This window comes from Fulverythrobacter ferritrahens, assembly GCF_020539485.1.
Classification (GTDB): domain Bacteria; phylum Pseudomonadota; class Alphaproteobacteria; order Sphingomonadales; family Sphingomonadaceae; genus Andeanibacterium; species Andeanibacterium ferritrahens.
Genome location: NZ_JACDXU010000003.1, coordinates 225,974 through 282,581, shown reverse-complemented (window position 1 = coordinate 282,581; position 56,608 = coordinate 225,974). Strand labels below are relative to the sequence as shown.

At 62.6% G+C, this 56,608-nt stretch carries 54 protein-coding genes (2 of these 54 cut by a window edge); 24 read left to right on the top strand and 30 right to left on the bottom strand.

The genetic code is table 11. From position 1 onward, the window contains the following. On the top strand, positions 1-384 hold the 3' portion of the coding sequence (locus tag H0274_RS13465; protein ID WP_226796005.1) for a heme exporter protein CcmB. 276 nt of this gene lie to the left of the window's left edge; only the last 384 of its 660 coding nucleotides appear in the window; its start codon lies beyond the left edge, outside the window; the stop codon is at positions 382-384. A 341-nt stretch (positions 385-725) separates the two neighbouring features. Here the strand turns inward: H0274_RS13465 and map are convergent, their stop codons facing one another. Both map and H0274_RS13455 read right to left on the bottom strand, forming a co-directional pair. Next, positions 726-1,553 carry a type I methionyl aminopeptidase gene (map, locus tag H0274_RS13460; RefSeq protein WP_226796168.1) on the bottom strand — a complete coding sequence of 276 codons (828 nt, stop codon included), beginning with the start codon at positions 1,551-1,553 and terminating at the stop codon, positions 726-728. Positions 1,554-1,629: 76 nt separating this feature from the next. Then, positions 1,630-2,457: a PdaC/SigV domain-containing protein gene (locus H0274_RS13455; RefSeq protein WP_226796004.1), complete on the bottom strand. Its 828-nt coding sequence runs from the start codon at positions 2,455-2,457 to the stop codon at positions 1,630-1,632. A 47-nt stretch (positions 2,458-2,504) separates the two neighbouring features. Here H0274_RS13455 and H0274_RS13450 point away from each other — a divergent pair, with 47 nt between their 5' ends. The 5 genes from H0274_RS13450 (at position 2,505) to glnA (ending at position 7,360) form a co-directional block, all read left to right on the top strand. Beyond that, positions 2,505-3,890 carry a leucyl aminopeptidase family protein gene (locus H0274_RS13450; RefSeq protein ID WP_226796167.1) on the top strand — a complete coding sequence of 462 codons (1,386 nt, stop codon included), beginning with the start codon at positions 2,505-2,507 and terminating at the stop codon, positions 3,888-3,890. Between the two features lie 77 nt (positions 3,891-3,967). Next, entirely contained in the window at positions 3,968-4,321 is a 354-nt protein-coding gene (locus tag H0274_RS13445) for an SH3 domain-containing protein (protein WP_226796003.1), read from the top strand. Continuing rightward, entirely contained in the window at positions 4,318-5,244 is a 927-nt protein-coding gene (gene argC, locus H0274_RS13440; RefSeq protein WP_226796002.1) for an N-acetyl-gamma-glutamyl-phosphate reductase, read from the top strand. Before H0274_RS13445 ends, argC begins: the two co-directional genes overlap by 4 nt. 288 nt (positions 5,245-5,532) lie before the next feature. After that, positions 5,533-5,871, top strand: a complete 339-nt coding sequence (locus tag H0274_RS13435) for a P-II family nitrogen regulator (RefSeq protein ID WP_226796001.1) — start codon at positions 5,533-5,535, stop codon at positions 5,869-5,871. A gap of 79 nt (positions 5,872-5,950) precedes the next feature. Further along, positions 5,951-7,360 (top strand): type I glutamate--ammonia ligase, encoded by a 1,410-nt coding sequence (glnA, locus tag H0274_RS13430; RefSeq protein ID WP_226796000.1) that lies wholly within the window; start codon positions 5,951-5,953, stop codon positions 7,358-7,360. A 174-nt stretch (positions 7,361-7,534) separates the two neighbouring features. Here glnA and H0274_RS13425 read toward each other — a convergent pair whose 3' ends face one another. Next, positions 7,535-8,794, bottom strand: a complete 1,260-nt coding sequence (locus H0274_RS13425; RefSeq protein WP_226795999.1) for a glycosyltransferase — start codon at positions 8,792-8,794, stop codon at positions 7,535-7,537. A 451-nt stretch (positions 8,795-9,245) separates the two neighbouring features. On the opposite strand from H0274_RS13425, the gene H0274_RS13420 reads away from it, so the two are divergent. Then, the gene (locus H0274_RS13420; RefSeq protein ID WP_226795998.1) at positions 9,246-9,725 is read left to right on the top strand and encodes a lysozyme; all 480 of its coding nucleotides are present in this window, start codon (positions 9,246-9,248) and stop codon (positions 9,723-9,725) included. On the opposite strand, the gene H0274_RS13415 is transcribed toward H0274_RS13420, so the two are convergent. Then, entirely contained in the window at positions 9,710-10,600 is an 891-nt protein-coding gene (locus H0274_RS13415) for an arginyltransferase (protein WP_226795997.1), read from the bottom strand. The two genes, H0274_RS13420 and H0274_RS13415, sit on opposite strands and share 16 nt — an antisense overlap. Positions 10,601-10,761: 161 nt before the next feature. After that, the gene (locus tag H0274_RS13410) at positions 10,762-12,015 is read right to left on the bottom strand and encodes a threonine ammonia-lyase (RefSeq protein ID WP_226795996.1); all 1,254 of its coding nucleotides are present in this window, start codon (positions 12,013-12,015) and stop codon (positions 10,762-10,764) included. Between the two features lie 82 nt (positions 12,016-12,097). On the opposite strand from H0274_RS13410, the gene H0274_RS13405 reads away from it, so the two are divergent. Both H0274_RS13405 and H0274_RS13400 read left to right on the top strand, forming a co-directional pair. After that, positions 12,098-13,033, top strand: a complete 936-nt coding sequence (locus H0274_RS13405; RefSeq protein WP_319018285.1) for an NAD(P)-dependent oxidoreductase — start codon at positions 12,098-12,100, stop codon at positions 13,031-13,033. Next, positions 13,030-14,778, top strand: coding sequence for an amidohydrolase (locus H0274_RS13400; RefSeq protein WP_226795994.1), 1,749 nt, complete (start codon positions 13,030-13,032; stop codon positions 14,776-14,778). The genes H0274_RS13405 and H0274_RS13400 overlap by 4 nt, the downstream gene beginning before the upstream one ends. A gap of 195 nt (positions 14,779-14,973) precedes the next feature. Here H0274_RS13400 and tatC read toward each other — a convergent pair whose 3' ends face one another. From tatC to H0274_RS13355, 9 genes are all read right to left on the bottom strand, one after another. Then, complete coding sequence (gene tatC, locus H0274_RS13395; protein ID WP_226795993.1) at positions 14,974-15,810, bottom strand: twin-arginine translocase subunit TatC; 837 nt, start codon at positions 15,808-15,810, stop codon at positions 14,974-14,976. Positions 15,811-15,813: 3 nt separating this feature from the next. Then, positions 15,814-16,248 (bottom strand): Sec-independent protein translocase protein TatB, encoded by a 435-nt coding sequence (gene tatB / locus H0274_RS13390; protein ID WP_226795992.1) that lies wholly within the window; start codon positions 16,246-16,248, stop codon positions 15,814-15,816. A gap of 31 nt (positions 16,249-16,279) precedes the next feature. Next, positions 16,280-16,519 (bottom strand): twin-arginine translocase TatA/TatE family subunit, encoded by a 240-nt coding sequence (gene tatA, locus H0274_RS13385; RefSeq protein WP_226795991.1) that lies wholly within the window; start codon positions 16,517-16,519, stop codon positions 16,280-16,282. A gap of 33 nt (positions 16,520-16,552) precedes the next feature. Continuing rightward, positions 16,553-17,227, bottom strand: coding sequence for an SMC-Scp complex subunit ScpB (gene scpB, locus H0274_RS13380; RefSeq protein ID WP_226796166.1), 675 nt, complete (start codon positions 17,225-17,227; stop codon positions 16,553-16,555). Between the two features lie 26 nt (positions 17,228-17,253). Continuing rightward, the gene (locus H0274_RS13375; RefSeq protein WP_226795990.1) at positions 17,254-18,084 is read right to left on the bottom strand and encodes a segregation and condensation protein A; all 831 of its coding nucleotides are present in this window, start codon (positions 18,082-18,084) and stop codon (positions 17,254-17,256) included. Continuing rightward, a complete protein-coding gene (gene nagZ / locus H0274_RS13370; protein WP_226795989.1) occupies positions 18,081-19,100 on the bottom strand; it encodes a beta-N-acetylhexosaminidase in 1,020 nt (339 codons plus the stop codon). The genes H0274_RS13375 and nagZ overlap by 4 nt, the downstream gene beginning before the upstream one ends. Positions 19,101-19,197: 97 nt before the next feature. Beyond that, positions 19,198-19,887, bottom strand: coding sequence for an SPOR domain-containing protein (locus H0274_RS13365; RefSeq protein ID WP_226795988.1), 690 nt, complete (start codon positions 19,885-19,887; stop codon positions 19,198-19,200). 3 nt (positions 19,888-19,890) lie between these two features. Next, on the bottom strand, positions 19,891-21,636 hold the full coding sequence (gene argS, locus H0274_RS13360) for an arginine--tRNA ligase (RefSeq protein WP_226795987.1): 1,746 nt from the start codon (positions 21,634-21,636) through the stop codon (positions 19,891-19,893). Between the two features lie 77 nt (positions 21,637-21,713). Then, complete coding sequence (locus tag H0274_RS13355; RefSeq protein WP_226795986.1) at positions 21,714-22,373, bottom strand: hypothetical protein; 660 nt, start codon at positions 22,371-22,373, stop codon at positions 21,714-21,716. A 77-nt stretch (positions 22,374-22,450) separates the two neighbouring features. Here H0274_RS13355 and ispH point away from each other — a divergent pair, with 77 nt between their 5' ends. The 3 genes from ispH to rnhA are packed head-to-tail and all read left to right on the top strand — an operon-like array spanning position 22,451 to position 24,884. Further along, positions 22,451-23,425 (top strand): 4-hydroxy-3-methylbut-2-enyl diphosphate reductase, encoded by a 975-nt coding sequence (gene ispH / locus H0274_RS13350; protein WP_226795985.1) that lies wholly within the window; start codon positions 22,451-22,453, stop codon positions 23,423-23,425. A gap of 6 nt (positions 23,426-23,431) precedes the next feature. Further along, positions 23,432-24,433 carry a homoserine kinase gene (thrB, locus tag H0274_RS13345; RefSeq protein ID WP_226795984.1) on the top strand — a complete coding sequence of 334 codons (1,002 nt, stop codon included), beginning with the start codon at positions 23,432-23,434 and terminating at the stop codon, positions 24,431-24,433. A 10-nt stretch (positions 24,434-24,443) separates the two neighbouring features. Further along, positions 24,444-24,884 (top strand): ribonuclease HI, encoded by a 441-nt coding sequence (rnhA, locus tag H0274_RS13340; RefSeq protein ID WP_226796165.1) that lies wholly within the window; start codon positions 24,444-24,446, stop codon positions 24,882-24,884. A 9-nt stretch (positions 24,885-24,893) separates the two neighbouring features. On the opposite strand, the gene H0274_RS13335 is transcribed toward rnhA, so the two are convergent. Then, the gene (locus H0274_RS13335) at positions 24,894-25,988 is read right to left on the bottom strand and encodes an NAD(P)/FAD-dependent oxidoreductase (RefSeq protein ID WP_226795983.1); all 1,095 of its coding nucleotides are present in this window, start codon (positions 25,986-25,988) and stop codon (positions 24,894-24,896) included. 7 nt (positions 25,989-25,995) lie between these two features. Continuing rightward, complete coding sequence (locus H0274_RS13330; RefSeq protein WP_319018284.1) at positions 25,996-26,922, bottom strand: alpha/beta hydrolase; 927 nt, start codon at positions 26,920-26,922, stop codon at positions 25,996-25,998. Between the two features lie 126 nt (positions 26,923-27,048). Between H0274_RS13330 and H0274_RS13325 the strand changes: the two genes are divergently transcribed. The 7 genes from H0274_RS13325 to H0274_RS13295 all read left to right on the top strand — a co-directional run bounded on the left by H0274_RS13325 (position 27,049) and on the right by H0274_RS13295 (position 34,310). Beyond that, complete coding sequence (locus H0274_RS13325; RefSeq protein WP_226796163.1) at positions 27,049-27,543, top strand: A24 family peptidase; 495 nt, start codon at positions 27,049-27,051, stop codon at positions 27,541-27,543. 75 nt (positions 27,544-27,618) lie between these two features. Next, on the top strand, positions 27,619-28,647 hold the full coding sequence (gene cpaB, locus H0274_RS13320; protein WP_226795982.1) for a Flp pilus assembly protein CpaB: 1,029 nt from the start codon (positions 27,619-27,621) through the stop codon (positions 28,645-28,647). A 61-nt stretch (positions 28,648-28,708) separates the two neighbouring features. Then, positions 28,709-30,310 carry a type II and III secretion system protein family protein gene (locus H0274_RS13315; protein ID WP_226795981.1) on the top strand — a complete coding sequence of 534 codons (1,602 nt, stop codon included), beginning with the start codon at positions 28,709-28,711 and terminating at the stop codon, positions 30,308-30,310. Positions 30,311-30,324: 14 nt separating this feature from the next. Beyond that, a complete protein-coding gene (locus tag H0274_RS13310; RefSeq protein WP_226795980.1) occupies positions 30,325-30,984 on the top strand; it encodes a CpaD family pilus assembly protein in 660 nt (219 codons plus the stop codon). A 2-nt stretch (positions 30,985-30,986) separates the two neighbouring features. Continuing rightward, complete coding sequence (locus tag H0274_RS13305; RefSeq protein WP_226795979.1) at positions 30,987-32,273, top strand: P-loop NTPase family protein; 1,287 nt, start codon at positions 30,987-30,989, stop codon at positions 32,271-32,273. A gap of 29 nt (positions 32,274-32,302) precedes the next feature. Then, on the top strand, positions 32,303-33,274 hold the full coding sequence (locus H0274_RS13300; RefSeq protein WP_226795978.1) for a type II secretion system F family protein: 972 nt from the start codon (positions 32,303-32,305) through the stop codon (positions 33,272-33,274). Between the two features lie 19 nt (positions 33,275-33,293). Beyond that, on the top strand, positions 33,294-34,310 hold the full coding sequence (locus H0274_RS13295; protein WP_226795977.1) for a type II secretion system F family protein: 1,017 nt from the start codon (positions 33,294-33,296) through the stop codon (positions 34,308-34,310). A 102-nt stretch (positions 34,311-34,412) separates the two neighbouring features. Here the strand turns inward: H0274_RS13295 and H0274_RS13290 are convergent, their stop codons facing one another. The 4 genes from H0274_RS13290 to H0274_RS13275 all read right to left on the bottom strand — a co-directional run bounded on the left by H0274_RS13290 (position 34,413) and on the right by H0274_RS13275 (position 37,321). Beyond that, positions 34,413-34,913, bottom strand: coding sequence for a MarR family winged helix-turn-helix transcriptional regulator (locus tag H0274_RS13290; protein WP_226795976.1), 501 nt, complete (start codon positions 34,911-34,913; stop codon positions 34,413-34,415). A 94-nt stretch (positions 34,914-35,007) separates the two neighbouring features. After that, positions 35,008-35,877, bottom strand: a complete 870-nt coding sequence (gene mtnP / locus H0274_RS13285) for an S-methyl-5'-thioadenosine phosphorylase (protein WP_226795975.1) — start codon at positions 35,875-35,877, stop codon at positions 35,008-35,010. Further along, a complete protein-coding gene (locus tag H0274_RS13280) occupies positions 35,874-36,497 on the bottom strand; it encodes a TetR family transcriptional regulator (protein ID WP_226795974.1) in 624 nt (207 codons plus the stop codon). Before H0274_RS13280 ends, mtnP begins: the two co-directional genes overlap by 4 nt. 26 nt (positions 36,498-36,523) lie before the next feature. Next, the gene (locus H0274_RS13275) at positions 36,524-37,321 is read right to left on the bottom strand and encodes an SDR family NAD(P)-dependent oxidoreductase (protein WP_413463482.1); all 798 of its coding nucleotides are present in this window, start codon (positions 37,319-37,321) and stop codon (positions 36,524-36,526) included. A gap of 298 nt (positions 37,322-37,619) precedes the next feature. Here H0274_RS13275 and H0274_RS13270 point away from each other — a divergent pair, with 298 nt between their 5' ends. Further along, positions 37,620-40,577 carry a TonB-dependent receptor domain-containing protein gene (locus H0274_RS13270; RefSeq protein WP_226795972.1) on the top strand — a complete coding sequence of 986 codons (2,958 nt, stop codon included), beginning with the start codon at positions 37,620-37,622 and terminating at the stop codon, positions 40,575-40,577. Positions 40,578-40,681: 104 nt separating this feature from the next. Here the strand turns inward: H0274_RS13270 and clpB are convergent, their stop codons facing one another. Then, positions 40,682-43,261, bottom strand: coding sequence for an ATP-dependent chaperone ClpB (gene clpB / locus H0274_RS13265; RefSeq protein ID WP_226795971.1), 2,580 nt, complete (start codon positions 43,259-43,261; stop codon positions 40,682-40,684). 401 nt (positions 43,262-43,662) lie between these two features. Here clpB and H0274_RS13260 point away from each other — a divergent pair, with 401 nt between their 5' ends. After that, positions 43,663-46,545, top strand: a complete 2,883-nt coding sequence (locus H0274_RS13260) for a M16 family metallopeptidase (protein ID WP_226795970.1) — start codon at positions 43,663-43,665, stop codon at positions 46,543-46,545. A gap of 33 nt (positions 46,546-46,578) precedes the next feature. Beyond that, positions 46,579-46,884, top strand: coding sequence for a hypothetical protein (locus H0274_RS13255; protein WP_226795969.1), 306 nt, complete (start codon positions 46,579-46,581; stop codon positions 46,882-46,884). Positions 46,885-46,953: 69 nt separating this feature from the next. Here H0274_RS13255 and H0274_RS13250 read toward each other — a convergent pair whose 3' ends face one another. From H0274_RS13250 to rpsU, 9 genes are all read right to left on the bottom strand, one after another. Continuing rightward, entirely contained in the window at positions 46,954-47,805 is an 852-nt protein-coding gene (locus H0274_RS13250) for a hypothetical protein (RefSeq protein WP_226795968.1), read from the bottom strand. Between the two features lie 144 nt (positions 47,806-47,949). Further along, complete coding sequence (locus H0274_RS13245; protein WP_226795967.1) at positions 47,950-48,408, bottom strand: tRNA (cytidine(34)-2'-O)-methyltransferase; 459 nt, start codon at positions 48,406-48,408, stop codon at positions 47,950-47,952. Positions 48,409-48,430: 22 nt separating this feature from the next. Beyond that, positions 48,431-49,927 (bottom strand): Asp-tRNA(Asn)/Glu-tRNA(Gln) amidotransferase subunit GatB, encoded by a 1,497-nt coding sequence (gatB, locus tag H0274_RS13240; protein WP_226795966.1) that lies wholly within the window; start codon positions 49,925-49,927, stop codon positions 48,431-48,433. After that, on the bottom strand, positions 49,924-50,334 hold the full coding sequence (locus H0274_RS13235) for a hypothetical protein (RefSeq protein WP_226795965.1): 411 nt from the start codon (positions 50,332-50,334) through the stop codon (positions 49,924-49,926). Before H0274_RS13235 ends, gatB begins: the two co-directional genes overlap by 4 nt. Then, complete coding sequence (gene gatA, locus H0274_RS13230; protein WP_226795964.1) at positions 50,331-51,815, bottom strand: Asp-tRNA(Asn)/Glu-tRNA(Gln) amidotransferase subunit GatA; 1,485 nt, start codon at positions 51,813-51,815, stop codon at positions 50,331-50,333. Before gatA ends, H0274_RS13235 begins: the two co-directional genes overlap by 4 nt. Continuing rightward, positions 51,815-52,117 carry an Asp-tRNA(Asn)/Glu-tRNA(Gln) amidotransferase subunit GatC gene (gene gatC, locus H0274_RS13225; protein WP_054531874.1) on the bottom strand — a complete coding sequence of 101 codons (303 nt, stop codon included), beginning with the start codon at positions 52,115-52,117 and terminating at the stop codon, positions 51,815-51,817. Before gatC ends, gatA begins: the two co-directional genes overlap by 1 nt. 58 nt (positions 52,118-52,175) lie before the next feature. Further along, a complete protein-coding gene (locus H0274_RS13220) occupies positions 52,176-53,885 on the bottom strand; it encodes a DUF4153 domain-containing protein (protein WP_226795963.1) in 1,710 nt (569 codons plus the stop codon). A gap of 63 nt (positions 53,886-53,948) precedes the next feature. After that, a complete protein-coding gene (locus H0274_RS13215; RefSeq protein WP_226795962.1) occupies positions 53,949-54,512 on the bottom strand; it encodes an FKBP-type peptidyl-prolyl cis-trans isomerase in 564 nt (187 codons plus the stop codon). Between the two features lie 88 nt (positions 54,513-54,600). After that, entirely contained in the window at positions 54,601-54,807 is a 207-nt protein-coding gene (rpsU, locus tag H0274_RS13210; protein ID WP_054531871.1) for a 30S ribosomal protein S21, read from the bottom strand. A gap of 212 nt (positions 54,808-55,019) precedes the next feature. Here rpsU and crcB point away from each other — a divergent pair, with 212 nt between their 5' ends. Both crcB and H0274_RS13200 read left to right on the top strand, forming a co-directional pair. Beyond that, the gene (gene crcB, locus H0274_RS13205) at positions 55,020-55,427 is read left to right on the top strand and encodes a fluoride efflux transporter CrcB (RefSeq protein WP_226795961.1); all 408 of its coding nucleotides are present in this window, start codon (positions 55,020-55,022) and stop codon (positions 55,425-55,427) included. After that, a protein-coding gene (locus H0274_RS13200) for an RluA family pseudouridine synthase (RefSeq protein ID WP_226795960.1) crosses the window boundary here: on the top strand, positions 55,424-56,608 show its 5' portion. Its footprint extends 45 nt past the window's final position; only the first 1,185 of its 1,230 coding nucleotides appear in the window; its start codon is at positions 55,424-55,426; the stop codon falls past the right edge of the window. Before crcB ends, H0274_RS13200 begins: the two co-directional genes overlap by 4 nt.

Sequence of the window (56,608 nt, the reverse complement as noted above, 5' to 3'; positions counted from 1 at the left end):
GAAGTGGTGATCGCCGTGCGCGTTCTTGCCCACTGGCTCAGCTTCGGGCCGCCGCTGATGCTGGCCGCCCTGCCCGCCTCAGCCCTGCTGGGGATCGACGGGAAGACGCTCTACACGGTGGAACTCGGCCTGCTGGCAGGCACGCCCGGCTTGGCAGCTATCGGCGTGACCATCGCCGCCCTGACTGCGGGGCTGCGCGCGGGCGCGGCTCTATCGGGCCTGCTACTGATCCCGCTGGCCGTGCCCCTGTTGATCTTCGGAGCAGGCGCGCTCTCCACCGGCGGAGAAAGCGGCATCGCGCTTACCGCCGCGATCAGTCTGGTGCTGCTGGCGATTGCGCCCTTTGCGGGCGGCGCGGCAGTAAGGGCCGCGCGCGAGGGATAGACCGCGCCAAAGGCATTTTCCTACACCGGCAAAATCTGGCTTACAGCCGGAGATGAGCCTGCGCCCCTCCCCTCTGCCCTCACACCACGTAGCAAAACAGCCGCGCGCGGAAGGTCACAACCCCCTGACACGCCCGGCGCCAAAGGTCACATTCGCAGTGGCAGGCCGCGAGCCATGGCAAGCAGACAGGAATTGCCTGAAGCCGCGGAATTTCGCCATTTCACGCGATCTGCACGGCAAGCGCAAAGACACCTTCCTACCCATACAAGGGGCGAAAGGTCACAAGGTTTCACAGGTCGTTTTGCGTAAACTTTCGGGCACTATCCAGCGCCCGAAACGCATCAGGCGTAAGGCGGGCGGTCCAGCCCCTTGGGGCTTGCCGTGAAGATCTCGCAGCCGGTTTCGGTGATGCCGATCGAATGTTCGAACTGCGCGGAAAGCGAACGGTCGCGCGTCACCGCCGTCCAGCCGTCGGAGAGCATCTTGGCGCCCGGCTTGCCCAGATTGATCATCGGTTCGATGGTGAAGAACATGCCCGGCTTCAGCACCGGCCCGGTCCCGCCGCGCGCGGCATGGATAACTTCCGGCGCATCGTGGAACAGGCGGCCAAGGCCATGGCCGCAGAATTCACGCACCACGCCGTAACGATGGCCTTCCGCATGGGCCTGGATCGCCGCACCGATATCGCCCAGCCGCGCACCGGGCTTGGCCTTTTCAATGCCGATCATCAGGCACTCATAGGTCACGTCGATCAGGCGGCGGGCCTTCAGCGGCGCCTCTCCTGCAATATACATGCGGCTGGAATCGCCGTGCCAGCCATCCAGCAGCGGGGTGACGTCGATATTGAGGATATCCCCCTCGCGGATCACCTTGTCGCCCGGAATGCCGTGGCAGATCACGTTGTTGAGCGAGATGCAGCAGCTATGCGCATAGCCGCGATAACCCATGGTAGCGGGCACAGCGCCGGCATCCAGCGTCATCTGGCGAACCACATCGTCAAGCTCGCCCGTGGTAACGCCGGGCTTCACGAGATCGACCATCGCATCGAGGATTTCGGCGGCCAGACGGCCTGCCTTGCGCATCCCTTCAAAGCCTTCCGGCCCGTGCAGCTTGATGGTTCCATCCCGCAGGACGGTCTCGTTTCCGGTGATGGTCTGGTATTCGGTCATGCCGGCCATGTAGCCACGATGGCGGCAAAATGCGAGTGTTTAGCCCCTCCCCCGAGAGAGGAGGGGCCCCGCTCGGCTATTTTCCCACCGCGAAGGAAGCCCGATATTGCGGCTTCACCACCTTAATCACGGCAGGCGTTACCGGCAGCGTCACTTCATAATCGCCTTCCGCATAGGGCCCGGCGGCGTAAGGTGGCACAAGAAAGCCGATCCGGTCGAAGCGCTTTCCGTTGGACGATCCGAGGATCACCGTGACCGAGTCAAAGCCTATGCAGGCAGTTTCCCAATCATCCGCATTGCGCACCACCTTCTCGCCCCGCTTTTCCGATCGCTGCTTGTCCAGCACATCGCAGAAAGCCGTCTTTGCCGCGCCTTCCAGCGCCTTCACCGATGTAAAGAGCGAGATCGGATCGCGTGCGGTTTTGGCCTTCCTGTCCCACAGCAGACTATCGAAATTGGTATTGCCATGGGCCCCGCCGGTGAATTCCCAATGGACCGCTGAAAGGCTCAGCCAGTCGGGCAGATCGGTCACCATTTGCCAGTTGGTGGTATAGCCCCAGGCGTGGAACGGATAATCGCTCTCTTCCGCATCCTTGCGCCCGGCCGTGGCGGAGCTTTCGAACTCCATCGATGCCTTGCGGGCGCGATCTTCCAGCAAGGCGCGCAGCTCTGGAATGGCATTGGCCTGCGCGGGGAAGGTATATTCGAATTCATAGGTCTCGTTCGACTGCGCGATCTTGCCCGCCTCTGCCCCCGGAACAGCTGCGGGACTGGCCGTGGCCGCTGCCGGTGTAGGCGCGGCAGTGGCTCCCTCCGTCCTGTCGGCAGGCGCCGGGGAGGAACAGCCCGCCAACGCGGCAAGAGTGGCAGTGATGCCAACACAGGTAACGGAACGCAGAAGCATCGAAATTTCCCCTCGCGGTTCGGCAGCAGGTGATGCAGATGGAAGCCATGATCGACAAGGATACATTGATCCAGCCTGACCGGGGCCAGAAGGCCACCGAGATCCATCTGATCGACAAGCAGGGCTTCGAAGCCTGGCTCAAGACGCTCAACCCGCAACAGCGCGCGGCGGTGGACGCGCAGAAATTCACGGCTGGCGGATACCAGACCGTGATCGTGCCGGATGGAGACGGCTGGTTTGCCGCAGGCGGCGTGGCAAACACCGCATCGCTTTCAAGCTGGTGCCTGGCAAAACTGGCGGAAGTGCTGCCCGCCGGAACCTATCGCCTGATGACCGGCGATCCCGGCCCGGCCCTGCATGGCTGGCAGACCGCGCAATATCGCTTCACCCGCTACCGCAAGGATAAGGACGAGGAAGGGGATCGCATCCTGTTGACCAAGGGCGTGAAGGCGATCGAGCCTGCCCTGGCGGAAGCGCGCGCGATTATGACAGTGCGCGATCTGGTGAACACCCCTGCCGAGGATATGGGCCCTGCCCAGCTTGAGGCGGAAGTGGAATCGCTTGCCAAGGCGCATTCGGCAAGGATTTCGGTCACCAAGGGGGATCGGCTGGAAAGCGAATTTCCCATGGTCAATGCCGTGGGCCGCGCCGCCAGCCGCCATCATGCCCCGCGCATGATCGAGCTGACCTGGGGCAACGAAAAGGCGCCCCGGCTGGCGCTGATCGGCAAGGGCGTCTGCTTCGATTCCGGCGGTCTGGACATCAAGCACGCGCGCGGCATGGCGCTGATGAAGAAGGATATGGGCGGCGCCGCTCATGCGCTGGCGCTGGCGGGGCTGGTGATGGAGGCCGGGCTCAATGTCCGTCTCCAGTTGCTGATCCCGGCGGTTGAAAATGCCGTGGCGGGCAATGCCTTCCGCCCCGGCGACATTCTGAAATCGCGCAAGGGCCTGTCGGTGGAAATCGGCAATACCGATGCCGAAGGTCGTCTAGTCCTGGCCGATGCGCTGGCGCTCGCTTCAGAAGGCCAGCCGGACCTGATCATCGATTTCGCCACTCTTACCGGCGCTGCCCGCGTGGCGCTGGGGCCGGACCTTCCGGCGCTGATGACCCGGCGGGAAGAAACCGCCCGTGCCCTGATCGAAGCGGGCAAGGCCCATGATGACGAAGTGTGGCAGTTGCCCCTGCCCGCCGCCTATGCCGAATGGCTGAAATCCGACGTTGCCGACCTCAACAACTCCCCTGACAATGGCTATGCCGGGGCCAGTGTGGCCGGGCTGTTCCTCGAAAAGTTCGTGGGCGAAGGCATCGACTGGGCCCATTTCGATACGTTTGCCTGGCGTCCCTCGGCCAAGCCGGGGCGGCCCAAGGGCGGTGAAGCGCTGGGTCTGCGCGCAGCATGGCACATGCTAAAGGGCCGCTATGGCGGGTAGAATGACGGCAATTCTTGCCCCGACGGCCCTCGCGGTCTAAGCGCGCGCGAAATTCACTTGAGCAGACGGACCCTTCGTTGAACGCCATCACGCCTTCCGACAATTCGAACCTGGGCCCCTTTGCCCTGTCCGGCCCGGTTGCAAAACCCGATCCGCGCAAGGTGCCCCTGCGCGGCGACATCGCGCATATCGCATTGGCGGGCCGATATTTCGTGCCGCATTATGTGGTGCCGATGCCGCTGATGGTGTGCGACATGGGCGCGAATATGCGTGCCGAGGCGAGCGATGAATCGGAAATCGTCTATGACCTGTTTCCGGGCCAGCGGTTTGACGTGCTGGACAGCAACGCCACCTGGGCCTGGGGCTGCCTCGGCCCCGACGGTCCGGTCGGCTATGTGAAGACCAGCGAATTGCTGGATCCCTTCGCATGACCGCCTCGATCTTCATTGACGGCGCTGCCGGAACCACGGGCCTCGAAATTGCCGAGCGGCTTGCCGGGCGCAGCGAGTTCAGCCTGATCGCGCTGGACGATGCCCGGCGCAAGGACCCGGCCGCGCGGGCGGAAGCCCTCAATGCCGCCGATTTCGTGATCCTCTGCCTGCCTGACGATGCCGCGCGCGAATCCGCCGCGCTGATCGCCAATGACACCACGCGGGTGATCGATGCTTCCACCGCCCATCGCGTCGCGCCGGGCTGGACCTATGGTTTCCCCGAAGTCGAAGGCCGCCGCAATGTGGCCGAAGCAATGCGGGTTTCCAATCCGGGCTGCTATTCCACCGGCTTCATCGGCCTGCTTGCTCCGCTGGTGCGCGCGGGCCTGCTGCCTGCCGACTGGCCCTACACCTGCAATGCCGTCAGCGGCTATTCGGGTGGTGGCAAGGGCCTGATCGCCCGGTTCGAGGAAGATCGGGACATCGCATGGCGCGGCTATGCGCTGGCGCTGGGCCACAAACATGTGCCGGAAATGCAGGCGCGCTGCGGCCTTACCCTGCCGCCTCTGTTCACCCCGGCGGTAGTTCCGGCACATCGAGGAATGGTGGTGGAAATTCCGCTGCCGCTCGGCGCGATGAAGGGCGCCGCCCCGGCGGACGAACTGCGCCAGTGCCTGGCCGCCTTCTATGCCGATAGTCCCGTGGTCCATATGGGGAAAAGCCCGGCAGAAGGCGAATTGCTGCTGCGTGCTTCCAACGAAGGCAATGACCGGATGGATCTGTTCGTCTTCGCCAGCGGGGACGGTTCGCAGGTGCGGCTGATCGCCGTGCTGGACAATCTCGGCAAGGGCGCCAGCGGGGCGGCCGTACAGAGCCTGAACCTGATGGCCGGGCTGCCGGAAACCGCCGGATTGCGCCTCTGATCGAGGTTAACTGCCTAAAAAACAGGCAGGCTTCTGCCCGAATTTTACCCATCTGACGTCGGCCGCGCAGCGGAGGATAATTGCCACACTTGGCCCGCCGCTTTTGCGATCTTGCGAATCCGCACTTTCCCAAGGGCCGCCGGTCTTCTAAGCCTCAGTTCCAGCCCTTGGCATGATTCTTGGTCGTGTTGGCACGATTCTTGAAGATGACAACGCCGGGGAAATTCGAACTCCCCCGGCTTCGGCTTCTTGAAGCCGGCGCGGAATGTAACAGGGGTCTGAGACCAAGTGAAAAAGATCGAAGCGATCATCAAGCCCTTCAAGCTCGACGAGGTGAAGGAAGCGCTGCATGAAATCGGCGTATCCGGCATCACCGTTACCGAGGCCAAGGGCTTCGGACGCCAGAAGGGTCATACCGAACTCTATCGCGGCGCCGAATATGTCGTCGACTTCCTCCCCAAGGTGAAGCTCGATGTCGTCGTAAGCGACGACATGGCCGAACGCGTGCTGGAAGCGATCGCCGCTGCTGCCCAGACCGGGCGGATCGGCGATGGCAAGATCTTTGTCACTCCGGTCGATACGGCCCTTCGTATCCGCACCGGCGAACGCGACGACGCGGCCATCTGACATCTCTTGAGAATGAACCCCGGTCGGCTTGCCGCCGGGGGAAGAACAATACGAACAAGTCCATTGGAGGAATTGAGTTATGCCCAGTGCAAAGGAAATCGTGAAGCGGATCAAGGAAGAGGAGATCGAATGGGTTGATCTGCGCTTCACCGATCCCAAGGGCAAATGGCAGCACCTGACCATGGTCGCATCCGTGCTCGGCGAAGACGAGCTGGAAGACGGCCTGATGTTCGACGGTTCGTCGATCGAAGGCTGGAAGGCGATCAACGAATCCGACATGATCCTCAAGCCGGATCTGGATGCGGTCTATATCGATCCGTTCTCGGCCACGCCGATGATGATCCTGGTTTGCGACATCGTGGAACCCTCGAGCGGCGAACTCTACGCTCGCGATCCGCGCTCCACCGCGAAGCGCGCCGAAGCCTACGTCAAGGCAACCGGCATCGGCGACACCGTCTATGTCGGCCCGGAAGCCGAGTTCTTCCTGTTCGACGACGTGAAGTTCTATGACGGCTATGACGGCAACGGCTTCAAGATCGACGACATCGAACTGCCGACCAATTCCAACCGCGACTATGAAGCCGGCAACCTGGCTCACCGTCCGCGCGCCAAGGGCGGCTACTTCCCCGTCGCTCCGGTCGACAGCTGCGTCGACATTCGTGGCGAAATGGTTTCGACCATGCTCGAAATGGGTCTGCCCTGCGATAAGCACCACCACGAAGTGGCTTCGGCCCAGCACGAACTCGGCCTGACCTTCGGCACCCTGGTCCAGACCGCCGACCGCATGCAGGTCTACAAGTATGTCGTGCAGCAGGTTGCCCATGCCTATGGCAAGACCGCCACGTTCATGCCGAAGCCGATCATGAAGGACAACGGCTCGGGCATGCACACCCACATCTCGATCTGGGATGGCAGCAAGCCCCTGTTTGCCGGTAATGGCTATGCCGGCCTGTCGGACATGTGCCTGTACTTCATCGGCGGCGTCATCAAGCATGCCAAGGCCCTGAACGCCTTCACCAACCCCACCACCAACAGCTACAAGCGTCTGGTGCCGGGTTACGAAGCCCCCGTGCTACTGGCATATTCGGCCCGCAACCGTTCCGCTTCGTGCCGCATCCCCTACGGTGCCGGCGAGAAGGCGAAGCGCGTGGAATTCCGTTTCCCCGACGCGATGGCCAACCCCTATCTGTGCTACGCTGCGCTGCTCATGGCCGGTCTCGACGGGATCAAGAACAAGATCCACCCGGGCGAAGCCATGGACAAGAACCTGTACGATCTGCCCCCGGCCGAACTGGCTCAGGTGCCGACCGTTTGCGGTTCGCTGCGTGAAGCCCTGGAGTCGCTGGAAGCCGATTACGAATTCCTGCTGGAAGGCGGCGTGTTCACCAAGGACCAGCTGGAAGCCTATATCGAACTCAAGTGGCCGGAAGTGCTGCGCTGGGAAACCACGCCGTCAGCCGTCGAGTTCGACATGTATTACTCGCTCTAAGAGCGAGATTCAGGGAGGCCGGCCGAAAGGCAGGGCCTCCCCTTCCGCTTGATCCGGGGGGAAATCGCGGAAGCAAAAAGGGCGGGGCCTCGCGGCTCCGCCCTTTCCTTTTATGCGATCAGCATTTGATCGAGCCTGCTTCAGGGCTGGTCCGATAAGCTCAAGTCGATCGGATCAGACCGTCTCGCGAAGCAATTCCGATGCCGGGCGGGTCTGCCAGCCATTGGATGGGCCGCGCAGCCGCTGGCGGGTATGGGCCAGCGCCACCGGATAGATCTCGTTGAACAGGCGATAGAAGGTGCGATCCCAGCTATAGCGGTTCACCACATGCTTGCGCGCCGCGGCGCCCATGGCATCGTGATCACCAAGCCAGATATCCTGCACGTGGCGCGCCATCGTGTCGACATCGTCCACCGGCCCCAGCAGGCCCAGCCCGGCCGGCACGCGAGCCGGCATTGCACCGGAAGCGACGCCCACCACCGGCAGCGCACTGGCTTGGGCTTCGACAACGGAAACGCCGAAGGTCTCGTCCGCCATGGCAGAAACATAGATGTCGGAAGATGCCAACGCGACAGCCAGCTCCTCGCGGCTGCTCATGAAGCCGGGGAACGCCACTGGCATGCCTGCCGTCTCGGCCACCAGCCGGTCACGCAGCTTGCCGTCACCCACCATGACCAGCCCAGCACCCAGTTCGGGCGGCAGGCGCTTCATCATTTCAACCAGGCGATCGGCGCGCTTTTCATTATCGATGCGGCCGGCATAGATCAGCAGCGGCCCGTGCGTTCCGCCCAGACCCATACGGCGGCGAAATTCGGGATCGGACTTGGCCGGATCGAACTGGCTGAGATCCACGCCGAGTTCCAGCACATCGACGCGGTCGATCCTGCGGGTGCCCAGCATCGCTTTCGCATCTTCGCCCAGCGTATAGACGCGGTCGAACTCGCGATAGGTGATCTCGGCATAGCCCATGATCAGCCAGCGTGCGAACGAGGCGATCTTCTCGCCAGCGAGTTCCTTGCCCACGCGATAGACATGAGCATTGGGGAAATCGGTGCGATAGCCGGCCACCAGCGTCGTTTCCGGAAATTTCCGGCGATGGTTGATCGCGGTCCAGGGCAGCACCCAGGGACACAGCGATTCGATGATGTCCGGACGGTAATGCTCCAGCACTTCGCGAACCTTGCGCGTGCGCATGATGAAGCGATAGTTCGGACTTCCGCGAACCGGCTCGGCCCCGATCTCCACCCAGATACTGCGACCGTTCTCCACGATCCGGTCTTCCGGGCCGGGCACGATCTGCAGCAGGCGGTGATCCGTCCGCGACAGCACGTGATTGCGTTTTTCCCTGAGGTAGGTGCTGATCCCACCACCGCCATTGGGCGAATAACTTTGAGTGAGGTCGCAGATCAGCAAAGGTTTGTCGTCACGTGCCATATTTTGCTTTCTACCTTGCCTCCGTCACCGTCCCTCTTGGCGGCGCAGCAATGCTGAACAGGGTTGGATGAGCCGCTATTTGCAGCCAATTCGGGCACGACGATGGCAAAAGCCGATTCTGTTCGCATGTGCAACAGGGAGCGTGCCATCCATCTGTGCAAAGCAGCCGGACCGTGTCCTCAAGGCGTCACCTTGACGGGCGACAGGCAAAAGGTGGGGGCGGCTTTGCATTGCGGGCATGTAGGAGCGAATTTCGCAGCTGCAACACCTGCATCCTCCTGAAATGGTGAGAACATGACAACCGATGCAGCAAGGCAACGCTTCATCGGCCAATCGGCAACCATCCTGCCCTCTGACAACAGCGGGTGTTTCACACCGACTGCGGGAAAACCCTTTCCTACATCCACAAATGTTCATTATTTGTTCTGCTTTATTGCAAATGGAGTAACAAATGGAGCCGATTTTCCGCCCCCGCACCATTGGGCGCCGCGGCATTGCGCTGATCCAGCGCTTTGAAGGTTGTGCCCGATTGCGCCCCGATGGTTTGTATGAAGCCTATCCCGATCCGGGGACAGGCGGCGATCCCTGGACCATTGGATGGGGTACAACCGGCCCCGGAATTGGCCCCGGCACGCACTGGACCCGGGCCCAATGCGACGCCCGGCTGGAAGCGGACCTGGCGCGCTATGCATTGGCGGTGGATCGCGTGTTGGGGGATGCCGCCACTTCGCAGGCGCAATTCGATGCGCTGGTCAGCTTCCACTACAATACCGGTGCGATCGCGCGTGCTACGCTAGCGCGAAAACACCTTGCGGGAGACTATGCAGGGGCCGCGCAGGAATTCACCCGATGGACGCGCGCCGGAGGGCGGATATTGAAAGGACTCGTCCGTCGGCGGCAGGCGGAAGCCGCGCTTTACGCCTCTTCGTGAGACGCGCCGCGCGGTTCGATAAGGACTTCTTCGGCGAGACGATAATGCTCCAGCCCGCCGTCCTTGGCGGTGCCATCCAGCGGTATGGCCCGGCGACGGTGGCTTGAAACGGCGGTGGCAGCGATCAGGTCTTCCTGCCGCTGCTCGCCCATGCGCACCCAGCCATCGGGCGTAAGCAGTTCGAGCGGGCGATAGCGCACCTTATATTGCATGCGCGGCGATCCCTCGACCCAATAGCCGAGATAGACATAAGGATGCCCGTTTTCGGCCGCGCGGCGGATGTGGTCGAGGATGATGTAATTCCCCAGCCCCGATCGTTCCGACTCACAGGGATCGTAGAAGCTGTAGATCATCGAATAGCCGTCGCTCTGGCGGTCCGTCAGGCAAGCGCCGACCAGACGGCCCGGCGTCCCATCCTCGCGCCTCTCGCGATATTCAACGATCACGCTGGAAACGGGCGTGTGTTCCACCATGTCGGCGAAATCGACTTCGTCCATTGCGGCCATGCCACCGCCCGGATGGCGCGCCTCCAGATAGGCATGGAGCAGCTCGAACTGTTCGTTGGTGGCCCAGGGACGGCACTCGATCGCCACCAGATCTGCATTGCGCTTCAGATTGCGCTTCTGCGCCGTGGAGGGCCGAAAGTCGTTCACTGGCACCCGCACCGAAACGCAGGCCTGGCAATTGCTGCAGCTGGGCCGATAGGCGACCGTCTGGCTGCGGCGGAAACCGATGCGGCCCAGCGCTTCGTTCAGCGCGTCGGCATTGGGGCTCTTCAGCTCCGTAAACACCTTCCGCTCCGTCCTGCCCGGGAGATAAGGACATGGTGCCGGGCTGGTCACGAAGAAGCGAGGGAAGCGAACCGGTGCGGTCACGGGGCTATGGAGCCTTCCTTGGAATTGGGCCAACAATCGAGTTGCCAGCGGTTATGCCGAGGAGACTCGATAGTTGAAACACCTTTAACCAAGATTCAGGGTTAACGCAGGCTCATTTTGCCAGAGCGCCAGTCATAGCCTGCGGATTGCCCCGAAATCGGTCAGTTCAATTCCACTTCGCTAACCTGATAGCCTTTGGCCCGCAGTGCCCCGATCAGCGCCATCAACTGCTCGCGGTCGCGCGCCTCGCATTCGATGTCGGTCACCAGCCCCTTGGCTGGCAGGTTGGTGAAGATGCGCTGGTGGTAGATCTCCAGTATGTTCACATGGTGCGCATCGAATTCGTGCATCACCTTGTAAAGCGCACCCGGGCGGTCCTGCAGGAAGATGCGCAGACGAGCGAGACGGCCAGAGCGGGCAAGATCGCGCAGCAACACGTTAGCCAGCAGACGCGTATCGATATTGCCGCCCGACAGCACGAGCCCGACATTGCGGCCCTTGAACTTCTCGGGATAGGCCAGCACCGCGGCAAGGCCGGCTGCGCCTGCACCTTCCACCACAGTCTTCTCGATCTGCAGCAGCAGTGCCAGCGCGCGTTCCAGCGCTTCCTCGTCCACCAGCACGATCTCGTCGATCAGGCGTTCCAGCACCTGCGCGGTGAAGGTGCCGGGAATCTTCACGGCAATGCCCTCGGCCAGCGTATCGCCGCCGCTGGGCAGGTCCTCCCCGTTCAGCCGGGAATACATGGAGGGATAGAGCTGCGGCTGCACGCCATACAGCTTGATATCCGGGTTGAGCGCCTTGGCCACGGTGCCCATGCCCGAAAGCAGGCCGCCGCCGCCGATAGGCACCACCAGCGTATCGATCTCCGGCGCGTCGGCGAGCATTTCCAGCGCGACAGTGCCCTGCCCCGCCGCGACATCGGGATCGTCAAACGGATGGACGAAAGTGAGGCCCAGCTGCTTTTCCATGCTGCGGGCACATTCATAGGCTTCGTCGTAATTCTCGCCTTCGAGCACCACTTTGCCACCGACCTGTTCGGTCTGGATCACCTTCACCATCGGCGTAGTGCGCGGCATGACAATGGTGACGGGCACGCCCAGCCGGGTTCCGTGATAGGAAAGGCCCTGCGAGTGATTGCCAGCGGAAGCCGCGATCACCCCGCGATCGCGCTGTTCCTGCGTCAACAGCAGCAGCTTGTTAAGCGCGCCGCGTTCCTTGTAGGCGGCAGTGAATTGCAGGTTCTCGAACTTCAGCCAGATATTGGCGCCGGTAATCTGCGATAGGGTCTTGCTGTGCGTCGTGGGGGTACGCACGACCGAGCCTTCGATCCGCCCTGCGGCAGCGCGAACATCGTCGATCGTCAGCAGCTCGTGGCTACCGGTGGGCTTATCCAATGCATCTGTCTGGGTCATGATGTGCGGCCCGTAACGGAAAACCGTGCATTTGGGAAACAGACAATCGCATCTGTCCCACCTAGGCAGAGCAGGCATTTGCATTGGAACCGAACTCGCTGCACAGGACAGACCGATGACCCAGAAGACAAAGATCGCATTTCTTGGCCTTGGCGTGATGGGCGGCCCTATGGCGGGCCACCTCGCCCGCGCGGGCTTTGACGTCACCATCTACAACCGCACCCCCGCCCGCGCCGAAGCGCGTCAGGCGCTGCTTGCGGAAGAAGGGCTGATCGTGCGCATCGCCGCCACTCCGGCGGAAGCTGCGGCGGGGCAGGACGTGGTGATTACCTGCGTGGGCAACGATGTCGATCTGGCGCAAGTCGTCCTTGGCCCGGAAGGCGCGCTGGCGGCAATGGCGCCGGGATCGCTCTATATTGACCATACCACCGTCTCGGCCGACATTGCCCGTCGCATCGCGGCAGAGGCTGCCGAGCGTGGCATCCTGGCGGTGGACGCCCCCGTTTCCGGTGGGCAGGCTGGCGCCGAAAGCGGCAGGCTTTCCATCATGTGCGGCGGCACGGATGAGGCGCTGGCGGCGGCCATCCCGGTGATGGAAGCCTATGCTGCGCGCATCGTGCATGTCGGCGGCCCGGGCGCGGGTCAGGTGACCAAGATGGTCAATCAGATCTGCATCGCCAGCGTGTTGCAGGGCGTATCCGAAGCGGTGCGCTTCGCCCAGGCGGCGGAGCTGGACATGGACAAGGTGCTGGAAGCCGTATCGGGCGGCGCAGCGCAAAGCTGGCAGATGGTCAATCGCTGGAAGACCATGGCGGAAGGCGAATTCGATTTCGGCTTCGCGGTGGACTGGATGCGCAAGGATCTGGCCATTGCCATGGCCGAAGGTGAAAATCTGGGCGTAGATTTGCCCGTCACCAGCCTGATCGACGGCTATTATGCCGAAGTGCAGGCGATGGGCGGCGGCCGGCAGGATACCAGCGCGCTGATCCGGCGCCTTCCGGAAGGCGGCGGCAAATGATAGCACGCGTGGCGGCCGCGCTGGCGGCATGTGTCCTTACGGCATCCCCCGCCGCGGCCGACACGCTGGTCGATAATATCAACGGCATTTCCGTTGCCCGGGACGGCACAATTACCCAGTTCGGCGGAATGCTTATCCGCGATGACGGGGTAATCCGCCAGATTCTGAAGCGCGGCGAACAGCCGATGACGCCCTATCAATATCGTCTGGATGGAGAGGGGCGCACGGTCGTTCCGGGCATGATCGATGCCCATCTCCACCTGATGGATGTCGGCTTCAAGGCGCTGACGCTGGACCTTTCGGAAACCGCATCGCTGGCGGAAGCGCAGGCGAAGATCGCCGAATATGCCGCGAAATTCCCCAACCGCGCATGGATCATCGGCACGGGCTGGAACCAGGAGAAATGGGGCCTTGGCCGCTTTCCTACCGCTGCCGAGCTGGATGCAGTGGTGGCGGACCGGCCCGTCTGGCTCAGCCGGGTGGATGGCCATGCAGGCTGGGCCAACAGCAAGGCCCTGCAGATGGCAGGCGTCACGGCGAAAACCGCCGATCCCGCAGGCGGACGTATCCTGCGTATCGGCGCCACGCGCACGCCAGCCGGTGTGCTGGTGGACAATGCGCAGGAACTTGTGGCCGCGAAGGTGCCCAGGCCCCGCCCCGAAGACCGCGATCTGGCCTTCACTACCGCACAGGACATTCTGGTCCGTCAGGGCGTGACCGCCGTGGCCGATATGGGCATCTCCATCGATGACTGGCAGGCCTATCGCCGCGCGGGTGACAATGGCCAGCTGCGCATCCGCATCATGGCCTATGCCGGCAGCGTGGATGACATGGTGCTGATCGGCGGCCCCGGCCCTACGCCCTGGCTCTATGACGACCGGCTGCGCCTCAATGGCCTCAAGCTGTTTCTCGACGGGGCGCTGGGTTCGCGCGGGGCCTGGCTGAAGGCTCCCTATGCAGACGATCCCGGCAATAGCGGGCTGCAATTGCTCAACCCCACTCAGCTGCGCAATTTGATGAGCCGCGCCGCGCTCGACAAGTTCCAGGTGGCGATCCACGCCATCGGCGATGCCGCCAATGCCGAGGCGCTGAGTGCCATCGACGAGCTGGACGATACCTATAAGGGGGACCGGCGCTGGCGGATCGAACATGCGCAGATCGTCGATCCGGCGGATTTCGCGCGCTTTGCCGAATATGGCGTGATTGCATCGATGCAGCCCGTCCACCAGACGAGCGACCGGCTGATGGCCGAAGCGCGGCTGGGGCCGGACCGGCTGAGGGGCGCCTATGCCTGGCGCTCCATGCTGGACGCCAAGGTAACGCTTGCCTTCGGGTCCGATGCGCCGGTGGAACTGCCCCGCCCCTTCGAGGGGATCGCCGTGGCCGTCACGCGTGAGGACAAGGACGGCCAGCCCTTTGGCGGATGGCAGCCGCAGCAGGCCATCACGCGCGAACAGGCGCTGGCGGCCTATACCTCCGGCGCGGCCTATGCGGGCTTTGCCGAAACGCGCTTCGGCCAGCTTGCGGAAGGCCAGCGGGCCGATTTCGTGATGATCGACCGCGACCCCCTGCTCGCCACTCCACAGGATCTGCGCGGCACCAAGGTGCTGCAAGTCTGGATCAACGGCGCGCAAGTCTATGACGCGGCTACCGCCGCCCCGCTGGAAATCAAGCAGGACGAGGCGATGAAGGCCTTCGACCTGGGGGATGCTGACGGTTCGGTTCCCGCGGAACAGGGGCGGTAGGCCACCTTGCCAATCCCCACCCCGTTCGTCCTGAGCTAGTCGAAGGACGCGCGAGGGGGTTCCGGAAAGAAGTGACCGCCTTATCCTACCCGTCACCCTGAACTTGTTTCAGGATCCATTTCGCCGGATCGGACGGCAGTTCGCGGGGAGCGATAGATCCTGAAACAAGTTCAGGGTGACGGGAAAGAGATACCCTCAGCCTTCCTTGGCAGCCTGAGCCGCAGCTTCCGCAGCAGCCTCTGCCGCCTCCGCTGCTTCTTCCGCGGCCTTTTCCTTCGCCTGTTTGCGTTCGGAGAACATCATCAACAGCAGCGAGGCTTCGAACAGGATCAGCAGCGGAGCGGCCAGCATCAATTGCGAGGCGACATCCGGCGGAGTGATGACGGCAGCAACGATGAAGATCACCACGATCACATAGCGCCGCGCCCCGATCAGTTGCGCACGTGAGACCAGCCCCGCGCGGTTGAGCAGCAGCAGCAGCACCGGCAGCAGGAAGCTGATCCCGAAGGCCAGGATGAAGCGCATCACCAGATCGAGATAATCGCCCATCGCGGGCAGCGCTTCCTGCGTCAGCCCGCCAGCGGTCCCCTCAAAGCCCAGGAACCATTTGAAGGCCGTGGGCATCACCACATAATAGGCCAGCGAGGCGCCCGAGAGGAACAGGATCGGCGTGGCGAGGAGGAACGGCAGGAACGCCTTCTTCTCTTTCGCATAGAGCCCCGGCGCAACGAAGGCCCAGAGCTGGTTGGCGATGATCGGAAAGCTGAGGAAAAAGGCCGCGAACAGCGCTACCTTGATCTCCACGAAGAAGGCTTCGTAAAGCTTGGTGTAGACGAGCCGGCCCTGCCCATGCGGGAAAGCCGCCGTCAGCGGGCGAACCAGAAAGCCGAAGATATCCCGCGCGAAATAAAGGCATACGCCAAAGGACACGACCAGCGCAGCAACGCAGCGCACCAGCCGCGCGCGCAGTTCCACCAGATGTTCGAGCAGTGGCGCCTGTGAATCGTCAATATCGCGGATCTTGAAGACCATGTATCAGCTCTTGTCCGGATCGGCGGGAGTGGCAGGTGCCGGGGCAGAGGGCGCAGGTTCCGCAGCGCCTTGGGCCGCACGGGCCTCTGCCGAAGCCGCCGGGGCAGCATCGGTGGATGCAGGTTCGCTGGCGACAGGGTTGGCAGCGGACGGCAGGGGCACCATTTCAACGCCGCCGCCATTGGCTGCATCGATGGTCGCATCGGGATGCTGTTCCATCACTCTGCGGTTCTGTTCCTGCCATTTCTTTTCCATCTCCTCCATTTCGGCTTCGCGGATCATGGTTTCGACCCCCGCGCGAAAATGGTTGGAAACGCGCCGGACCTTACCGATCCAGCGGCCCGCCGTCCTCAGCGCGGCAGGCATATCCTTGGGGCCGATGACGAGTATCGCCACGACCACGATGACCAGCAGCTCTTGCGCGCCGATATCGAACATTGTTTCAGCAGGGGCGAACCCCCTCCCTCATTCAGTTGGAGGCGGAGTTATCCGGCGTTTTTGCCTGAGCGGAATCGGCCTGTCCGTTCCCGTTCTTGGCCGCATCGATCCTGGCGGGCGGCGCTGCGGGCGTGTCATCTTCGTTGATGCCCTTGCGGAAGCTTTTCACTCCCTTGCCGAAATCGCCCATCATCTCCGAAATGCGGCCACGACCGAACAGCACGAGGATGATGACCGCGATAATCAGCAGCTGGACCGGCCCGATATTCATTATTGGAAACTCCGATGCTTTCCGCGCGAACCCTTAAACCACTTCGTCCGGCTTATCCAGCGTGGCGGAGCCTTCGGCATCAGACTTGTCCGTTTCAACGCCCGATTCGTCACCGCCCGCAGAGGTGAGGGCATCATAGGCGTCATCCACCGGATCAAGCAGGCCAGCGGCACGCAATTCGTCGATTCCGGGCAGGTCCCGGCGCGAGGCGAGCGAGAAGTGGCTGAGGAATTCAGGCGTGGTGGCATAGATCACCGGCCGCCCCGGAACTTCGCGCCGGCCGGCCACCCGCACCCAGCCTGCTTCCATCAGAACATCCAGCGTACCGCTGCTCGTCTGCACGCCGCGGATCGATTCGATTTCCGCGCGGCTGACCGGCTCGTGATAGGCGACAATCGCCAGAACCTCCGTGGCCGCGCGCGACAGGCGGCGGGCATGTTCGCGTTCGCGGCGCAGCAGATGCGCCAGATCGGGCGCGGTCTGGAACTGCCAGCGCTTGCCGCGTTCCACCAGCCTGATGCCGCGCCGGGCGTAATGCGCTTCCAGTTCCTTCAGCGCTTCCCGAACTTCCGCCCCTCCGAGATGGGCGGAGATGGCATCCACCGAAAGCGCTTCTTCGGCGGCGAACAAGGTCGCCTCCACGGCGCGCACCAGATCGTCTGCCTCGGGCTGACTACCGGGCGCGCCCGCAACCACCGCGTCAGTCATCTGGCCGCTCATCGCCTGTTCGTCGCTCATGCCTTGATCCGCCTGAGATGCATGGGGCCAAAGATTTCCTCCTGCCGGATTTCAGCCCTGCCCAACCGCGCCAGTTCCAACGCGGCCACGAAGCTGGAGGCCAACGCGGACCGCTGCAGCCTTTTATCCGGCCCGCCGGGCAGGAATTCGCGCAGTTCCATCCAGTCCAGCGTGACGCCCAGCATGGAAGAAACCCGCTCCAGCGCCGAATCCAGCGTCATCACCATCCGGTCGCGCACCATATGCACCGCCGGCTGGGTGCGCGCCTTCACTTGCCCATAAGCCTGGACCAGGTCGAACCAGTCGCACTGCCACAGATTCTTGCGATCCACCCGCAAGCCTTCCGGCGCGCCGCGCAGGAACACGTCGCGCCCGATCCGGTCCCGCCCCATCAGCCGGGCAGCCGCCTCGCGCATGGCGCCAAGCCGTTGCAGGCGCAATTGCAGGCGCAGGGCCAGTTCCTCGGGGCTGGGATCTTCCTGCTCCTCCTTGGGCAGCAGCATCGCGGATTTGAGATAGGCCAACCATGCCGCCATCACGAGATAATCCGCCGCCAGTTCCAGCTTCAGCGCCTCGGCCCGTTCGATATAAGCGATGTACTGGTCCACCAGGGCCAGGATCGAAATGCTCTTGAGATCGACCTTCTGCCGTCGCGCCAGATCGAGCAGAAGATCGAGCGGCCCCTCCCAGCCATCGAGTTCCAGATAGAGCGCCTCGGCATCGCCGGTGCCGGGGGCCGTACCGGAAGCGGCGGGAAGTTCCCAGGCATCCTCCGGCAACAGGGGGGGAATATCGTCAGCATCGGGGGCGGCATCCCCCTCGCTCATGCTGGTTCCCCGGCCAGGGCCAGCAATGCGTCCCGTTTTGCAAGCAGACCGGCCTGCCGTGCGCCGTTGAACGCGCTTTGCGTCACGTTGAGCGCCCGCTCCAGCCGGGCACTTGTCTCCTCGCTCATGGCGGGAAGGACATTGGTTATGCCTACCATGTCATCCATTTTCGCCCAGCAATTCAAGGCGATGTCACAACCCGCCGCAATCGCACGGGCGGCACGTTCCGGCACGGTGCCGCTCAGCGCCTCCATGTCCAGATCGTCGGTCAACAATAGCCCATCAAAGCCGATGCGCCGCCGGATAATCTCCCCCACCACGAAGGGAGAAAGCGTCCCGGCGTTCTCATCGTCCCACACCCGGTAGCGAATGTGGGCTGTCATCCCCACCGGCGTATCCGCCAGTGCCCGGAACGGGACGAGGTCGATTTCCAGTTCCTCCTCGCTCGCATCGACTACCGGCAGGGCCTTGTGGCTGTCCGCCAACGCCCGGCCATGGCCCGGCATATGCTTGATACAGCCCGCAATTCCCGCCCGGCCAAGCCCCTGCAGCACCGCGCGGCCAAGCGCCGCGACCCGCATCGGCTCGCTGCCCAACGCGCGATCCCCGATCACATCATGGGCGCCCGGCTGGCGAACATCGAGCGAGGGATGGCAGTCCACCGTGATGCCCACCTCGGCAAGGTCCATGCCCAGCGCTTCCGCATTGGCACGCGCGGCCTCGATCGCGCTGGCAGGGGCAATATCGTACAGCCTGTCGAAGGCCTCGCCTGGCGGGAAGCGCAGCCATTGTGGCGGCTTCATCCGCGCCACACGCCCGCCTTCCTGATCGATGCAGACGAACAAGCGGTCGCGCCCGTGAATCGCGCGCAATTCATCGGTCAGGGCGCGAAGCTGTTCCCGATCTTCGATATTGCGTCCGAACAGGATGTAGCCCGCCGGATCGGAATCGCGGAAAAACGCCCGCTCTTCAGCGGTCAGCCGCAGTCCGGAAAGGCCGAAGATCGCTGGTGTCATAGGCTGGGAAGCTCGCAGCTATAGGCCTGTTTCGCAAGCGCGGCCCACGCAGGGGTGTGGAAATTCACCCGCCCGCGACACAGCGCCTCAGGCCGGTTCAGGGCTTCACCTGACAAGAGCCACCGGAAGCGCGCAGGCTGCTGCACAGTGCATTTGCCCCGGCCATGTCGCCTGCCACCGCCTGCAGGCGATAGACCTTGCCGATATCGGCCTGCCCCTCGACAACACGGTGGCTTACCCCGTTCAGCACCTCGAACTGGCGGACGAGCTTCTGCCAGCCCTGCTCGGCGCTTGCACGGTTGGAATAGGCACCGACCTGCACACCAATGCCACCCTTCTGCTCGCTCGCAGCAGGCGATGCCGCCTCGGTGTCGACGCTGGGAGGCGGCGTGGCGTCTTCCGCCAGCTTGGCCTCCAGGCTCTTGCCCTCTGCCACGGCAAAGCTGGTGTCGCCCGTACCGGCAAAGGTCTTGCCGCCAGGATTTTCGGGCTTGGTCTTGTACGGCCCCGCTGGCGCTTCGATCGTGCTCCCGTCACCCGCCAGGGAAGAATCGGAATGATCGCGGGTGAACCACCAGATCGCCCCCACGATCAGCCCCACGGCGAGCAGGCCGATCACGGCAAAGGCTGCGATGCGGGCCGTATCGACGCCCTCCTCGGCATAATCCTCGTCGCTTTCGAGCCAGGGAAGCTGGTCCTTCCCATCCTCCAGGGCGAGCCGTGCGCCCGCTGCCCCGTCGCCGGTCCAGAGCCCTTCATTCTCGCTGTACTGATCCCCGATCGCCATATCTTACAGCTCCTCGACGGCCTCCACCCCCAGCAGACTGAGGCCGTTCTTCACAACCTGCCCGATTTGCTGGCCAAGGAAAAGCCTCGCCCCGGTCAATTCCGGCTGTTCAGTCAGGATGAAACGCTTTGAAGGGTCGTCATTGCCAAGGTTCCAATAGGCATGGAACGCCGCGGCAAGATCATAGAGGAAGAAGGCGATACGGTGCGGTTCGCGGGCGGCCGCAGCCGCTTCCACCATGCGGGGGAACTGCGCCGCAAATTTCACCAGCGCCAGTTCATCCGCACCAAGCCGGTCGAGATGCGCGTCGGACGGGGCGAGCCCTTCCGCCGCAGCCTTGCGCAGGGTCGAGTGAATGCGCGCATTGGCATATTGGACGTAGAAGACCGGATTGTCCTTCGACGCTTCCACCACCTTGGCGAAGTCGAAATCCATCTGCGCCTCGGGCTTGCGGGTCAGCATGGTGAAACGCACCACGTCCTTGCCCACTTCTTCCACCATATCGGCGATGGTGACGAAATTGCCCGACCGCTTGGACATCTTGGCCGGTTCGCCATCACGCAGCAGCTGCACCATCTGCACCAGCTTCACATCGAAGGGAATCGGCTTGCCCTGCCCTTCGGAAAGGGCGGCCACAGCAGCCTTGATCCGCTTCACCGTGCCAGCGTGATCCGCGCCCCAGATATCAATCAGTTCATCGGCGCTCTGGGCCTTCTGCAGGTGATAGGCGAGGTCAGCACCGAAATAGGTCCACTTGCCGTCGCTCTTGCGGATCGGGCGATCCTGATCGTCCCCGAACTTGGTTGAGCGGAACAGCGGAAGCTCCACCGGCTCCCAATCTTCCAGCGTCTTGCCCTTGGGAGCTTCCAGCACACCGTCATAGACAAGATCATGCTCGCGCAGCCACTTCTCCGCCGCTTCGGGCTTGCCCGCCGCCTGCAGTTCCGCTTCCGACGAGAACAGGTCGTGATGAATGCCCAGCATGGCCAGATCGGCCCGGATCATGTCCATCATCGCAGCCACGGCGCGGGTGCGGAACAGCGCCAGCCATTCCTCTTCCGCCTTGCCGAGATAGGCAGCCCCAAATTCCTCGGCCAGCGCCTTGCCCACCGGCTTGAGGTAATCGCCGGGATAAAGGCCAGCCGGAATCTCGCCAATATCCTCGCCCAGCGCTTCGCAATAGCGCAGGTAGACGGAGCGAGCCAGAACATCGACCTGGCCGCCAGCATCGTTGACGTAATATTCGCGGGTCACCTTATAGCCGGCATATTCCAGCAGGCTGGCAAGAGCATCGCCCACCACGGCGCCGCGGCAATGGCCCATATGCATGGGGCCAGTGGGATTGGCCGAGACATATTCCACATTCACCCGGCGCCCCTCGCCCATGGCGGAGCGGCCATAGTCGGCGCCAAGGGCGCCAATCGCGGCCAGTTCGCCACGCCAGGCGGCATCGGACAGGCGCATATTGATGAAGCCGGGACCTGCGATTTCCGTTGCGGTCACTTCCGGCAGCTCATCCAGCTTGCCGGAGATTTCGCCCGCCAGCACACGCGGATTGGTCGCCGCAGGCTTGGCCAGCACCATGGCGGCATTGGTCGCAAGATCACCATGCGAAGGATCTCGCGGTGGCTCCACCGTCACATTGGTGCGCGAAAGGCCAGCGGGCAGAGTGCCTGCGTTTTCGAGCGCATCGAGGACATCGGCGAGGTGGGCCGCAAAGGCGGCATGGATGGTCTTGGTTTCGGACATGGCAGGGCCGTTAGCGGGTTTGCGCCGCTTGCGGAAGCGGGAGCCGACTCAATGGCTCCCGTAACCTACGAAAAAGATCAGCGGGTGGCGTTGTAGGCCAGCTGCGCTTCGGAAAGCTGGAAGCCCACCAACAGTTCGAAATTGGCGCGGGCCAGCGCATCGCGAACTTCAGGCAGGGTCAACGGGTCGATCGCCGCGTCTTCCTCGCCGGCGCGCCGCTTGCGGTTGATCTTTTCCGCTACATCCGCCGGCAGGGTCGCTTCGGCGCGGCTGATATAGGCGCCCGCCGTTCCGCTGGCCTGAGCGCGTTCCTGCCCATCGGCGAACTGGAGCGTCACCGTTCCGACGCGCTTGGAGACGACCGCGCTGCCGCCACGCAGAACCGTGGAGAAATAGGGAATCTGCACGGTGCGAGCGCCGCGCGTATCGCTGCGGCGCGCCTGCACATCGAAAGTTGCGGTGGCGTAGACACGCTCGCTCGAATCATCGCAGGTGCTGCGCACATTGGTCATCACGGCCACCACATCGATCGCATCGGCGGTGCGAGAGGTGCCGTTGAACAGGGTGATGTCCCCGGTATAGGCCGGGATGCCGACGGCCGGGCAAACCCCGCGAAGCGCCGTAATACCGACGCCCTGGTCGATCACCAGCTGCCCGCTGCTCTTGCAGCCGGAAAGCACAACCGCACCGGCGGCCAAGGTCGCGATCATGGTAATGCGGCGAAGGCGAGCGGTCATGCAATGTCCTCAAGGTATAGCTATTCGCGCAGCCCTAGCCCTTTCGCCGCGCAGCGACAACCGCTAGAGCGTCCCGGATGAATGCTGCATTTCCAAATCAACCCGGCACCAGCGGCCGCAAGCCCCTCACATTGCTGATTGCCGCCCCGCGCGGCTTCTGCGCGGGCGTGGATCGCGCCATCGAGATCGTGGAGCGTGCGTTGTCCCGCTATGGCGCGCCGGTCTATGTGCGGCACGAGATCGTGCATAACCGCTACGTGGTGGATGGGCTCAAGGCCAAGGGCGCGATCTTCGTGGAAGAGCTGAGCGACGTGCCGGATGGCGTGCCGGTGGTTTTCAGTGCGCATGGCGTACCCAAGGCGGTCCCGGCCGAAGCGACCGCGCGCGGGCTGGAGTGGCTGGACGCCACCTGCCCCCTGGTTAGCAAGGTCCATCGCCAGGCTGAACGTCAGCTGGAATTCGGCCGCCACATCATATTCGTCGGCCACAAGGGCCACCCGGAGGTGATCGGCACTTTCGGCCAGGTGCCGGAAGGCGCGATGACTCTGGTCGAGACGGTCGAAGACGTCGCATCGCTCGATTTTCCTGCCGATGCGGAGCTGGCCTTCCTTACCCAGACCACGCTGTCGGTCGATGACACGGCCGAAATCGTCGAGGCGCTCAAGGCCCGTTTTCCCAATATCGCCGCGCCAAAAGCCGAAGATATCTGCTATGCCACCTCCAACCGCCAGGCAGCGGTGAAGGCCATTGCGCCGCAATCCCAGCTCGTTTTGGTGATAGGCGCGCCCAACAGCTCCAATTCGCTCCGCCTGGTGGAAGTTGCCGAGCGTTGCGGCGCGTCTGCCCGGCTGATTCAGCGGGCAAGCGAGATCAATCCCGCGTGGCTCGACGGCGTTGATACGCTGGGCCTGACCGCCGGGGCCTCCGCACCCGAAACGCTGGTGCGCGAAGTGGTGGATGCCCTGACGCAATGGCGCGATGTGGAAGAACACACTCTGGTGACGGCGGAAGAGAAGATGGTCTTCAAACTTCCCCGTCAGCTGGCGGACTGAGCCGCCATGGCAGTCTACACCCATCTGGGCGCGGAAGACCTCGCCGCGCTGATCGCTCATTACGATGTCGGCGAACTGGTTTCGGCCAAGGGCATTGCCGAGGGCGTCTCCAACTCCAACTGGCTGGTGGAGACGACGGGCCGCGAAGGCTATGGCGCGCGCTTCATCCTCACCATGTATGAGCGGCGCATCGAGCTGGGCGACCTGCCCTTCTTCCTCGGCCTGCTCGACCACCTTGCCGCGCATGACTGCCCGGTGCCGCGCACCATCCATGATCGCGAAGGCGCAGCTTTCCGGATGCTCGACGGGAAAGCGGTGGCGCTGATCGAATTCCTGCCGGGGGTTTCGATCGATCATCCCGAAGCAGAACAGGCCCATTCAGTGGGCCAGGCCCTTGCCGGAATCCATCTTGCTTCCGCCGATTTCTCGATGGTGAGGAACAACGATCTCAGCCTTGCGGGCTGGGACAATCTTGCAGGGGTTTGCGGCGAGGAAGGGCTTGCCCAGATCGATCCCGCCCTGCCTGCCATGGTACGAAACGAGCTGGCGTTCCTGCGCAATCACTGGCCATCGGATCTGCCGCGCTCCGTCATTCATGCGGATCTGTTTCCCGACAACGTGCTGATGATGGGGCATCAGGTCAGCGGACTGATAGACTTCTATTTCGCCTGTTACGACATTACCGCCTATGATCTTGCCGTAACCCATGCCGCATGGTGCTTTGCCCCGGATGGTCGCGGTTTCCAGCCGGAAATCGGCTCCGCGCTGATGAGAGGCTATGAAAGCGTGCGCGCCCTCTCGCCAGACGAAGTGGCCGCCCTGCCCGTTCTGGCGCGAGGCGCCTGCCTGCGCTTCCTGCTGACGCGCGCAGAAGACTGGCTCCACACGCCAGCCGATGCGCTCGTAACGCGCAAGGATCCGCTCGCCTTTGCCCGGCGGCTTGCCTTCTATGCCGATAATGGCGCCGCCGCCTTCGCCTCCGGGCCCCAGCCGAGCCTTCTGCCCTGATATGGTAACGCTGACGAAGGTCGAGATTTTTACCGACGGGGCCTGCAAGGGCAATCCCGGCCCCGGAGGCTGGGGAGCGCTGCTGCGCATGGGCCAGCATGAGAAGGAACTGTCAGGCTCCGAGGCCGAGACCACCAATAATCGCATGGAGATGATGGGCGTGATCAGCGCCCTGAAGGCGCTGACCCGGCCGTGTCAGGTTCATCTCCACACGGACAGCCGCTATGTGATCGATGGCATCACCAAGTGGGTGCATGGCTGGAAGCGCAATGGCTGGGTCAATGCCAGCAAGAAGCCGGTGCGCAACGCCGAACTCTGGCACGACCTGATCGAAGCCTCGGCCCCCCACAAGATCGAATGGATCTGGGTGAAAGGCCATAACGGGCATCCCGAAAACGAACGGGTGGACCGGCTGGCCAGCGAAGCTGCCGACCGCGCGGCAAGGCGATAGACCGGCGCTTCAGCCGAAGCGCGTGGCGAGGTAGAGATTCCGGTCCAGTCCTGCGGTGAGATCGTCGGCCGAATGGCCCAGGAGAATCTGGGCAGCAAGGCGCGCCGCCGCCGGGGCGGTCTGTATACCGAAGCCCCCTTGCCCGGCGAACCAGAAGAAAGCCGGATTGCGCAGGTCCGGGCCATAGACCGGCAAGCGGTCAGGCGCGAAGCTCCTGAGGCCCGCCCATTTGTGCTCGATCCGCTCAACCTGCCAGTCCACCACCTGTTCGAAGCGATCGATCGCGATGGCGACATCCATTTCTTCCGGCGCTGCATCGCAAGGGAGGCTGGGCGTCTCGTCATGCGGACTGAGCCACAGCCGCCCGCTCTCCGGTTTGAAGTAGAATTGCCCGCCCAGATCGACCACCAGCGGCAAGCCTCCATCGGCGGCTGGCACTGTGCGAATCTGCACTACCGTCCGCCGCAGGGGCTGGATGCCTAGCGGGCGGACACCCGCCAGCTCCGCCACGGGATCGGCCCAGGCACCCGCCGCGTTCACCAGAACGTCGCAGCGAATGGTCGAACCATCCGCCAGTTCCAGCCTCCATTCGCGATCATGCGCGGCGGACAGCAGCCCTGCCCGGCAGCGTAGCTCAACTCCTGCCCGTTTCGCTTCCGCAAGATACCAGCCATGGACGCCCGCCACATCGATATCCTTGCAGGTCGGCTCGCTCACGCCATGGCACCACTCAGCGCGCAGGCCGGGAACGATGCGCTCGATCTCGTCGCGTCCCAGCCGTTCAACTCGGACCCCTGCGCGGGCGAAGTCCGCAATGAAGGCCTCGACCTCCGCCTCCTGACCGGCGCGGGCGATATTCAAGGCGCCGCGTTCTCCCAGGAACCCATGGTCTTCCAGCCAGCCACCGGAAGCGGTGGTGAGCGGCTGCACCAGCGGCCCGCCATAGGTTTCTGCCCAGAAGGCGGCCGAGCGGCCCGTGGCATGGCGGCCCGGCGCATCCTCCGCCTCCAGCAATACCACACGCGCATGGGGACCCAGCTCAGCCGCAAGACTGGCCCCGGCCATTCCCGCACCGATTACCGCAATATCGAATCTGTCGCTCAAAAGTGCCTCACTGCCTGCGCGATGCGATTTTCGACAGGAAGCCGTCAATTGCCTCTAGGGCCTGATTTCTGACTTCATCAGCTTCGCGCAGAATTTCGTGGTGTGCTTCCGTGCCGAAGCGGAACAGTTCGCCATGAGGCAAACGGCGCACGGCCCGCTCGATGGCCGGGTAGGAAACCAGTCTGTCATTCTCGGTCGCCACCACGAAAACGGGTGTTTGCACCGCTTCCAGCACGCCCGGTCTTTCAAGCAGGCGGGTCGAGGCATAGGCACGCTCCACCCATCCCCAGCTCCCCGGCCCCATCACCAGTTCCGGCCGATGCTGGCGCCACCACAATTCATCCGAATAGCGATCCCGATCATGCGTCAGCAACTGGTCGCGCCCCTCGGGAACCTCTCCGGGCTTCTCGCTCCATTTCCAGGCCGGACGACGGCGATCGCCGAGCCCGGCCATCATTCCGGCAACGGCATGCATCACAGCCGAAGGCAGTCCCCAGGAATGAAAACCGAGCATCGGCGCCGAGAGAATCGCACCGTCGGCTTGCACTGCCTTTTCTGCAAGGGCACGCAAAACCAGGTGGCCGCCCATTGAATGACCGGCAATAATATGGGGGCCCGGCGTCTCGGCAATCCAGCGCGACCAGAACCACGCCAGATCGGCTATCCAAACGGCAAAGTCCGGAACATGCCCCGTCACCGCATCGTTGCCGAGCCGGCCTGAACCCGCCTGGCCGCGCCAGTCCGACGCGGTCACTCGCCAGCCATCTCGTGCCCAATGATCCAGAGTTTCGAGGTATTTCTCGTAGCAGTCGCCCCGGCCGGGCAAAAACAGGATGGAGCCCTTTGCTCCTCCGGTGGGCAAAGGCCAGTCTATCCGGCGGATTGGCCAGCCATCCTCGGCATGCCAGAAACTCTCGACTGCATTTACGGGAATAGCGCGACGGTTAACAAAGCCGGTCTGCGTTTGCGTTGCGTAGCTAATACGAGCCTCCTTGCCGTGGTTACTATTTGGTAAGCCCTTCAGAGTACCCGTGCCTCCTGAGACATTCAGGGGGCAAAAATGGACGACAGCTCGATCCAGTACGGATTGCTTGCCGCATTGGCAATTGCACTGCTCGTGGCGGCATTCACGGACATTCGTTCGCGCCAGATTTCCAACTGGCTCAACGCGGCCATAGCACTCGGCGCTCCGCTTTTCTGGTGGGCCAGCGGCCTTTCCGTCTGGCCCGGCGTTGCAATCCAGCTGGCTGTCGCCCTGGCGTGCTTCATCGTTCTGGCGGGGTTGTTCGCAATCCGGGCCATGGGCGGCGGTGACGTCAAGCTGCTGACTGCGCTGGCTCTGTGGATCCCTCCCTCGCAATTCGCGACGCTGCTGATCGTCATGGCGCTGGTCGGCGGCCTGCTGACCGTCGTGCTGGGCGGCTGGCACGTTGCGCGGCGCCAGCGCGACCGGCTCGCTGTGCCTTACGGCGTCGCGATTGCCTGTGGCGGCCTGTGGGTTCTGGCAGCCAACTATCTGCCCGCAGCCCATGCTGCCAGCGGGCAGTTTGGGTGAACGGGATGTTAACCATTCTCGCCGATATTCAGGCGATTGAAATTCCTTACGGCCACTGAAGGGGCGTGATCCAAGATGGACAGGAAGAAACTGGTACTGTTGCTTGTGGCACTGATCGTCGCGATCGGGACGGCAATGGCGGCCCGCAACATGCTGGCGGGCTCATCCGCGCCCCAGGCCGCGGCCGCGCCGCAGGAACCTGAAGGCCCCAAGGTGCTGGTCGCACAGCGCGCCCTGCCCGTAGGCACCATCATCACCGCTGACGCCGTGGCCTATCAGCTCTGGCCGAAGGAAATGGTGCAGGATGCCTATTTCATCGACGGCGAGGCGGACATGAACACGCTGCTCGGCACCGTGGTGCGCCATGCGATTACCGCCGGCGAACCCGTGACGCAGGGCTCTCTCGTGGCACCGGGCGATCGCGGCTTCCTGGCCGCAGCGCTCGGGCCCGGCATGCGCGCCGTGACCGTGCCCGTTTCCGCCAAGACCGGCGTGGGCGGCTTCGTCTTCCCGGGGGATCGTGTCGATCTGGTCCTGACGCAGACGGTCGGTGGCAACGATTCTGGTCAGACCCTCAAGGCCGCCGAGACGATCCTGCGCAACATTCGCGTGCTGGCCACCGATCAGTCCACGGAAACCACTCACACGCCCGAGGGCAAGACAGTGGTCCGCGATTTCCGCACCGTGACGCTGGAGGTTACGCCGAAGATTGCCGAGAAGGTGGCCGTGGCCCAGACGATCGGCACGCTTAGCCTGTCGCTGCGCTCGATCGCTGATAACCAGTCCGATCTCGAACGCGCCATCGCCTCGGGCGAAGTGAATATCCCCGAAGGCGCATCGAAGGCCGAAGAGGAAGGGTTCCTCCGCACGGCACTGAGCCGCCCTCGCGACGGCGCAAGCAGCTTCGTGACTGGCGGAGACGTGTCCCGCTTCCAGCGCAGCAGCATGCCGCGCACTGACACGCCGCCGCCGGCCGCCTTCGCCTATGCCGGCAATGCCGGCTCCGGTTCCGGCGATCGCGGTGCGAATGCTCCGGTCCGGACCGGCCCGGTAGTGAATGTTACCCGCGGCAAGACCACTGTCGCCGTTCCGGTGGGGAAGTAACCCGATGATCTCTTCCACCACTTACGCGTCATGCGAGCGAATTCAATTGAGGGGCAAAACCATGAACCGCCGCCTTTTCGCCACTCTGCTGACCGCGGCTGCCGCGATCGCGCCCGTGGCAGTCACACCTTCCGGGGTAGCTTACGCCCAGTCCGTGATGCGGCCTTCCGCCGATGTCGTTCTTTCGGTCGGTCGCGGCCAGTTGGTGACCGTGCCCGGCAACATGACCGACATCTTCGTTGCCAATGAGGCTATCGCGGACGTCCAGGTCAAATCGCAGCGCCAGCTCTACGTCTTCGGCCTTTCCGGGGGTGAGACCACGGTCTACGCCAGCAACGCGGCCGGTGATGTCGTGTGGGCCGCGAATGTCCGGGTCGGCTCCAATATCGACAGTATCGACCAGATGCTGGCCCTCGCCATGCCCGAAGCAAAGGTGTCGGTCGCCACGATGGGAAGCAATACCGTGCTGCTGACCGGCACGGTGGCCGCCCCCGAAGACGCCGCCGAAGCCGAGCGCCTGGTAAAGGCATTCGTGGGTGAGAATTCGAATGTCGTGAGCCGCCTGAAGACGGCCACGCCGCTACAGGTCAATTTGCAGGTGAAATTCGCCGAAGTCAGCCGTTCTCTGGTGAGAACGCTGGGCGCCAATCTCACTTCGATCGACAGCTCCAGCGGGTTCCAGTTCGGTGTGGGCAGCGGGCGTGAGGGCTTTGCCTCGTCTTTCCGGCCGAATTCGACTCCTGGCGGCTCTGCGCTGGGCGCGGGCAGCAAGGTCAAAGTGCAGATCCCGGACATCAATAATCCCGGCAAATATATCCAGGTCGACGGAACTGCCATAAATACCATCGCCAATGGCACGACCCTGTCCGGAGCAGGCAAGCTTCTGGGCCTCGACCTGCTCGGCGCGCTGGATCTCGCCGAGCGGGATGGCCTTGTCACAACGCTTTCCCAACCCAACCTTACCGCGCTTTCCGGCGAAACGGCAGATTTCCTGGCCGGCGGTGAATTCCCCATCCTGACGAGTCAGGGCCTTGGCACCACCTCAGTAGAATACAAGAAATACGGCGTCAGCCTGGCCTATACGCCCACCGTGCTGGCCAATGGCCGGATTTCGATCCGCGTGCGGCCGGAAGTTTCAGAATTGTCCAGCCAGGGCGCGGTGACGATGAATAATTTCACCGTCCCGGCCCTCACCGTGCGGCGTGCGGAAACTACCGTCGAACTCGGCTCCGGTCAGAGCTTCATGATAGCCGGCCTGCTGAGCAACAGCTCACAGAACGCCATCGACAAGGCTCCGGGCCTGGGCGACGTGCCGATCCTGGGTAATCTCTTCAAATCGACCGAATTCCAGAAAGGTCAGACCGAACTGGTAATCGTGGTCACGCCCTATCTGGTGAACCCGGTTGACGCGAATGACATCAAGCTGCCCACCGATGGCCTGCGCAGCCCTACGACAGCCCAGCAGCTGCTCGGCAATATCGATAATGACGGCGTGACGGGCGGCGATCGCCCGAAGCCACAGGCAGTAGGCCAGGGTGCCAATGCTCCCCGGCTCGGGATGGATGATTACGATACCAGCGGCGACGACAAGGACCGTCCGCGCAGCGGCAAGGCCGAACGTCGCGCCGATGCCGAAGCGACGCCCGGTTTCAGCCTCAAGTGAGAAAGGTGAACACGATGCTCAACCGTTTGACCAAACCGGCCGCCCTAGCGCTGGCTCTCACTCTGGGCCTGTCGCTCTCCGCCTGCGCCGGCGAGCCGACCAACCGCACACTCGACTCCATCAAGCAGCCCGTCGTCGATCGTTCGAACTTCACGTTTGAACTGGATGCAAGTTCGGGCGGCCTTCCCATTCCCGAACAACAGCGGCTGAATGAATGGTTCGCTGCGATGGACCTGCGCTATGGCGATCGCGTCTCGATCGACGATCCGCTCGCCAGCGCGCAGACGCGCCAGAAAGTGGCCGAGATCGCAGCTCGTTACGGCATTCTCGTCAGCGAAGGTGCGCCGGTGACGGAAGGCATGGTGATGCCTGGCAAGGCACGCGTAGTGGTCACCCGCTCGAAGGCTTCCGTGCCGGGCTGCCCGGATTGGGGAGACAATTCGGCCACCAACTACAACAATGGCACCAATGCCGGGTTCGGTTGCGCCGTAAACAGCAATCTTGCCGCGATGGTCGCCGATCCGGAACATCTAATCCACGGCGCCAAGGGCACGGGCGAAACGGTGATCATGACGTCCAACAAGGCAATTGCCACCTATCGTGCCAAGGCTCCTACCGGGCAGGAGGGCCTGAAGAGCAGTAGCACCAGCAATGCCAGCCAGGGAGGGAACTGAACATGAATGCTCCCTGGAAATCGGGTGGCCCCAACGGACGCGATCCCTTCGCCGCCTTCGTGTGTGACGAGACTGCACTCGATGTGCTGCGCCCTGTCGCCATCGAAATGGGCTGGCAGCCGGAAAAATGCGCAAAGGGCGGCCTTCGCAACGCCATCCAGTCACTCTCGGTCAGCGCCAGCCCGAATATCCTCATGGTGGACTTGTCGGAAAGCGGCGATCCGCTGAACGACATCAACGCTCTTGCCGAGGTTTGCGAGCCCGGCACAGTCGTGATCGCTATCGGGCAGGTGAACGATGTTCGCCTCTATCGCGATCTCCTCGCCAGCGGGATTCACGATTACCTCCTCAAGCCGCTCTCCTCGGGCCAGGTGCGCGATGCGCTGGTGCAGGCGCAGGGGGTCTTTTCCGCGCCCAAGGCCATTGAAGCCAATGCCGCGAACCGGCATATTTCGACCGCCGTCGTGGGCACGCGGGGCGGTGTCGGGGCGTCCATGCTTGCGACTTCGCTCGCCTGGCTGTTCTCGACGGATCAGAAGATGCCGACGGCACTGCTCGATCTCGACATCCATTTCGGCACCGGCGCCTTGACGCTCGATCTCGAGCCCGGACGCGGCCTGACCGACGCGATCGACAATCCGAGCCGTATCGACGGGCTTTTCATCGAGCGGGCGATGATCCGCGCCAATGACAACCTCTCGATCCTTTCGGCCGAGGCCCCGATCAATTCGCCGCTCATCACCGACGGGTCGGCCTTCGTCCAGCTCGAAGAAGAATTCCGTCACGCCTTCGAAATGACGGTAATCGACCTGCCGCGGAACATGCTGATCAATTTCCCGCACCTGCTGGCAGACGTGAACGTGGTCGTCGTGGCCACGGAAATGACGCTGGCTTCCGCGCGCGATGCGATCCGCATTCTTTCCTGGCTCAAATCGAACGCTCCGCATGCGACGCCGATTGTTGTCGCCAACAAGATCCAGCCGGGCCTTGGCGAAATCACCAAGGCTGATTTCGAGGCATCGATCGAGCGCAAGATCGATTTCAGCATTCCGTTTGACCAGCGCGCCGCAGTGAATGCAGCCAAGCTCGGCCAGACATTCGTCGATGCCAACCGCTCGACCAAGGCCGCGAGTGTCATTCGCGAACTCAGCGACAGCGTGATCGGTTCCGGCGGCGAGGGAGTGGCCATGATGCGCGAGGCGGGCGGCAAATCGCTCCTCGGCAAGTTCGATCTGAAGTCGCTCATCGCCCGGAAGGGTAGCCGGAAAGCGGCTGCGACCGTTGAATGAGCCATGAGTTGTAAAGGCGGAGCCAGGCCATGAATTTCCTGCAGCTGGGACTGCTCTTGTTCGGCATTGTGACGGTGATGGGGCTCGCTTATGCTGCCTTTTCCGGCCCTTCCGCCGCAAAAGAAGGTGCGCGCCGCCTTCAGAACGTGCGCTATCGCCACTCTGAAAGCACCGTCGACAAGGTCGAATCCCAGCTCAAGAAGGCCATAGCAGCGCGTCGGCCGAAGATGCACCGTGTGGCCGGCTCGACTTCCCGGCTGGATGCTCTCGCCCTGCGCCTGCACCGCAGCGGCAAAAGCTGGACGATCACCCAATATCTCTACGCATCGGTCGGTATCGCGCTGACTGTGACTGTCCTCATCTTTCTCAAAAGCGGGGCCTTGCTGCTTGCACTTGGCATCGGCATTCTGCTGGGGGCCGGCATTCCGCATCTGGCGGTCAACTACAGCATCAGCAAGCGAACCAATGCGTTCAACGCGAGGTTTCCCGATGCGATCGAACTACTGGTGCGCGGCCTGCGCTCAGGTCTGCCCGTAACCGAAACGCTGACGGTGGTCGCCAGTGAAATCCCCGGCCCGGTGGGCGAGGAATTTCGCGCGATCGTGGATCGGATCAAGGTCGGACGCTCGATGGAGGAAGCCCTCCAGGTCACCGCAGACCGCCTCGGCACGCCGGAATTCCAATTCTTCTGCATCACTCTGGCGATCCAGCGCGAAACGGGCGGCAATCTCGCCGAGACCCTTTCCAACCTGGCCGATGTGCTGAGGAAACGCGCGCAGATGAAGCTGAAGATCCGGGCCATGAGCTCGGAATCCAAAGCCTCAGCCTATATCGTCGGCGCCCTGCCCTTCATGGTTTTCGGGATGATCTACTGGGCCAATCCCAAATATCTCAGCGCCTTTTTCGTTGATGATCGCCTGATCGTCGCCGGTATCGGCGGCTTCATCTGGATGGGCATCGGGGTTCTGGTCATGGCCAAGATGGTCAGCTTCGAGATCTGATCGGGAACGGAAGCGAATTATGCTCAACACACCTCCCGGCCCGACACTTCTCGGCTTCGACGTTATCGCGATCGGCAGCGTGCTGGCGGGAATCGCTGCGCTGGCAATGATGATGGCTGTCTATGCCGCGCTCACCGTGCGCGATCCGATGGCCCGCCGCGTGAAGACGCTCAACGCCCGGCGCGAAGAGCTGAAAGCGGGCATCGTCACCGCAACCGCCAAGAAGCGCCAGAGCCTCGTCCGCAACAGCGAAGCGACTGACCGGATGAAGCAGACGCTGGAGAAGATGAAGGTTCTCCAGGACAGTCAGGTCAAACAGATTCAGCAGAAGCTGGCGCAGGCAGGCTATCGCAACAAGGAATGGGCTGTCGCCGTTATCTTCGCGCGTATGGTGCTGCCCATCACGCTGGGCCTGATTGCCATCGTGCTGGTCTATTGGAGCAACACCTTTCCAGACTGGAGCAGTTTCAAGCGGTTCATGGTCTTCGCCGTGGCGATTATCGCCGGCTACAAGGCCCCCGATCTGTTCCTCAGCAACAAGATCCAGAAACGCTCCCACGCGATCCGCAAGGGATTGCCCGACGCGCTCGATCTGCTGGTAATCTGTGCCGAAGCAGGTCTGACGGTTGATGCTGCGTTCAACCGCGTGGCCAAGGAACTGGGGCGCGCATATCCGGAACTCGGCGACGAGTTCATGCTGACCTCGATCGAGCTTTCTTTCCTTACCGAGCGCCGGATGGCCTTCGAAAACCTCGCCTATCGCGTCGATCTGGATTCGGTGCGAGGTGTGGTGACGACCATGATCCAGACCGAACGCTATGGCACGCCGCTCGCCTCTGCACTGCGCGTTCTCTCGGCCGAGTTCCGGAACGAGCGCATGATGCGGGCTGAAGAAAAGGCCGCTCGCCTGCCGGCGATCATGACGGTGCCGCTCATCCTGTTCATTCTGCCGGTGCTGTTCATCGTCATTCTCGGTCCCGCCGCCTGCTCCATTGCGGATACTTTCGCATCGCAGCCCGGCAGCGCATCGAGCTGATTCCGACCAATTCAAAGGCCCTTTTCCGAACTCCGGCGAAGGGCCCTTACCTTGCTATTCGGGTTGAGTTGGAAAGCCAGGCCGCTGAACGCGATCGGCAGCTCAGTCGTAATTACCGCTGTCGATGCCTTCCGCATGCAGATCGCGCACTTCCTTCTTCAGGCGCACCAGCAGGGCCTTGAAGCCAGCGATCTCTTCCGGAGTGAAGCTGGCGAGAAGGCGCCGCTCCATTTCGAGAGCAAGAGGCATGATCTCGCCATACATGCGCCGGCCCTCAGCGGTCAGTTCCAGCAAGTGGGAGCGTCCATCCCTGTTGTTGGGCTGGCGCCAGGCAAGGCCTCTCTCCTCCAGTTCCTTGCAGGCGCGGTTGACGGCCACCTTGTCCATCAGGGTAAGCGCCGCAAGATCACGCTGCGTCACTGCGCCCGCATTCCCAAGCACGGCCATCACTCGCCATTCCGGGACCTTCAACCCAAACCGGCTGCGATATTCCAGCGCAATTCTTCCGCTCACCGCATTCGATGTGACCGAAAGCATATAGGGCAGGAAATCGGAAAGAGGCGAACTGGCGTCCATATAGTTTTCAATGTAACGATCTTGCATCGCAAAATGCAAGTATCGAACGCCAATACCCGCATTCTCTGGCGGGCTGTCCCCAATTCTCTTTCCGGTTATTTCATATACTGATCGAGGGAGCCTATCCCAGAACCCGCCCCGCAATAGCGTCCAGCCGCGCGACCACCGCCGGATCATGCATGCCGGGGACAGTGACGATTGCGCCATCCAGTGCTGTATCGATGGGGCTGGCCCGTCGCTCGGACGGCAATAATCGGGCCAGGACCGATAGGGTTGCCCGCGCCTTGCCCGCATTGTCGCGCATCACGTCAAGCACGTCTTCCACGTTCACCACTTCACCGCTTTCGCGCCAGCAATCATAATCCGTGACCATGGCCAGCAAAGCGTAGGGAAGCTCTGCCTCGCGCGCCAGGCGTGCTTCCGGCAGCGCCGTCATCCCGATCACATCCGCTCCCCAGGCACGATACATGTGGCTTTCCGCTCGGGTCGAGAATTGCGGCCCTTCGATGGCGACATAGCATCCGCCGCGATGCACCGGCGCACCCACCTGCGAAGCTGCATCCCCTACCAGCGCGGAAAGGCGCGGGCAGGTAGGATCGGCAAGGCTGACATGGGCGACCAGCCCTTCGCCAAAGAAGCTGCGCTCCCGGTTCAAGGTGCGGTCGATCATCTGGTCAACCACCACGAAGCCGCCCGGCGCGAAATCTTCGCGCAGTGAGCCGATGGCGGAGATCGAGAGGATATCCGTAACCCCGCAACGCTTCAGCACGTCGATATTTGCACGATAGTTGACGGCGCTGGGGGAAAGCCGGTGCCCTGCGCCATGGCGCGCAAGAAAGGTGAAGCGCACGTCCCCGATCCGGCCAGTCGTAATCGGCCCGGACGGTTCGCCGAAGCTGCTCTTGACCTCGATCTGCTGGGCATCCTCCAGGACATCCGCGTCATAGAGGCCGGTCCCGCCGATCACGCCGATATGCCAGCCTGCAGTCATCCGTTCCTCAACAATCCTGCCATGATGAAATCGATCAAATGGGTGCGATAACGGTCGCGCAATTCTTCGGAAAGCGCATCCTCGTCAAAGCAATAGCGCATGAAGAGGCGCGCCGCGAAGAAACGGTCTACCGCGCCGGTAAGACTGAAATAGAACAGCTGCGGATCGACCGGACGGAATACGCCCGCCTCCACGCCCTCGCCGATCAGCCTGTCATATGCCGCATAGATCGGGCTGAGATAGGCATTGGCGATACGCTGCGCTTCCACCGGCTCGCTTTCGCGGATCAGCCGCATCAACAAACGCTGGATGTAAGGCACCTCGTAAAAACGGTCCACAACCGCCCATATATGGCGGCGCAGCTTGGATTCGGGATCATGCTCCGATGCCAGCAGCGCTTTTACCGAAGCCAGGATGCTCGTCATGTCCCGGTCCAGCAGGGCCTTCATCAGCCCCGCCTTGTTGCCGAAGTAATATTTGACCAGTGCGGAATTCAGCCCCGACTGGCGGCTGAGCTGGGCAAGGGAAATGTCGACAGTGTCGCTTTCGCGCATGATCGCGGAAGCCGTGGCGAGCAATTGCTCCCGCGCTTCCGACGAAGTGTCCGGCACCGTCGCCATCTGCTTGCCCCCTCAACGATGGCGCCTCAACGTGGCTGCATGCGGATCGCGCCGTCGAGCCGCACATGTTCACCGTTGAAATAGGTGATTTCGATCATCGTCATCACCAGCTTGGCATATTCTTCCGGATGGCCGAGCCGCTTGGGGAACGGCACCTGAGCGGCGAGAGATTCCTGCGCGGCTTCCGGCAGGCCCGCCAGCAGCGGAGTGCGGAAAATGCCTGGCAGAATCGTGTTCACGCGAATGCCCTCGCTCATCAGGTCACGCGCGATCGGCAAGGTCATACCCACGATGCCGCCCTTGGACGCGGAATAGGCAGCCTGGCCCATCTGGCCATCCACCGCAGCAACGGAAGCCGTGTTGACGATGGCCCCCCGTTCATTGTCTTCCAGCGCGTCCAGCGCCATCATGCCTGCCGCCGCCTTGGCGATACAGCGGAAAGTGCCGACAGTGTTCACTTCCAGCGTCTTGGCAAAGGCGGCAATCGGGAAGTGCGAAATCGCCCCCGTTTCGCGATCACGGCGCGTAGTCTTGCCGATAGTGCCAATACCGGCGCAGTTCACCAGGATACGCTCCTGTCCATGAGCTGCGCGCGCCTTCGCAAAACCGGCATCGACCGACTCATCCGAAGTGACGTCCACATGGCAGAAGATGCCGCCAATCTCCGCGGCGACCGATTCGCCCTTTTCCTGCTGAAGATCGAACAGGGCGACCTTGGCGCCCTTGGCCGCGAGCGCGCGAGCAGTCGCCTCGCCAAGACCAGACGCGCCGCCAGTGACGACTGCGGAAACGTTGTTGTCGATCTTCAAGCTAACCTCCCTCATCCGCTGGAATCAGCGAAAATTTAACCGCTCGGCTAAGCGGCTGTCTCCGCGCGGTCAAGCAGGCAGGGAATGTGGCAAATATTTCGTCTCGGTTGCAACTGTTGTGCAATTGCAACATTTCCGCAGTGAATGCCGCGCCGCAAAGTAATTTGAATTGAAACCAGTCCAGCCATCCCGCAGGTGAAGCTCAGCAGACTTGCTAATTCCGTGACCGGGCGCGCTGAAAATGGGGCCGTCCGGCCATGTTTCATTTCGAGAGCCTGGCATGTTTTCCGGGCCTGCAATGGGGACTGAATCTGTGAAAATCCAATCCCGTCTGAAGGGTGCTGCAGCACCCATCGCGCTGTCCATCGCTATGATGGCACAGCCGGTTCTTGCCCAGGATGACGATTCCATCGCCACCGTGGACTCGGCCGATGACGCCGACGCTGTGATCATTGTTACCGGTTCGCGCATCGCGCGCAGCCAGCTGAACGAGCCCAACCCGATCACCGGCGTCAATGCCGAACAGATCGAGCGTTCGGGCGACGTGAACGTGGTGGACACGCTGGTCCGCAACCCCGCCCTGCTGGGCTCCGTTGGCTCCGCAGGCAGCGCCGGCTCCAACACCGGCGTTGGCCTCGGTTACACCGGCGTCAATCTGCTGGATCTGCGCAACCTGGGCGTCAACCGCACTCTGGTGCTGGTGAACGGCAAGCGTCACGTCGCCGGCGTTCCTGAATCCGCAGCGGTCGACATCAGTTCGGTCCCGCAGGATCTGATCGAGCGCATCGACGTGCTGACCGGTGGTGCCTCGGCTATCTACGGTGCCGACGGCGTTTCGGGCGTGGTCAACTTCGTTCTCAAGCGCGATTTCGAGGGTCTGAACCTGCGCGCGCAAACCGGCTGGACGACCTATGGCGACGGCAACCAGACCTTGCTTTCGGCCACTGCCGGCAAGAACTTCGCCGACGGCCGCGGCAATATCGCGGTTTCTTATGAATATGCCCGCCAGGAACGTGTCGACACGCGTGATCGCAACTATCTGGGCAACAACAGCCGCTTCTACGGCCTGATCCGTAATCCGGACGATATCCCTGACGATCCGAACGTGCCCGATCGTATCCTGATTGGTAACACCGGCTGGGCCGACAGCTCGATGGATGGCGCTGTCGATCTCGATCTCGATGGCATCCCCGATTACACCGGCAGCGGCAAGGTCTATGACCGTGGCCAGGTTCTCAGCCAGTCGGGCGGCCTCGCCATCGGCGGCAGCAACACTCCGCGCGCCGGATATTACGGCGATATCGTTCCGGAGACGGAGCGCCACGTCGGGAACGCGCTGTTCAGCTATGAACTGTCGCCCGCCATCCGCTTCTTTGCCGAAGGCAAATATGCGAAGATGAAGGCGTTCTCGATCAGCCAGCCGAGCTTCGACTTCTACACCGTCATGCAGGCCGACAACTTCTACCTGAACGATCGCTTCGGTGACCTCGTTCAGGGCCCGGCCCTGCTGAGCCGCGACAATTTCGACCTCGGTCAGCGCGGTGAATACAATGACCGCGAAACCTGGCGCGTCGTTGCCGGTTTCGAAGGTGAGATTTCGGATCACGCGCGGTACGAGATTTCGTATGTCTATGGCGAAACCTCGGCCAATGTCCGCAACAGCCATGCCCGTATCGCCGATCGTTACTTTGCAGCGCTCGACTCGATCGACGACGGCACCGGCAAGCCCGTTTGCCGCATCGACGTCGATGGCACCGGCATCATCGATCCGGACAATTATGGCGGCCCCGCCGTCAGCTTCACCCCTGGCGCGAACAGCGGCTGCGTTCCGCTCAACCTGCTGGGCGAAGGCGTAGCTTCGCAGGCCGCAATTGACTGGATGACGCGTGAATCGCTGTCCAGTTCCAAGGTCACGCAGAGCGTTGCGTCGGGCTCGGTCAGCGGCGATTTCGGCAAGTTCTTCGAACTGCCGGGCGGCCCGATCGGTTTCGCCTTCGGCGCCGAATATCGCCGGGAAACCAGCGAAGCCACGTTCGACGAATACTACCGGAACGGTTGGTACGCAGACAGCGCGCAGTTCGCCAATTCCAAGGGGGACTTCGACGTTTCGGAAGTCTTCGGCGAACTGAATGTGCCGATCTTCGAAGGCGCTCCGCTTGCCGAAACGCTGTCCTTCGGTGCGGCTATCCGTCTCTCGGACTATTCGAGCATCGGCAGCACCACCGCCTGGAAGGTTGACGGCGTCTACGCTCCGATCCCGGACATCCGGTTCCGTGCGACCTATTCGGAATCGGTTCGTGCTCCGAATATCGGTGAACTGTACGGCGCTCAGGCCGGTGGCTATTTGTTCATCGACGATCCGTGCGATCTGAACAACATCAACGATGGTACCGAATACCGCATCGCGAACTGCAAGACGCTGCTGGGCGGCTTGGGCCTGACGCCGGACGAAATCGCCAATTTCGAACCGTCGTCGGATGCCGAAGCCAATACCAGCATTCTGGGCTTCTCGAGCGGCAATCCCAACCTGAAGGCGGAAAAGGCCAAGACCTGGACTGCCGGCGTTGTGCTTCGCCCCTCCTTCGCCCCGCGTCTGGCCATGAGCTTCGACTGGTATAACATCGTCATCGATGGTGCGATCAACACGGCAACGGCACAGGATCTGGCCGAGCTCTGCGTTGACCAGCCGACGCTGGCCAACCAGTTCTGCCCGAACATCGATCGCAATCCCACCACGGGCTTTGTGACCGGCTGGCGCTCGTTCCCGCAGAACGTCGCCAAGTTCGAAACCGCAGGCTTCGACGCCACAGTGAACTACTCGGTTCCGCTGGGCGATCTGGGCCAGCTCGATTCCAGCCTTGTGGTCGGCTATCTCAACAAGCTGAACTACTTCTCGTCGCCGGGTGCCACCGTCGACAGCGACCTTAGCGAGCCCTACAAGCCGCAGTGGACTGCTGCCTGGGATCTGGCCTGGACTATCGGTGACGTGACGGCCAGCTATTCGCTGACCTGGTGGGACAAGACCCGCCGCTACACCACCGAGCAGCTTGCCGGCAATCCGGACATCAGCGATCCGAAGTACTTCTTCTACAAGGCCCGGGTGGAGCATGACATCCGCGTCTCGGCCGACTTCGATGACAGGTTCACCGTCTATGGCGGCATCAACAACCTGTTCAACACGAAGCCGGACCTGGCGCTGGACTATCCGGTCTCTGCCTTTGGCCGCTTTGCCTATATCGGCGTGAAGGCGAAGCTCGGCAGCTTCTTCTGATCGTTCCGAACACGACAAAAGAAAGGGCGGCCTCACCGGGCCGCCCTTTTTTATTGGCGCTAACAGGAGAATGGCCCCCTGTCTAAAGGGGCGCACTCTCCGTCTCAGCTGACGGCGATGTTCAGCGCGCCGTCGCCCTCATCGACATTGACCGTCGAACCGTCCGGAATATCCCCGGCCAGCAGCTTCTCGGCCAAGGGATCCTGCAGGTAACGCTGCACCGCCCGCTTCAATGGCCTTGCGCCATAGACGGGATCGTATCCCACCCGGCCCAGCCAGCGGCGTGCCGCCTCGGTCAGGTCGAGCGTGATCTTGCGGTCCTTCAGCAGCTTCTGCACCCGGCCCACCTGGATATCGACGATCGGTTCCATATTCGCCTGGCTCAGGCGGTGGAACAGGATGATCTCGTCCAGGCGATTGAGGAATTCGGGGCGGAAATGGGCCCGGACCACTTCCATCACCTGCGGTTCGACCGAAGATACGTCCTGCCCATCTTCCATGGTCGCCAGGAACTGGCTGCCAAGGTTGCTGGTGAGGATGATCAGCGTGTTGGAGAAATCCACCACGCGGCCCTGTCCGTCGGTCAGGCGGCCATCGTCCAGCACCTGCAGCAGGACGTTGAACACATCGGGATGCGCCTTCTCCACCTCGTCGAACAGCACAACCTGATAGGGCCGGCGCCGCACGGCTTCGGTCAGGACACCGCCTTCCTCATAGCCGACATAGCCCGGAGGGGCACCGATGAGGCGTGCAACGGCGTGCTTCTCCATGAACTCGCTCATGTCGATGCGCACCATCGCGCTGTCATCGTCGAACAGGAATTCCGCCAGCGCCTTGGTCAGCTCAGTCTTGCCCACGCCCGTGGGGCCAAGGAACAGGAAGCTGCCCAAGGGCCGGTTCGGGTCCTGCAGGCCCGCACGCGCACGGCGCACGGCCTTGGACACGGCCTCGACCGCCTGAGCCTGCCCGATCACGCGCTTGCCGATCATCTGCTCCATCTGGAGCAGCTTCTCGCGCTCGCCTTCCATCATCTTGTCGACCGGCACACCGGTCCACTTGCTGACGACGGCGGCAATGTCGTCCTCGGTCACTTCCTCGCGCAGCAGGGCGTTTCCTGACTGGGACTGAGCCTCGGCCAGCTTCTTCTCCAGTTCGGGAATCCGGCCATAGGAAAGCTCGCCCGCCCTGGCGAGATCGCCCTGGCGCTGCGCCTGTTCCAGCTCAAGCCGGGCAGTATCGAGTTCTTCCTTGATCTTGCCTTCGGCGGCGATCTTGTCGCGCTCGTTCTGCCAGCGGGTGGTCAGCTCGCTCGATTGCTGTTCGAGATTGGCCAGCTCCTCGCGCAGAGCGGCGAGCCGGTCCTTGGAGGCGGTGTCCGTTTCTTTCGAGAGGGCCATTTCCTCGATCTTGAGCTGGATGATCTTGCGGTCCAGCTTCTCGATTTCCTCGGGCTTGCTCTCCACTTCCATGCGGATGCGGCTGGCAGCCTCGTCCATCAGGTCGATCGCCTTGTCGGGCAGGAAGCGGTTGGTGATGTAACGGTTGGAAAGCGTCGCCGCCGCGACGATCGCGCCATCGGTGATGCGCACGCCGTGATGCAGCTCGTACTTTTCCTTCAACCCGCGCAGGATGCTGATCGTATCCTCCACGGTCGGCTCACCGACATAGACCGGCTGGAAGCGACGCTGCAGGGCAGCGTCCTTCTCGACATATTTCTGATATTCGTCGAGCGTGGTCGCGCCGATGCAATGCAGCTCGCCGCGCGCGAGCGCGGGCTTGAGCAGATTGCCGGCATCCATCGAACCTTCCGAAGCACCCGCGCCGATCAGCGTGTGCATTTCGTCAATGAACAGAATGATCTCGCCTTCTGCGCCCTTCACTTCGTCGAGCACGGCCTTCAACCGTTCCTCGAACTCGCCGCGATATTTCGCACCGGCGATCAGCGCGCCCATGTCGAGCGCCATCAGCTTGCGGTCCTTCAGACTGTCAGGCACGTCGCCATTGGCGATGCGCAGGGCCAGCCCTTCGACGATGGCGGTCTTGCCGACGCCGGGATCGCCAATCAGCACGGGATTGTTCTTGGTGCGCCGGGCAAGGATCTGCACCGTACGGCGGATTTCCTCGTCACGGCCGATCACCGGATCGAGCTTGCCTGCACGCGCGGCCTCGGTGAGGTCGCGGGCATATTTCTTCATCGCCTCATAGCTTTCTTCGGCGCCTGCGGAATTGGCGGCGCGGCCACCAGTCACTTCCTGGATTGCCGCTTCCAGAGCCTTGGCATCGACATTGGCAGCCTTCAACGCCTGCCCCGCCGCCGTGGTGGAAGCGAGCGCCATGGCCTGCACGATACGCTGCACCGGCACGAAGCTGTCGCCTGCTTTGGCGGCAAGCTGCTCGGCGTGGTCGAGAATGCGCACAGTATCATTGTCGAGGCCCGGAGTGGCCTGCGCACCGCTGCCGGAGACGGAGGCAATCTTCGCCAGCGCCTTGTCCACTTCCGCAGTGGCGATCTGCGCATTGCCGCCCGCGCGCTGGATCAGCTGCGCGGCCATGCCTTCGCTGTCTTCCAGCAGGGCCTTGAGCAGATGTTCCGGAGTGATCCGCTGATGGTTCATGCGGATGGCAACGGTCTGTGCGCTCTGCAGGAAGCCCTTGGCGCGGTCAGTGAATTTTTCGAGATTCATGGGGTGCCCTCAATACCTTTCCGCCTGGATATGGTGTTGCACTTTAGCAACACAAGCCCTCGCTCCCGGTTTTTGTTCAGCTTCATGCCCCTAAATATGGGCAGGTGTTACACATGTTACAGACCCATCGCGCAGAAATCCGGGGCACTCACTGATATGTATCAAGGCTCGCCAGCAAGCTCTGCATCCGGACTCGAACGAAAGGCGCGGTTCATTCCGAAGGCTAACCCAGCCGGCACCCTGTAGGAAAGTTTTGAACGCGCCGATGCGCTGAAACATGCCGTTCGTCGATATGAAGTGACGGGGCGCCGAGCAGGCGTTAGGCCTGCGGGATAGTTTCGAAGGTTTCCATTTCCTCCGGTGCGAGGAATCGAAGCCCGCCGCATATCAAGGGACTGACCATGCGCCGCAAATTCGCCCCCGTTCTTCTCGCCACACTCACTGCCTCGCTCACTCTCGCGCCCTGCGGGGCCCTCCAGGCGCAGGCGACGCAGAAGTCCTCGCCCGCCGCCAAACCCGCCCCGCTGGCCAAGCTGGTGGAGCAGGTGAACATTCCCTACGAGACCTTCACTCTGCCTAATGGGCTGACCACCATCGTCCATACGGACCGCAAGGCCCCCGTAGTGGGAGTGACGATCTATTACCGGGTCGGCTCGAAGCACGAACCGCGCGGCCGCACGGGTTTTGCCCATCTGTTCGAGCATCTGATGTTCGGCGGTTCGGAGAATGTGGAGAATTTCGACATTCCGCTGGAGGCTGCCGGCTCCACTTCCACGAATGGCTCCACCTGGTTCGACCGCACCAATTATATCGAAACCGTGCCGACCGGAGCGCTGGACCTTGCGCTGTTCATGGAGAGCGACCGCATGGGCCACCTGCTGGGCGCGGTGACGCAGGACAAGCTCGATAAGCAGCGCAGCGTCGTCCAGAACGAGAAGCGGCAAGGTGACAACCAGCCTTACGGACTGGTCGATTACGCGGTGAATGAAGGCCTGCTGCCCGTGGGCCATGCCTATCGCCATTCCACCATCGGTTCGATGGCGGATCTCGACGCGGCCAGCCTCACCGATGTGCGCAAGTGGTTCACAGACAATTACGGGCCGAACAATGTGATCCTCGTCCTGTCGGGCGATATCGACGCGGCGACTGCCCGGCCCAAGGTGGAAAAGTGGTTCGGCGACATTCCGCGCGGGCCGGATGTGGCGAAGGTCACTGCCGAGCCGATTACCCTCGCCGCGCCCGTCCTCCGCGAAATGGCCGATCAGGTGCCGGTGACGCGCATCTATCGCACCTGGAGCGGCCCGGCGCTCACCCATGCGGATGCAGTTCCGCTGGCCATCGGGATGCATGTTCTGGGCGGCCTTGCCAGTTCCCGCCTCGACAATGCGCTGGTGCGGGACGAGCAGCTGGCCGTGCGCGTTTCCGCCGCTGCCCAGCAGTTCGAGCAATTGAGCTTCCTGCAGGTGGAAATGGACGTGAAGCCCGGTGTGGACCGGGCACAGGCCGAGAAGCGTCTGGACGAGATCATTGCCGATCTCGTGAAGAACGGCCCCACTCAGGATGAATTGCAGCGCGCCGCCACGCAGAGCGTTTCCGCCCAGATCGGCGCGCTCGAAGTGGTCGGCGGCTTTTCCGGCAAGGGCGCCACGCTGGCGGAAGGACTGCTCTATGCGGGCGATCCGGCCAACTACAAGCGCGAGCTTGAGCGGATGGCGGCCCTCATTCCGGCGGAAGTGCAGCAGGCCATGCAGCGCTGGCTGGACCGCCCTGCCCTGCGCCTGGCCGTGGTGCCGGGCGAGCGGACCGAAGATGGCGCCGCCATGGGCGGCTGGGGCGATGAAGGCACCACCCCCGCCCCCTCGCCCGACGCCAAGGCCCCGGTGCCCGATATCGCTCGCAGCGCCCCCCGCGAATATCCCCCCGTTGCCGAGGTGGGCGAACTCACCTTCCCCGGCATCGAGCGGGCAAAGCTGGATAATGGCATCACCGTCACCCTGGCCCGGCGCACCGCGATACCCAAGGTTTCGCTCCACCTTTCCTTCGATGCTGGCTTCGCCGCCGATGGCCCCGCCGCGGCGGGCACCCAGTCGCTGATGATGAACCTGCTGGAGGAAGGGACCACCACCCGCACTGCAGTGCAGATCGCCGAAGAGCAGGAGCGCCTCGGCGCCTCCATCGCCACCGGGTCGGACATGGACAGCAGCTCGGTGACGCTCACCGCGCTTACCGCCAATCTCGCCCCGTCGCTGGAACTGATGGCCGATATGGTGCGCAACCCGGCCTTCAAGCCGGAAGACGTCGCCCGCGTGAAGGACCAGCGGCTGGCCGACATCGCGCAGGAAAAGGCATCGCCCTTCGGCCTTGCCACCCGCGCCCTGCGTCCGATCCTGTATGGCACAGCCCATCCCTATGGCACGGTCGGCGGCCTGGGCGACGAAAGCGTGATCGCCGCACTGACGCCGGAGGCGATCTCTGCCGAACATCGCCGCTGGCTGCGGCCGGACCTCGCCAGCATCACCGTGGTGGGCGACATCACCATGGACAAGCTGCTGCCCCAGCTCAACGCCACCTTCGGCCACTGGCCGGGCGTGCGCTCCATGCCGCCGCGCAAGGATCTCACCATTGCCACTCCCGCCCCGCAGCGCCGTCTGGTGGTGATCGACCGTCCGAACTCGCCGCAATCGGTGCTGGTCATGGGACGCCTGCTGCCGCTCACCGGCAAGCAGCAGGAGCAGGAAGCACTGGATCTCGCCAATGAAGTGATCGGCGACGGTTTCCTCTCCCGCCTCAATCTCGACCTGCGCGAGGACAAGGGCTGGAGCTATGGCGTGGGCAGCCAGATCATGCGTAACAAGGGACCGGAGGCCCTGCTGGTCTATACTCAGGTCCAGTCTGACAAGACCGCGGATTCGATCAGACTGATCCTCGACAACATGGCCGCTTTCCCCGGCGCTCGCCCGGTGGAAGATACCGAGTTCCAGCGCGTGACCGATGGCAATATTCGCGGCATGCCCAACCGCTATCAGACCAACGGTCAGGTGCTTGGCGCGCTGGTTTCCAACAGCGAACTGGGCCGGCCCGACGATTATCAGGTGAAGCTGCCGGAAATTTACCGGGCCGTGACCAAGGAATCGATCGACGCAGCGGCGCGGCAATATCTCCAGCCTTCCGATCTGGCGATCATCGTTGTGGGAGACCGCAAGGTGATCGATCAGCAGCTGGCGGGGCTGGACATGCCGGTTGAATATGTCGATACTGACAACAATGTAAGTGAAGTGGAATAGCCCGCCGCTTGCCCCTTTCGAGAGGAGAACACCATGTCCGTTGCCGGAACCTATGAATGCCTGACCAAGACCCCGATGGGTGACCAGACCAGCACTTTCACGGTCGTCCCTTCCGATGACGGCACCAGCTTCACCGGCCTCAATGCCGGCCCGCTCGGCTCGCTGGAAGTCAAGGAAGGCAAGATCGACGGCAACACGTTGACCTGGAAAATGGACATGACCGTGCCCATGCCGCTCACCCTGGAAGCCACCGCCACGATCGACGGCGACACGCTGACCGGCACCGTCAATGCGGGCGCATTCGGCGCAATGCCGATGACCGGCACCCGCAAGGGCTGATTTAAGGCCGACCGAAATGCAACAGGGCGCCGGATCACTCCGGCGCCCTGTTTGTTTCAATTGCCTTCGTTATCGAACCTGAAAATCAAATACCCGGGCGGTCATGACCCCGGCAGTGCCGCTAGCCCCAAGCGAGAATATGAAACCATATTCGCCAGGCGTAAGCTCTTGTTCGGGAACGACTTCGAAAACTCCCGGACGTATCTCGTTCGACTGGAAGGCTATGCGATCCTTGTCCATCACCCCACTCTTCGCACCAGCAATGTTCATACTCCCGACACGAGCCTCCCGGCGCCCTTCCTTCTTAGTCAATTCAATCAATGTGAACTCAGCGGGCGAATTCACAAAGGTGTTACTACCACTTGCCCATGTTGTTGCCGAACTAGCCTGGGAAACATCATCGAAGAAGAAGTAGAATTTCGGATTCTTGCCCGTTCGAATTGGCGCCTCTTCATTCTGAATGGCGACCTTTACGCTCGCTGAAGCGAGGCCTCCGGTCAATACGTAACCAAAAATCCCACCTGTCTTCGCCTGACTGGAAACGGTAAAATTCATCCGCTCCATTTTACCTACCTCGCCTTCCCCTGACAGGTAATAGAGGCCTGCAGGGTGTGCGACCATCGGATCAGGGGAGTTCAGCGAGAGAACCGGTGCCGCGCCTTGCTTTTTCTTAAGCATTGACGCGATGACTTGGGAACTCAACCCTCTTCGCCTCAAGTCTATCATTTCATCGGTAGAGAGATTGAACACGGCAGAATCGCTCTCGATTTTTGCAATGATTGCTTCGTCGCCGATCTGCAATTCATTTAACTGCATTATCTCATCGACCGTCAGCGGCTCTGCCAACGCGGTCCCGGACAAACCTAACGACAACGCCGAACCCACAGCCAAAACTGCACGAAACACCCCAACACCGCGCATACATTAATCCACAAGTTAGCCTCGCATGTTGGCTAACCGGAAAATGATGGAGCAACAAATGATAATCTCTCCCTTTCAGCCTAATTTCTTGCTATTTTGTAGAGCGTGCATATTCCATCTACTGATCAAGAGCCTACTTCCTCTTCAGAACTTCCCACGCATCGCCTGATAGGCTGCCGCCGCAACCGTATTCGCCAGATTGAGCGAACGGATCTTGTCGGAGCGCATGGGCAAATGGAACTGACGGCCGGGGAAGGCGCGCCAGATCGCTTCGGGAATGCCCTTGGTCTCCTGCCCGAAGACGAGGATGGCATCCTCCGGATAATCGGCATCGTAGAACGAGCTTGAGCCATGTTCCTCGAACAGGAACAACTGCTCGGCGCGCGGCTGCCGCTCGGCCACGAAGGCATCCCAGCTGGGAAACTCCGCCAGTTGAACATGGGGCCAGTAATCGAGGCCCGAGCGTTTTACCCGCGTATCGGAAATCTCGAAGCCCAGCGGGTGGATCAGCACCAGTTCGGCGCCCAGCGCCACACAGGTGCGCCCTACTGCGCCGGTATTGCCCGGAATCTCCGGCTGGACGAGGACGATGCTCAGCGGCATCGTCCGCTCCCAGAGAGGCTGCTCACCCCAGCTTCTTCTTCAGCAGCTCGTTCACAACCTGCGGATTGGCCTTGCCCTGCATGGCCTTCATCGTCTGGCCCACGAAGAAGCCGAACAGGGCTTCCTTGCCGCCCTTGTACTGCTCCACCTTGTCGCCATTGGCGGCCAGCACGCCGTCCACGGCAGCCTCGATGGCGCCCGTGTCGCTTTCCTGCTTGAGGCCTTCCCGCTCCACGATGGTGGCCGCACCGTCACCGGTTTCCAGCATCTTTTCGAGCACCTGCTTGGCGATCGAACCAGAGATCGTGCCGTCCGCGATCAGCGCCAGCAGTTCCGCCCCGTCCTCAGGCGAAACCGGGCTCTCGCCCAAGCTCTTGCCCAGCTTGTTGAGCGCGCCGAACAGTTCGGAAATCAGCCAGTTCGAAGCCTGCTTGGCAAGGTCCGCCTCAGGCTTGCCGGCCTTGGCAGCGGCAGCGGCGACGAGCGCTTCGAACCACCGCGCCGTTTCCACATCGGCGGTCAGCACGCCCGCGGCATAGGCGGACAGCCCCAGCGCCGTTTCATAGCGATGCCGCTTGGCATCGGGCAGTTCGGGCAACGAGGCGCGGCATTCCTCCAGGAATGCATCGTCCAGTTCCAGCGGCAACAGATCCGGATCGGGGAAATAGCGGTAATCATGCGCGTCTTCCTTGCTGCGCATGGACCGGGTGGTGTTCTTGTCCGGATCATAGAGCCGGGTTTCCTGCACAACCGTGCCGCCGCTCTCGATCAGATCGACCTGGCGGCGCGCTTCGCTCTCGACCACGGCCATCACGAAGCGGACCGAATTGACGTTCTTGGTTTCAGTGCGCGTGCCGAACGGCTCGCCGGGCTTGCGCACCGAAACGTTCACGTCCGCACGCATCGAGCCCTGATCCATATTGCCGTCGCACGAACCGACATAGCGCAGGATCGAGCGCAGCTTGGCAAGGTATGCCCCCGCTTCGGCCGGGCTGCGCATATCCGGGCGGCTGACGATTTCCATCAGCGCCACACCCGAGCGATTCAAATCGACATAGGACATGGTCGGATGCTGATCGTGCATCAGCTTGCCTGCGTCCTGTTCCACATGGATGCGCTCGATCCCGATGGTCTTGGTGCTGCCTTCGGGGTCCTTGTCGTCGAGGATCACCTCGAGGCTGCCTTCACCCACCAGCGGATGATAGAGCTGGCTGATCTGATAGCCCTGCGGAAGATCGGCGTAGAAGTAGTTCTTGCGGTCGAACCGGCTCCACTTGTTGATCTGGGCATTGATCGCCATCCCCGTGCGAACGGCCTGACGGATGCATTCGCGGTTGGGCACAGGCAGCATGCCGGGCATGGCCGCGTCGACCAGCGACACCTGGCTGTTCGGCTCCGCGCCGAAAGCCGTGGCCGCGCCCGAGAACAGCTTGGAATAGGAAGTTACCTGCGCATGGACTTCGAGGCCGATCACGACCTCCCATTCGCCCGTTGCACCCTGAATGCGATATTCGCTCATTTATCTTTCCATTCGCGAGCCTTAGGCCGCTCAATAACCGCTGAGAACAGTGTGGAGACAACCCATGCAATAATCAGCGCCGACCAAATTTTTGGATCAAGAACGATGAAATCTTGAATGAAACCAATAATTACAGCGCATACTAGAAATGCCATAAAGACAAGAACATTCGATATATGCCCGGCATGCCAGACGATATTTTCCGCCAATTTTAGAAGATTCTGCGCCATTCCTGCTAAAGCGAAAAGGAGAGTAGCAAGCAGCCATACCTTTTCCCAAGACAGGTTGGCATCACTCAACCCTCTTACAATAAGAAAACCCATCACCGGGCCAAAAATCATCGTTGCTGACCTGAAGGCATTGCGCACATTGTCTGCGCGCAATTTCTTCAGTTCAAACTCTGTCACCACCACTTCTCCGGCTTGGCTGCGAAGCCAGCCCGCTGTTCGATCGCCAGCCCCGCATTCAGCACACCCTGTTCGTCAAAGGCCTTGCCGATCAGCTGGAGGCCCAGCGGCAGGCCTTCCCTATTCAGCCCGGCGGGCACGCTCATCGCGGGCAGCCCGGCGAGCGAGGCGGGGACCGAGAACACGTCATTCAAATACATCGCCAGCGGATCGTCCAGCTTGTCGCCCAGCGGGAAGCTGGCGGTGGGCGTGGTCGGGGCCAGGATCACGTCGCATTCCGTGAAGGCGTTCTTGAAATCATGGCTGATCAGCGTGCGGACCTTCTGCGCCTGCGTGTAATAGGCGTCATAGAAACCGGCGCTGAGCACATAGGTGCCGATCAGGATGCGGCGCTTCACCTCGTCGCCGAAACCGGCAGCGCGGGTGGCGGCATACATGTCCTGCAGGCCGGCACCATCGGGCAGATCGCGCAGGCCATAACGCACGCCGTCATAGCGAGCGAGGTTGGACGAGGCCTCTGCCGGGGCGATGATGTAATAGGTCGGCAGGGCATATTTGGTGTGCGGCAGCGAGATATCGACGATCTCCGCGCCAGCATCCTTCAGCCAGGCGATGCCATCGTCCCAGCTCTTGGCCACTTCGGCATCCATCCCGTCCATGCGATATTCGCGCGGGATGCCCACCTTCTTTCCCCTGAGATCGGCATTCAGCCCGGCTTCCCATTCGGGCACCGGCAGGTCGAGGCTGGTCGCGTCCTTGGGGTCGAAGCCCGCCATCGCCTCCAGCATGATCGCACAGTCACGCACGTCGCGCGCCATCGGCCCCGCCTGATCTAGCGAACTGGCGAAGGCAACAATGCCCCAGCGGCTGCAACGGCCATAGGTCGGCTTGATGCCCGAAATGCCGGTGAAGGCGGCGGGCTGGCGGATCGAACCGCCCGTGTCCGTGCCGGTAGCCGCAGGGGCGAGCCGCGCGGACACCGCCGCGCTGGAGCCGCCCGAGGAGCCACCCGGGGCGAGCGCGGCATTGCTGCCCTGCTTACGCCACGGCGAAATCACATTGCCGAAATAGCTCGTCTCGTTCGACGAACCCATGGCGAACTGATCGAGGTTCAGCTTGCCCAGCATGCCAGCGCCTGCTTCCCACAGCTTGCGGGATACGGTGCTTTCATATTCGGGCTTGAAGCCTTCCAGAATGTGGCTGGCGGCCGTGGTCTGCACGCCCTGCGTGGCGAACAGATCCTTCATGCCGATGGGAACGCCGGCCATCTTGCCGAGTGCCTTGCCCGCAGCGCGATCCGCATCGACCTTGTCCGCCGCTTCCAGCGCCTTTTCCGGCGTAGCGACGATGAAGGCGTTGAGTGCGTCCTGCGCCGCGGCGACATTGGCGTTGAACGCCTCTGCTACTTCGCGCGCGGTGAAATCGCCCTTGGTCACGCCTTCGCGGATGGCGGCAACGCCGAGTTCGGTTACGTCAGTCATTATTCGATCACCTTGGGCACACCGAAGAAGCCGTGTTCGGCAGCGGGAGCATTGGCCAGAACCGCATCGCGCTTGCCGCCGCCGGTCAGCGGATCGGCATCCACCACATCGTCACGCAAGCGCAGGCTATTGGGGATCACGGCGGTCATCGGTTCGATGCCCGTCACGTCCACTTCGCCGAGTTGCTCCACCCAGGCGAGGATATTGTTGAACTCCGGCACCATCCGGTCGAGCTCTTCATCGCTCATCCGGAGGCGCGCGAGCGAGGCGATCTTCGCCACGGTTGCTTTATCGACTGACATGGCCGCGCGTTAGCTTGCCTGCGGCCCGCCTTCAAGCGCGGGGATGCCGCAAAGGCGACTATTCGAAGGGTTCCCCCACCGGCTTGCCATCGACATAGATCTGGCGACCACTGAACGGGCGGACTTCGACCTGCGGCACGCGGCCGTGAGCTTCGGCCGCAACTTCGTTCAAGGTCGGCACGGGGGGCTGCAGACCGGCGGCTTCCGGCAAGAGCGAACCGTCAGCCTGCAACCGCAGATGCTGGACATCGCTACCCTCGAGCAGCGCGAAATGGCGATCTCCATCGGAATAGGCCCCCAGATCGAGCACCGTGCAGGAGGTGTTGCAGCGCCAGCCATCCCGCTTGAGTAACTGCTCAAACGCGGACTTGGCCTGTGGCTCCGCATCCAATCCGCGCAAATTGGCAAAGCGTCGATCCCGCTTCACCGGCGACTCCATCCAGTTCCAGCGCCGCTCCTTGCGAGCCTGCGCTTCCCGGGCGAGCTTGGCCACCTCGGCGTCCTTGCTTTTGGCCAGCTTGGTCAGCGCGCGTTTTCCGGCGTCCCCGAAATCCCATTTGAGCGCTTCGTAATCGAAATCCTCGGCGCTCACCTTGCCCCGTTCCAGCCGGGAAAGCTGGTTCGCGGCGGAAATGCCGCCGAAATCGAGAATCGGCAGCGCCAGCAGCAGAGCATAGACGCTCACTCCCGCAGCGAGATGCAGATTCGCCCGTCGCACATAGGGCCGCCAGCCCCGAACCTTGCCCCTGATCGCCGCGACCCAGGTGGCCAGGCCATAAGCACAGGCGACGGCAATGGCGGTGAGCCCCCACAGCCGCTCCGGCGAGAGGCCATACTGGGCCACGCGTGTGCCCATGGAGATTACTGCAAGCAGGGTGAGCGGTAGAATGCCCATGGCGAGCACGAAGGCGGTGACACGCATCACCCCATTGCGCGTCATGTCCGTATCGTCTTCCCGAACGATGGCGTTGGTCAGGATGAAGCACCCCGCCGCGCAGGCGAGCAGCACCGGGGTGGCGCTGCGCGTTGCCTCCCACAACACGTCGAGGCCCGAGAAAGCGACCGCGATCAGGAAAATGACCAGTGCCGCAGCCAGCGGCACCGCCAGCAGCGAGAGAACCAGCAACACTACCGATTGCAGCGCGCCCAGCACCTTCAGCGAATTGCGCAAGGTGCCTAGCGATGCCCCGAAGGCAATGCCCGCCACGCTCCAGCCGAACCAGCCCTTGTCCAGCAGGTCATGCAGCAGCTCGATCCGGATCAGCCGGAAGAGTTCCGCCAACACGAACAGCAGCAGGAAGGACAATCCTGTGAAAGCCAAGGCTCCCGCCGCGCTGACCGCATCGGTCCAGACATAGAAATGCGTATCGCGATAGGGAGTGGCGAAGCGGGTACGATGGAAGCCTGCCTGGAACAGGGGGAGCGCCAGCAAAGTTGCGATAATGCCTGCGCCAAAACCATATTCTTCGTCGGCCGCGTGATCCCCGGCATTCACTGCCCGCCAGGCGAGGCCCGCCATGATCAGCCCGGCAAGAAGAGCGAAGATCGCCGTTTCCCGCCAGTTGTCCCGTTCCAGCGAGAAGGCCGCGGCAATCGGACCGAAAAACAGGAAAGCAGCCGCAGCCATGCGCGGCGCGCTATCCGAATGACCATCGGTTACGAAGTGAAGCAGCAGGCCAGCGAGGCCAAGCAGCACGGCCAGCGCCCACGGGCGCAGCGGCCAGTCGCGCCCATGATGCGCGGTATTATCGATTCGCTCCTCTTCCATGGGTGGAGCATCCCCTATCGCCGGGGCGGCGACAAGCGCCCCGGCCATTCCATTCGCAGCTGGTTACTGAGGAAGCGGCGCGCCTTCGGGAAGGGAGGGAGCGCCGCCCGGCGCACCGCCCTGTTGCTGCTGCATCTGCATCATCTGCTGAATCTGCATGCGGCGCTGGAAATCGGCCTCGCTCATATAATCGATAAGCTCGATCTCGAAGGTCAGGTCCGCATTGGCGGGAATCACGACCTCACCCGTCATCGGGTTCTTCTGTTCCTTGGGCCCATATGCCTTCTCGGCCGGGATCTGCAGCGTGTACTTGCCGCCCTTCTTCATCTTGGCGAGGCCTTCGCCAAAGCCCGGAATGGTGCCCTGACCCAGCGGAATCGGCACGCCCTGACCCTGATCGAACACGGTGCCATCTTCCAGCTTGCCGACATAGTTCACCACCACCACATCGGTCTTGCCCGGGCTGGCGCCGGTACCCGCCGTGATTTCGGTGACCGAAACACCTTTCGGCACGGTGAGCCAGGCAAACGCCGCACCAAGGAGAATCACAACGATCACTCCCAGCCAGAGCTTGGCGAGAGAGCCTTTCTTCAGCGGCTGGAGCGGGACGCGGGTAACTTCGGCCATGGGCGTTTCCTGAAAAGCAAAAGGGCGCGGTTTTGAAGCCGCGCCCTCTTGGCTCAACAATGCTGTGGGTTCAAGCGATCTTGAACGCTTACTTCGATCCGTCGCGTTCCATCCGCTTACGCTCCAGCTTGCGGGCGCGGCGGACGGCAGCGGCTTTTTCACGGGCACGCTTTTCGCTCGGCTTCTCGAAGTGACGACGCAGCTTCATTTCGCGATAAACGCCTTCACGCTGCAGCTTCTTCTTCAGCGCACGAAGGGCCTGGTCGACATTGTTATCGCGAACGATGATCTGCATAAATTCAAACACCTCACAGCAACTGCCGGGGCGCCCCGCGAAGCGGCGGGGACCAGCCCTGACGAATCAACGAAAAATGTGCCGATTCCGCTAAGGAACGGCTTGATAGCGGGCGCCCCTAGCGAAAACCCACCCCGAAGGCAAGCATTTGAGCCCGCAAATCGATGCGGCGCGCCTTCCAACTTCGGCCCCGCGCGTCTAAGGCACCGCAAATGAGTGCCACCCCACCTCTTGCCGCAACCGCTTACGTCGCCCTTGGCGGCGGCGCGGGCGCCGTGCTGCGCTATCAGCTCGGCCGCCTGATGACCCATATTCTGGGCCCGGCCACCGTCACCGCCTTTCCCTGGGCAACACTGACCTGCAACGTGCTAGGCAGCATCGCCATGGGCGTGCTGGCCGGCTTTCTCGCTCGCCACGGAACCGGCGGGGATTTCTGGCGATTGCTGCTGGGTGTCGGCGTGCTGGGCGGCTTCACCACCTTTTCCAGCTTCAGCCTGGAAATGATGCTGCTGATCGAGCGCGGCCAGCCCACGCTGGCCTTCACCTATGCCGGCGTCTCGCTGCTGGCAGGGCTCACCGGCCTCTATATCGGCCTTATCGCGATGCGGGTGGCAGGATGAAGCCGGCAGAGGAAGTACGCCAGTTCACCGTCGGCACCGACGATGACGGCATCCGGCTTGATCGCTGGTTCAAGCGCCACCTGCCGCAAGTGGGCTTTGCCACCGTATCGCGCTGGGCCCGCACCGGGCAGATTCGCGTGGACGGCAAGCGCGCCAAGCCGGAAGATCGCCTCAGCGCCGGGCAGGTGCTGCGCGTGCCGCCGGGCGGAGAAGCTCCGTCCGGAAAGTCGCCCCGCCCTCGCCGCGAACTGAGCGAGGAAGAAGTGGCCCGAGCGGAAGCCATGGTCATCACGCAGGATCGTTCGGCCATCGTGCTGAACAAGCCGCCGGGCCTTGCAACACAGGGCGGCACCAAGATGAAGGACCATGTGGACGGCCTGCTGGACGCCTTCGTGCGCGGTGAAGAGGCCCGCCCGCGTCTGGTCCACCGGCTCGACAAGGATACCAGCGGCGTGCTGCTGGTGGCCCGCACACCCGGCAGCGCCGCCTTCTTCTCCAAGCGATTCTCGGGCCGCTCCGCCCGCAAGGTCTATTGGGCGCTGGTCATGGGCGTGCCCGATGTGCTGGAAGGCACGATCGAGGCTCCCATCGCCAAGCAGCCGGGCACCGGCGGCGAGAAGATGCATGTGGACGAGGAAAACGGCCAGCCGGCCAAGACCCGCTACCGCGTGATCGATCGCGCGGCCAAACGCGCCGCTTGGGTGGAATTGCAGCCGCTGACCGGCCGTACCCACCAATTGCGCGTCCATATGGCGGCGATCGGCCATCCCATCGTGGGTGATGGCAAATACGGTGGACCGGAGGCTTTCCTTACGGGCAGCATCAGTCGCAAGATGCACCTCCATGCCCGGCGTCTGATCATCGACCACCCCGATGGCGGCAAGCTGGACGTGACAGCCGAATTGCCGCCCCATTTCGCCACGAGCATGGAGCAGTTGGGTTTCGATCTTTCGCTGAGCGACGCATTGCCCGAAGATGACACGCCCCCGCCGTCTCGCACCGAGAAGAAGCAGATCGCGAAGGCCCACGCCAAACAATATCGCAAGGAACGGCGCGGCGAGAGGCGCAAGCGCGGCGCTTCGGATGATGCACCGCCTCGCCGGGGCAAACCTGCACCCGCTGGAAAGACCGGCGCCCGCTCAGGGGCGAAGCCGGGCCCGAAGCCTGCTGCCCGCCGTCCT

Excerpts from the sequence above, each read along its gene's own strand:
- map (WP_226796168.1), bottom strand. The coding sequence starts at position 1,553 with ATGACCGAATACCAGACCATCACCGGAAACGAGACCGTCCTGCGGGAT.
- H0274_RS13455 (WP_226796004.1), bottom strand. The coding sequence starts at position 2,457 with ATGCTTCTGCGTTCCGTTACCTGTGTTGGCATCACTGCCACTCTTGCC.
- H0274_RS13450 (WP_226796167.1), top strand. The coding sequence starts at position 2,505 with ATGATCGACAAGGATACATTGATCCAGCCTGACCGGGGCCAGAAGGCC.
- argC (WP_226796002.1), top strand. The coding sequence starts at position 4,318 with ATGACCGCCTCGATCTTCATTGACGGCGCTGCCGGAACCACGGGCCTC.
- glnA (WP_226796000.1), top strand. The coding sequence starts at position 5,951 with ATGCCCAGTGCAAAGGAAATCGTGAAGCGGATCAAGGAAGAGGAGATC.
- H0274_RS13425 (WP_226795999.1), bottom strand. The coding sequence starts at position 8,794 with ATGGCACGTGACGACAAACCTTTGCTGATCTGCGACCTCACTCAAAGT.
- H0274_RS13420 (WP_226795998.1), top strand. The coding sequence starts at position 9,246 with ATGGAGCCGATTTTCCGCCCCCGCACCATTGGGCGCCGCGGCATTGCG.
- H0274_RS13410 (WP_226795996.1), bottom strand. The coding sequence starts at position 12,015 with ATGACCCAGACAGATGCATTGGATAAGCCCACCGGTAGCCACGAGCTG.
- H0274_RS13400 (WP_226795994.1), top strand. The coding sequence starts at position 13,030 with ATGATAGCACGCGTGGCGGCCGCGCTGGCGGCATGTGTCCTTACGGCA.
- tatC (WP_226795993.1), bottom strand. The coding sequence starts at position 15,810 with ATGGTCTTCAAGATCCGCGATATTGACGATTCACAGGCGCCACTGCTC.
- tatB (WP_226795992.1), bottom strand. The coding sequence starts at position 16,248 with ATGTTCGATATCGGCGCGCAAGAGCTGCTGGTCATCGTGGTCGTGGCG.
- tatA (WP_226795991.1), bottom strand. The coding sequence starts at position 16,519 with ATGAATATCGGGCCGGTCCAGCTGCTGATTATCGCGGTCATCATCCTC.
- scpB (WP_226796166.1), bottom strand. The coding sequence starts at position 17,227 with ATGACTGACGCGGTGGTTGCGGGCGCGCCCGGTAGTCAGCCCGAGGCA.
- H0274_RS13375 (WP_226795990.1), bottom strand. The coding sequence starts at position 18,084 with ATGAGCGAGGGGGATGCCGCCCCCGATGCTGACGATATTCCCCCCCTG.
- nagZ (WP_226795989.1), bottom strand. The coding sequence starts at position 19,100 with ATGACACCAGCGATCTTCGGCCTTTCCGGACTGCGGCTGACCGCTGAA.
- H0274_RS13365 (WP_226795988.1), bottom strand. The coding sequence starts at position 19,887 with ATGGCGATCGGGGATCAGTACAGCGAGAATGAAGGGCTCTGGACCGGC.
- argS (WP_226795987.1), bottom strand. The coding sequence starts at position 21,636 with ATGTCCGAAACCAAGACCATCCATGCCGCCTTTGCGGCCCACCTCGCC.
- H0274_RS13355 (WP_226795986.1), bottom strand. The coding sequence starts at position 22,373 with ATGACCGCTCGCCTTCGCCGCATTACCATGATCGCGACCTTGGCCGCC.
- ispH (WP_226795985.1), top strand. The coding sequence starts at position 22,451 with ATGAATGCTGCATTTCCAAATCAACCCGGCACCAGCGGCCGCAAGCCC.
- thrB (WP_226795984.1), top strand. The coding sequence starts at position 23,432 with ATGGCAGTCTACACCCATCTGGGCGCGGAAGACCTCGCCGCGCTGATC.
- H0274_RS13325 (WP_226796163.1), top strand. The coding sequence starts at position 27,049 with ATGGACGACAGCTCGATCCAGTACGGATTGCTTGCCGCATTGGCAATT.
- cpaB (WP_226795982.1), top strand. The coding sequence starts at position 27,619 with ATGGACAGGAAGAAACTGGTACTGTTGCTTGTGGCACTGATCGTCGCG.
- H0274_RS13315 (WP_226795981.1), top strand. The coding sequence starts at position 28,709 with ATGAACCGCCGCCTTTTCGCCACTCTGCTGACCGCGGCTGCCGCGATC.
- H0274_RS13310 (WP_226795980.1), top strand. The coding sequence starts at position 30,325 with ATGCTCAACCGTTTGACCAAACCGGCCGCCCTAGCGCTGGCTCTCACT.
- H0274_RS13305 (WP_226795979.1), top strand. The coding sequence starts at position 30,987 with ATGAATGCTCCCTGGAAATCGGGTGGCCCCAACGGACGCGATCCCTTC.
- H0274_RS13300 (WP_226795978.1), top strand. The coding sequence starts at position 32,303 with ATGAATTTCCTGCAGCTGGGACTGCTCTTGTTCGGCATTGTGACGGTG.
- H0274_RS13295 (WP_226795977.1), top strand. The coding sequence starts at position 33,294 with ATGCTCAACACACCTCCCGGCCCGACACTTCTCGGCTTCGACGTTATC.
- H0274_RS13290 (WP_226795976.1), bottom strand. The coding sequence starts at position 34,913 with ATGCAAGATCGTTACATTGAAAACTATATGGACGCCAGTTCGCCTCTT.
- mtnP (WP_226795975.1), bottom strand. The coding sequence starts at position 35,877 with ATGACTGCAGGCTGGCATATCGGCGTGATCGGCGGGACCGGCCTCTAT.
- H0274_RS13280 (WP_226795974.1), bottom strand. The coding sequence starts at position 36,497 with ATGGCGACGGTGCCGGACACTTCGTCGGAAGCGCGGGAGCAATTGCTC.
- H0274_RS13275 (WP_413463482.1), bottom strand. The coding sequence starts at position 37,321 with ATGAGGGAGGTTAGCTTGAAGATCGACAACAACGTTTCCGCAGTCGTC.
- clpB (WP_226795971.1), bottom strand. The coding sequence starts at position 43,261 with ATGAATCTCGAAAAATTCACTGACCGCGCCAAGGGCTTCCTGCAGAGC.
- H0274_RS13260 (WP_226795970.1), top strand. The coding sequence starts at position 43,663 with ATGCGCCGCAAATTCGCCCCCGTTCTTCTCGCCACACTCACTGCCTCG.
- H0274_RS13255 (WP_226795969.1), top strand. The coding sequence starts at position 46,579 with ATGTCCGTTGCCGGAACCTATGAATGCCTGACCAAGACCCCGATGGGT.
- H0274_RS13250 (WP_226795968.1), bottom strand. The coding sequence starts at position 47,805 with ATGCGCGGTGTTGGGGTGTTTCGTGCAGTTTTGGCTGTGGGTTCGGCG.
- H0274_RS13245 (WP_226795967.1), bottom strand. The coding sequence starts at position 48,408 with ATGCCGCTGAGCATCGTCCTCGTCCAGCCGGAGATTCCGGGCAATACC.
- gatB (WP_226795966.1), bottom strand. The coding sequence starts at position 49,927 with ATGAGCGAATATCGCATTCAGGGTGCAACGGGCGAATGGGAGGTCGTG.
- gatA (WP_226795964.1), bottom strand. The coding sequence starts at position 51,815 with ATGACTGACGTAACCGAACTCGGCGTTGCCGCCATCCGCGAAGGCGTG.
- gatC (WP_054531874.1), bottom strand. The coding sequence starts at position 52,117 with ATGTCAGTCGATAAAGCAACCGTGGCGAAGATCGCCTCGCTCGCGCGC.
- H0274_RS13220 (WP_226795963.1), bottom strand. The coding sequence starts at position 53,885 with ATGGAAGAGGAGCGAATCGATAATACCGCGCATCATGGGCGCGACTGG.
- H0274_RS13215 (WP_226795962.1), bottom strand. The coding sequence starts at position 54,512 with ATGGCCGAAGTTACCCGCGTCCCGCTCCAGCCGCTGAAGAAAGGCTCT.
- rpsU (WP_054531871.1), bottom strand. The coding sequence starts at position 54,807 with ATGCAGATCATCGTTCGCGATAACAATGTCGACCAGGCCCTTCGTGCG.
- crcB (WP_226795961.1), top strand. The coding sequence starts at position 55,020 with ATGAGTGCCACCCCACCTCTTGCCGCAACCGCTTACGTCGCCCTTGGC.